Origin of the sequence: Saccharopolyspora spinosa NRRL 18395 (assembly GCF_000194155.1) — a bacterium.
Lineage (GTDB): Bacteria > Actinomycetota > Actinomycetes > Mycobacteriales > Pseudonocardiaceae > Saccharopolyspora > Saccharopolyspora spinosa.
Map to the genome: position 1 here is coordinate 158,988 of NZ_GL877881.1, position 50,166 is coordinate 209,153.

Consider the following 50,166-nt stretch of genomic DNA (forward strand, 5'->3'; position numbering starts at 1 on the left):
GTTTCGGTTTCCGCTCCGCGCTCGGGTCCTGCTGTGCTGCCTGCTCCGTCGGCGCGCGCACCCCACTCCCGCCATCGCCCAGACTCCCGGAAACAGCCCCAACAGCAGCGGCTGCGTCCACCTTCCGCCGCTTAACCCCCCGAGAACTCTCCCCAACCTCCTCCTCCCGCGAACCCTGCCCAGCCGCCCCCCACGTCCTCTTCGTGCCCTTCGCCCCGGCTTTGCCCGCCACCGGCCCGGACACACCACCCCGCCGTTTCAGACCCGTCACCACGGTCGGCAACCCAGACCCCCCGTCCTGGCTCCGCCACCGGGAACCACCGGGCGGCAACACCACCTCCCCCTCCACTTCCACCCCCGACACCGGAATCACCCACACCCCGGCCGCAGCCAGAACATCAGCGGCCTCGGCTTCCTCCCCCTTCTGCGCATCCAGCAGAACGACCCGCCCTTGCTCACCGCCCTCTCCCGCATGCACCGCAGCAATCACATGCGCACTACCGTCCGCACGCTGGTAAATCACCGGCACAACCACACCCACCGGCCCACCGCGCACAGACCGCTCAGCCCCGGCCACACCACCCACCCGCCGAGCCGTCGCCCCGAACGCCACCTCCAACCGACCCGGATCCCGATCACCACCAGCCGGCCCCGCCACAAACTGCCGACCGAACTTGACAGAATTATGAAGCGCCACAAACGCCTCCAGGCAATTCACCTGAAAACGGTCATCACCGGAAACATAATTGGCCTGGTTCACCCCCGGCAGGAACCGATCCCAAGTCCCAACCGACTCACCCCCCGGTACCGAATCTGCAACCGCCCACACCCCAGACTCCACCGCATCCCCCGCGTCCGGCCACACCTCATCCTCCGAAAACGGCTCACCGAAAAACAGACCGTCAGGGCCTTCACCCCCAAACAACCCAACGGAACCCTGCCCCTCGGTGTAGTCGGGGAGGAAACCGGCGAAATCAAACCCCCCGGCAACCGCAGCATCGTCGACGGCATCCGGTCCCAGGAACGCGGGCAACTCGGTCGCGACAAACTCCTCATAAGCACCCGCGTCCAGCATCACCCCAGCATCCGCGGTGCCCTGCGGCACCTGTACCCCCAATTCATCCGGCACCACCCGAGCAAGCCACGCATCCAGATCGACATCAGCCGACCACACGTCCAAGTAGTCCTGATCAGCCCCAGCCCACCCCGACACCCCCTCCGACCCCGCAACCCGATCGGCCACCGGACCACCCACCCCGGTCTCCGTCACCTCCCGGTCCTGCTTCTTCCGCCCCCGCCCCTGCCCCTTCGGTTGCAGCCCCGCCAGCTCCGTCTCCTGCTCCTCAGTCAGCGGCCCCCGCTCCTTCAACGCCTCCAGCTCCGCAACCCTGGCGGCAGCCGCCCTTCCCAGCCTGCGATACTTCGCGACAGTCTCGTTCCTTTTCTTCCAGTGCGCCACCTTCGTCTGGAGCTCCGCCAGCTCCGCCTCTTGCTCCACAGCCAGCGGCGCCTGCTCCGCCAACTCCTCCAACACCGCAACACGATCAGCAGCAACCTTTCCACCCCGGTACCGACCCGCTTGCCTTTTTTTCTTTTTCTGCCACTCCTGCGCCTTCGGCTGGAGCTCCGCCAACCCCCCCCCCGTATCCGACGTGGTACTGCTCGAGTAACCAGGTGAACAGCGCAAAATTGATCGCCTGCCCATTCCGGAGGCGGATCCCGGAACCGTCTGACGTCACCCGGGCCACGACGAGGCTCGTGTCTATGCCGCAGATCATGGAAATGCATCTCCTGGTTCAGCGGTGCCCACCCCTGTTCCTCATCCCCGGCAAGAGCGGGCAGCCAGACCCGACGGCGGAAGTTGGACCGGCGACGCAGTCCCCCGTGGGCCCCGGTGAACACGAACCGCGCGTCGGGATTGCGCTCCCGATGCCCGGCAAGCTGGTCAGCCATGAACGGTGGAAGGTGCACGGTGCGGACGCTGGCTGGGGTCTTCGGCGAACCGAGTTCGAGCCGCCCCCGAACCTCGTGCAGGGCCCCGAATTTTGGGTCGACCTCGATGCGCGGGGCGTCGTCGAGGTAGGTGCGGATCCACTGCAACCTGGCCAGCTCGCCCCACCGCAGGCCGGTGTAGGCGGCGGTGATGGTCAGCAGCCCGGCCTCCGGTGCCACGCGCCCGGCCAGCGCGTCCACTTCGTCGGTAGTGGCGTGGGGACGTTCGGGTCGGTCGTCGAAGCTGATGCGCAGTTTCCGGCACGGATTCGTGCCGATCAGTCCCTCGTCCACGGCTTCGCCGAGAATCATCGAGAACAACACGAGGATGTCCTGGGCGCTCTTGTCGGCCAGGTTCGCGCGCAGTGTTTTGTTCACCCACCCCTTGACCGCGATGCGCGCGATATCGCCCAGGGCGGTGCCGGACCAGCGGGGCAGGATGTGATTGCGGATGTGCGAGTCATAGGTCGCCCAGGTCACGTCAGCGACACGGTGCGCGTCCGACCAGGCACGAATCCACTCGTCAATCGTGGTCTGCGCAAGCCGAGGGTCGGTGAACCGCCGACGTCGCTGGTCAGACTCCACGTCGGCCGCGCGGTTATCCGCATCCTGCTGGGCGGCGAATCCATTCTCCGTGAAGATTGTTCCGTCGTTCAGACGATAGCGGACACGGAAACCGTCTCCACGTTTTTCTACCCACGCCATTGTTGGCTCTCTTTCATGAAAGAGTGGATATGGCCATTCCGGAAATTCGGCACGGCCATATCCACGCTCTGCGGAAGGAAAAGCTCAACCTAAATGTGTTCACACGCCCGAAGAATAGGTGAGCATCATGTCAGGTCGGCGGGAGTCGGTACGGACTCGGCCGAGAGGGTGGCCTCGACGACGCCGAAATACACCGGTGCCGGGACCGTGCACCGGACGGTTGCTGCGGCGAAGCAAAAGGTGGTGTGACACCGCACCTCCCGCGTGAGACGTGTCTACGGAAATGTGTCCATTGAGGATTTTGTATCGAGATCTCCGACGGGGCGCGACGTTGTCGGTGACCTAACAGGACGAGCGGGATGGGTTACGGGCGCCTGGGCTTGGCGAATGATCTCGCGAAGGTCGTCGTAGGAGAAGCGGAGGTGCTTGCCGAGGAAAGTGCAGGGAATCGCGCGCAGACTGGCCTTGCGGCGTAGCCAGGATTCCTTGACCGCAAGCTGTTTCGCTGCCTCGGCAGGCGTGTACAGGAAGGTGGATCGCGAGGCAGGGGTGGCGCTGTCGTGAGGGGCGCCGGTGCGTGGCTGAAGGGGCATCGAGTGATCTCCTTGTAGGTTCAGGGTCACGGGCAGCATGTCGGCGTGTCATCGGTGTTGTTTTTGGGCACCAGCGAGCTTTTCTCGATCTCAATGACGGCCTCGCCGCTGTGCTTCGGGCGCAAGCTGGCGATGACCACATCCGCCTCCGCGGCATGATCGCCAAGGTCGTCGGGCAAGGTGCTGGCTGGCACTGCGGGATCGGGGCCGTCGAAACTCGGTGGCCCGTCGACGAGATCAGCCCAGTACGGCCGGGAGGCCGACTTCGGAGTGGGCGTGAGGTGGACGGCCCGGGCGCTGCGATCAAGAGCCCTCACGGCGGTCAACGCAGCCTCCTTGCCCGCCGGGGCCGCCTGGCCATGCGGCTCGCTTTCAGGACGGGGCTGGCGGGCTGGTCGGGGATCGCTGCGGTGCCGGGTCCGGCCACCAGCACGACCCGCTAGCCCGGCTGGGTAAAGGAGGTGATGATCTTCTCCACGACCGCGGTCGGCGACACGGCCACGGGATCGATCGGCCGGGGCCCGCATGCCCACACCGACGCGGGAGTCGGCGCACCGGAGATGGCCCAAGACCGCAGCTCGGTCCGGGTACGGCTGCGGGCGGAGCCGGGCCGCCGACAACAACTCGACGCCGCCGCGAGCCGTTGCACGCCAGGGTGGGAGGGCAAAACGCGACGCGGAGTCCTCCCGCCGACGAGCGGGTTGGGAATGACCGGGTGAGTTCATAGATGCCTCCGCGGTGGTGCTGCGCGTTGTGTGCTGGTGACATCCCTGAACTCCGAAATAAACACCGGTTGGGGACAACCGGACCTCGAATTTTTCCTCACCAACGTGGCCCGGCCGCAGTCGAGGCAGTTTTCACACAGGATTCGGAAGATAAAAGCGCGCACGCGCGCGTGAAGCGCGATGGCAACAACATGCGCAGACGAGGCCGTAGATCAGTCAGAGCAAATTCTTCCGGACTGCTCGCCGACCGGGCCGCAGGAGGGCGTGTCACGGTCGGCTCACCCGGCCGCAGCTACTACGGAACTACTACGGTCTCCAAACCAGTGAGCTGCGAGTGTGCAGCACACTACACAACGACTCGCCGCAGCCCGGCTTGCTGTCCCGGAGACGGGGCGCCGCGATTCTGCACCTTTTCTGGCGGAAGGCCGAGCTAGGAAGGGCGCGTGCAGCGATTGCGGCTGGCCGTCCGCCGCTGCGGCCGCCGGGCGGCCTCCGGTCAGTCGGGGCGAGCAGCAGCGTTTCTGGCGGCTCCTCTCTGAGGGTTGCCCAGCGAGGACGCGGCCGTGGCGTGTGCGGTGCCCATCCCGCCCGCCAGGGCCCTGGCGGGCGGCGACGTGTCACCGTTCCGGGTCATACGGCGTGGAGTTTTTCGACGGACAGGATCGCGCCCTGTTGTTCGCGGATGATCAGGGCGATGTCGGTGCGTACGGGGGCGGACGGGTCGCGCACTGCGTACAGGACGTGCTGGCGTGGAGGCTGTCCCGTTCCTTCCACCGTGGCACTGTCGCCTTGCCACACCTCGTCGTAGGAGGAAAGCGAGGCATCCGAGGGAAAGTCGTGCTGTTGGCCGACCTCACGCAGAACCGTCTCGAACTCGGGGCTGATCCGGGCCTCGGTGATCGCCACGGGCACCGAAACGCCGCGTTCCAACGTGCGGGCGGCGATCAGGGCTTGCCGTCGGCGGTCAGCCGTGGCGGACTGCGTGTCGGTCTCGGCGACCTGCGGCGGCAGTTCCACGGGTTTGAGGGACGGATCGCCGAGGAGAATGAATTGCGCCAGGGTCTTCAGGCTGAAAGGGTTGAGCGAGGAGTTTTGTTTCACGTAGTCTTGTTGTGCTTTCAGTGCGGCGTAGCCAATGGATTGACCCTTGAGGGCTTCCTCGATGAAGGTGCGGGTGATCAAGTCGGCATACTTGCACGATCCTTGCTGCGCGAATGCGACGTTGGTGCTGCCAAAAAAAGCTGTCGCCCCATTGTCGAGATAGGTGGAACACAGAGGAATTCCGGGGCTGGTTTTGGTTGAGAAAAGTTCTGCACCGTAGCAGCATTGCGGCGCCGCGATGGTCCCATAGGTGATGTTCTGCTTGATATCGTCACTGGCCATCGCAAGCGGGGGTATCTCGTTGCCTCCTCCATCTTTGCTCTCTCCGAACCACTCGGGGTTCGAGAACGTCCCGTGGCAGGAGACGAAATGGATCAACGCGCCCAGGGGGGTCGGCGGCTTCCATGGCGATGTCTCGGGAGGGACAAGATGGAGTGCTGTCGAATTTCCGAAGAGATACGTCAGATCCCTCGCGGAACCTTCTTTCCATACTTCAGCGGAGAGGCCGAAGTAGTTGTCATATTCCTTGCGTGGTGAGGGAACGGATTTCGCGGCGAGCTGGATGAGTCGTACCAGGTGGGCCAAGTCGTGACCGTCCGTGAGGTCCGGAAGCCGACCCACGACGCGACTGGGATTGTTGTAGTTCTTTGCTTCCTTTCCGCCATCGCCGTACGAGGTCTCACTGGCGTAGGGGAGATCGCTGGGCACGGTGAGGTCGACGTCACTGGATTCGTGGTGGTTGGTATGGGGATTGTTCAGTGTCTGATGCGGGATGACGTCAGAGCTACCCAAGATCATGAGATAGTCCGGCTTGGCGGAATGGAACACCTTGTCAATGGTGTCCTTGCTCTGCTTCTCGTCCTTCTCGCTGGTCACTACTGGGGCGTTGTGGTGTGCTACGTCGTCGTTGTTGCTCACGTCCACCACCGTGGTCGTGATCCCACGGTCCTTGTCGGCTTTGATCAGCGCCGCGAGTTCCTTCTGAATCGACTTGATACCGGATTCCGTGTACCCCTTGTTACGTAGGGCCGAATAGTTGGTGACGATTATTTTTATGGCCACAAGAAACTCCTTCGATGTCAGCTGTCGCCCGTGGTTCGGCGATTGGTTCGGCGCTTGCGATAAGAATTGATCTGTTCCCGCGGGGCGCCCTATAGGCTCGAAGAGCGGTTTGCGCGAACCGCACCGAGCTGAATAGCGGCTACGTCGATAGATTCTCCCCTGCTGTCGCAACTTCAGTGTGACGGACAGGGAAGTTACACCGATAGAAGACCTTGCAGAATCCGTCCTATCGAATATATTTCTACGCATCTTTCTGGCCTGCCCAATAGTCCATTGTTGGCCGTGCAGCGCAAGTGGACAGCATCGCCGTTGCGGATAACGTTTTGTCCGCCTACGGTCAAGGCGTCAACAGCGATTCGGGATAGGATTCGGTCATGTATGAAATCGACATAGAGTGCGACGGTTGTCACGCCGCCACTGGCCTGGAGTGGGCCGCGGATGGTGACGGTGCCATCAGAGATAGTAACGTTATATTTGGCATCAATCCCACCCTTGACCCGTGACATTCACTTCGCCGGTGGCGCGAACGTCGAAAGTGTCGACCGAAGAAGACGCGTTACGGTAGTCGACCCAAACATTCGGCATATGGACCGCGAGGTGGGGGTAGTTTGGTAGTAGTCTCTGCCATTGATGGTCACCTTCAGGGTGAAGTTGGTACTGTCCCATAGGCCTGCGTTCAAGGTCCACGTCCCGCCGGGATTCGTGAGTACCTTTGCCTGGTCGTTTCCTTCCTTGTCCCGGTAGCACATCACGTATTGGGCGTTTTTTGAGCCTTCCCGATTCCGATTTACTAGCCACTGGCTCCATTAGTCGACTCCTCGCGCAGAGCCCGGAAAGTGCGGGGATTTCCGGTCAGCGACGCTAAAGGATGCACCTCTTTCCGCCAGACGCCCCCACTCTGGTGGGTGAAATTATCACAGTATTCACTGTCGAAATCGACTACACCGCGCGAGAGGACTTATCCAAGCTCGCCCATATGCGCTAGGTGTTATCAATGTCAGTTCACGAAGTCATCTCCGTAGGTCACACGCATTAGTCGGGTCCTGCTCCTTCGGGCCAGGATGCCCGCCGATCGGGTGCCGGTGCTCCAGGCTGTCGCGACATTACCGCGTTCGAGTTCGCCGGCTTGCGGGCTCTTCGCGGAGCTGGTCGGCACCAACCTGACATGGTGGCACCGGCGTGAACGAAACCCCGGCAATCAGTCGCGGCAGGATTTCTCCGGTGTTTGCGGGAGAACGGATGGGGAAAGCTGTGCTTCACCCGCCTTCTGATGCGGAGGCGGTATGGTCTGCTGCACTCGAGTGATGGCCGTCAAGCTGACCAATGTGTGCACCGGCGGCTGTAACCAAATGGGAATTTGAGGGATTGAGTGTGGATTGGATCACGCCCGGGAGCGTGCGCCAGAAGAATCGTCCGCGTTGGCACAAGTGCCCGGCAATTTTCAATCAAGCGACCTAGCGGATATCTTCCGGAATGCGCCATCATGGAAAAATCGGACTTTGATGCTCTGCAAGAAAAAATGAAGACTGCGGCAACAACGTTGCCAAAAATGGCGAATTCGCCTGAGGACATCACACTTTCCGGCCTGGTGGCGTCACCGTGGAAATGCTCACATGGACCCATACGCGCACCGGCTCGACACCGGGGCGGACCTATCAGAATACGAGATGAGGGCTCGGAGTCCGTATCGGGCCCCGCGGGGGCCAGCCGAGGCGGGTGTCTTGAGTTCGACGGCCTTGGTCAACGCGGAAACATCACAATACTGACATTCCAGCCGCCGGAAATACCGCTTCAACAGTGTGGGTGCGGTCAGCGCGGGATGTCGTCATTGGTTCACACCGAAGAGGTCACTGGTTCGATCCCAGTATCGCCCACAAAACAAAGGCCCTTGGTCAGAGCTCCAAACAGAGATCAAGACCAGGGTCTTTAATCATTGCGCAGTGAGCCGTTAGTCAGCAAATCGTCAGCATGCGATCAGCGGACGGGAATTGGTCCGCCTACCTCCTCTCCATCGTCATCGTCATCGGTGAGTGCCCGAAGAATGCGATCACTGTTGTCGGTGCGGCGGGTGTAGAGGTCGAGGGTGGTCGAGGACCGTTCGTGCCCCATGACGCGCTGGACCATGTTCACCGGTACCCCGTCCTCCAAAAAACCAGGTGGCGTAGGAGTGACGGAGGTCGTGGAACTTCAGCCCCCCGGATGCGCGCCGAGCCACTTCCGTCACCACGCGGGACCGGAACAGGGTCCGCCGGAGTGGCTTGCCGGCGGTGTTGGAGAACACCAGGCCCGAGTCCGCGGGCGGCCAATGGTCGAAGTGCTCTCGGATGATCTCGACCAGGCACGGTGAGCGGGATCGTGCGGCGTCCGGCGCTGGACTTCGGGAACGGCTTGAACGAGGTGTGCCCGCTGACCTCCACGACGGTACGGATGCACGCTCAGGGTGCCGTTGTCCAGGTCGAGCGCATAAGTACACAGCCCGCCGACCTCACCCCAGCGCAGGCCCGCATCGGCCGCGGTGGCCACGACCGCCCGGTAGAAGTCCGGGACCGCCGGCAGGAGCTTGGTCCGCAGGTCGGCGCGGCTGATGATCCGCTCATGGGTGTCGCGCTTGCGCCTCTTCAGGATGCGGACCTCCTCCGCCGGTGCTCCACGTGTCCGTCCAGCGCTGCGCGTGCTTGCCGAACAGCACACGCCCGGCGTGCGGGGAAACGTAAGAGGCCTTGCGCCTTCTGCGTCTCAATCTGGGCGAGGTAGGTGTTGGCCTCGCGCTTGGTGCGGAACGTCTTCGCAGGTTGCTTGCCCTCCGGATCTCGCCAGTTCGCGCGCCACTTGCCGCTCGGGGTGGAGTTGAGGAATCCCATCTGGCGCCCTTTCCCGCCAGCCACGCGTCAAACCGGGCCTTGGGGATGATCCACCGCTTAGCCAGTCGCATCAACGGGATCGCTCGCTCGCGGACCTGTTCGTAGGCCACACCACGGGAAACACCGAGAACCCCGGCAACATCGTCCACCGTGTACGTCTGACGATCCATCTCAGTCCTTCCTTTCGTTGTCATGCTTGCGTTTGCGTGCTTCTCGCTGCCTCTCGGCGATGGCGGCGGCGAGTTCGCGTTCTTCGGGGGTGCGGTGGCCGATGCTGGTCATGGACCAGTCGTTGATTACGGTGGTCGAGTCCTTGTCTTCGATCCCGAGCCGGGCGAGTGCGCATTAGTGCTGGTATTGGCGTCGGTCATCGCGGATCTGCCGGAACGGCACGGAGTAGGCCTGCGACTTGGTAGTTAGCGGGCTCGAATCTCTCCGCGGACATCGACATGACCAGCTGCTCAGCCATCCGCCGCTCCTGCTCGCCCGACGCTGGTGGGAAGAACTCGATATCCGGCTCCCGCACCTCGACGGCACGGGGCGATCCTCCGCAGTCACACCCCAACGCGCCCGGATCTAGTAGGGCTTTGTTAGTTGTTGATCAGGGGGTGTGCGATGATCTTGGTGTGCTTGCTGCAGAGCTTGATCAGGTCCGGGACCGCATGGAGGACTTCGCTGGGGAGTTGTTCACGTCGTTTGGGCGATGGCCGAGCGTGTGGGTGTTGATCATCAGCGGTTGCAGCAGTTCATCACGTCCTCGACGTGGAGTTACGTGGCGGTGCGGCGGCGGTTGGCCAAGCGTGCGGTCGATGTGGTGACACCGGATGCGTGGGTGCTGGATGACACCGGGCATGAAAAAGACGGGGATGCCTCGCCGGGGGTGGCCCGCCAGTACACCGGCACCGCGGGCAAGGTCACGAACTGCCAGATCGCGGTGAGCGTGCACGCGGTCACCGATACGTGCTCGGCGGCGTTGAACTGGCGGCTGTTTCTGCCGGAGGGCTGGGACGACGACTGCGCGACCGGGATCGAGGCCGAGCGCGTCGCCGTCCGGCGCGCGCGGTGTGCCATCCCGGCCGGGGAGGGACATCGCCCGAAATGGCGCCAGGCGCTGGAGATGATCGACGAACTCGCCGAGTGGGGACACACACCGCCGGTCGTGGTCAGCGACGCCGGCTACGGCGACAACGCGGGCTTCCGGGGCGAGCTGGCCGATCGTGGCCTGTCGTATGTGATGGCCGTGAAAGCCTCGACCACCGCCCACTCCGGCGATGCGGTGCCGGTGACCGCCGCGTATTCCGGGCGAGGCCGCCGGCCCGTACCCCGCTATCCCGATCCACCGTCGGCACTGCGTGAGCTCGCTCTGGGCGCGGGGCGCGGCAGTTTGCGCCAGGTCACCTGGCGTCAGGGCAGCAAGAAAACCGCGGGTAATCCCACCGCGAAAATGACGTCCCGGTTCCTGGCGCTGCGGGTGCGGCCCGCCAACCGCGACATCCCCAAAGATGCCGACGGCAGCCTGCCGGAATGCTGGCTGGTAGCCCTACTACGGACCAGTCCGCCGGCACGCCAATCCGCATCGGTACTCACTGGCTTGCGGTTCAGCCGCTCACCAAGCTCCCTCTCGCCACCCCATCAACCCAGGGCGGCAGTATCGGGGCGCGCCTTCTCCCCTTCCACGTAGGAGCCGCAGACCAGGCTCACGCCGCCTTTATGCCGGGCACCGCCTGGCCAGTAAGCGGGTATCCGCCAGGCTCGTCCCGAGGTCCTTTGTCCACCTCGGTTTTGATGCCATCCTCATAGGTTTCGACACGTCAACAGCTACGACGCCACGTCTTCCTGGTCCCCACCTGACGCCTCTAACGGGCGCCTTTTCCACCTCGCTCACCACAACAGGCTTCAACTAATGCAGCAGGTGGCGGTTTGAAGCCCTCCCCCGCAGGACGGCTCCGAAGGGCCAACACTCCTTCATCTCCTACGCAGCAACACATCAAGAAGCCCTGCCTACACCAGCTCCTCTCCGCGCTAAGGACACACACAAAGCCCTACTAAATATGATCATGGCAGAACCACGACCATCCGTATGTCGCCGATCGGGTTCATTCCGCGCCTAACGGGGCGGTCAAAGCCTGTTCCAGCAGCAGGTGAGCTTCGCGCTACGGGCCACCGCCCGCACCGCTGCCCGCCAGGACGTGTGGGGTTCCAGACGTTGGCCCGCGTGTCCGACCTGCGACCATCGCTTGAGCTCGCCAGGCAGGGCATGATCGAAAACCGTGTCCCTGCGTCTGGTTTACCTGATCTTCACACGACTGGTGGGCTGGCTGGTACTGCTCGGCCGCTCGTCGGCGTCGAAGGACGTCGAACTGCTGGTGCTGCGTCACGAGGTGGCCGTGCTGCGCAGAACCAACCCGAACCCCGGATGGACTGGGCCGACCAGGCGGTCCTCGCCGAACTAATCCGGTTGTTACCGAAGGTGCTGCGAGCGAACCGGTGGGTCACGCCAGACACGGCGCTGCGCTGGCATCCTCGCCTGCTTGCCAGGAAGTGGACATATCCACACCCCATCGGCCGCCCACCCGTCGATCACAATGTCGCCATGTTGATCAAACGCATGGCCAAGGAAAATCACACCTGGGGATACCAGCGGATCCAGGGAGAGCTACTCAAGCCCGGCTATCGAGTGGGCACCTCGACGATCCGCCGCGTTCTCAACAGAGTGCGCATCCCTCCAGCACCGACACGATGCACCGACACGACCTGGCGGCAATTCCTGCGCACCCAGGCCTCGACCATGCCGGCATGCGACTTCTTCCACGTGGACTGCACGGTCACCCTCAAACGGATCTACGTGTTCTACGTACTGGAGATCGGCAGCCGGTACGTGCACCTGCTAGGCACAACCACGAACCCGGACAGGGCGTAGACCACCCAGCAGGCCCGCAACCTGCTGATCGACCTCAGCGATGACATCACCGAATTCCGGTTCCTTGTCCGGGATCGGGCCGGCCAGTTCACCACGTCGTTCGAAGCGGTCCTCGCCGATGCAAGCATCCGCGTAGTCAAGACTCCCCCGCGCTGCCCGCGGGCGAACTGTTTCGCCGAACGGTTCGTGCGCACTGTCCGAGCCGAACTCACAGACCGCCTGTTGATCTTCGGTGAACGGCACCTGCGTGCGGCGCTTACGGAGTACATCCGACACTACAACGGCCGCCGACCGCACCGTGCCCGCGAGCTTCGGCCACCACGGCCGAGTTACCCCGTTGCAGACCTCGGCAGTGAGCGGATCAAACCTCGACCGGCGCTTGGCGGCTTGATCAACGAGTATGAGCGCATAGCTTAACGTCGCAGATCAGGCATGAGGAGCCGATTTCTGGAACCCCACAGGTATCCGTCCAATGTGCCCGTGGTGAACCAGGCAACGCCTGGACCGGTCGCAGTAAGATTAGGTTCCTTCCCGCAACAACCCTAGATTCTTCCGGTTCAAGTCGGCTGTCCTTGGTCCACAACAGCGATCGCTCAAGTCCTGCAAAGTTGGCAGTCGCCTAATAGGGCTTTGTTAGTTGTTGATCAGGGTGTGGGATGATCTTGGGGTGCTGGCTGCAGAGCTTGATCAGGTCCGGGACCGCATGGAGGACTTCGTTGGGGAGTTGTTCACGTCGTTTGGGCGTCGTGAGCAGCGGCTCAATCCTAGAACCCTCGTCCCCACAGCGTGCGGCTTCGGTATCTCAACCGCTTTCACCGGAGATGGAAAATAGCTTCCCGAAGACATCCGGTTCCAGATCCGGTACAGATTGCTCCGCAGATCGGCCTCAAATGCCTCCAGCGTCACCTCATCCACGCCCGACGCACCCTTGTTGGCCTTGACCTTCTCCCAGGCCAGCCACACCTCCAGCTTCGTAATCTCAAACGACTTGCCTGACGATCTCAGCTCGCTCACAAGCGACTCCTCCCCGGCCCATCCCGGACCCGGTTGATCGAGTTCACGGCCACAGATGGCCTGGCCCCTTGGCTCCACGCCCACTGCGTCTCGCAGGCGCTTCCCAGCTAACGATCTCAGCTCGCTCACAAGCGACTCCTCCCCGGCCCATCCCGGACCCGGTTGATCGAGTTCACGGCCACAGATGGCCTGGCCCCTTGGCTCCACGCCCACTGCGTCTCGCAGGCGCTTCCCAGCTAATCCCGGTAGGGACCGCCCTCACGGGCGGCCCCCCGGACAGATCCCGGCGTGCGGAATTAGCGCACCGGGCTCCTGCCTTGGGTTCTGGCGGCGAAGCGCACGCTGGGGTAGGGATGCGCTATGCGGGCAGGGGGTAGCCACCACTCAGCGATTCGGCCGTACCGAGCCCAGGTCATGCGATGGCGCTGGCTTCGGCGCCGCAGCGACTCCCGCCATAGCCGTCTCACCTGGTCCCGGAAAGCCGACACCGCATCGATGTTGCCGGGCACGGCGTAGTAGTTGAAGTGTCCCCTCAACACGCTTGCCAGCCATCGCCCCTGCTCGGGGATGGGCCAGTGACGGCGCCGCCGAAGCTCAGCTTTCACCTGCTTCAGCTTCGCCCTCAGCCTCTTTTTGATGGTGATGCGCCGGAGCCAAAAGCGCCCGTCTCTCGTCTTCCCGCCTACGTGGGTGAAGCCCAGGAAATCGAACGTCTCCGGCTTCGCAAGGCCCTGCTTCCGCCGGTTCGATGCCGCAAAGCGGCCGAACTCGATGAGGCGGGTCTTGTCCGGGTGCAGTTCCAGGCTGAACTTCGCGAACCGCTTCCGAAGGTCGCGGAGGAACTGCTTCGCATCACCGAGGTGCTGAAACCCGACCACGAAGTCATCCGCCCAGCGCACAATGATCACATCGCCGCGCGTGTGACGTTTCCTCCACCAGTCGGCCCACAAGTCCAGGACGTAGTGGAGGTACACGTTGGCGAGCAACGGTGAAACCGATGCCCCTTGCGGTGCCCCCTCGATCGTCTCGGACCAGTTCCCATCCTCGATAACCCCTGCAGTCATCCACTTCCGAATGAGCCGCAGGACTCGCTCGTCCGCAATGCGATGCTCGAGAAACCTCTCCATCCAAGAATGATCAAGCTTGGAGAAGAAGTCGCTGACATCAGCATCGAGTATCCAGTTCACCTTCCTCTCGGAGATCCCGACCGCGAGCGCATCCAACGCATGGTGCGGGTTACGCCCAGGCCTGAACCCATAGGAGAAGCCGAGAAAGTCCTCCTCGTACACGGCGTTCAGTACCTCCACCACCGCACGCTGGAGGATCTTGTCCTCCAAGGTGGCGATGCCGAGCGGACGCTGCCGTCCATCCGGCTTCGGTATGTACACCCTGCGAGAAGGACTCGCCCTGTAAGCACCGCTGTGGACACGGCGAAGCAGGTCTTCGAGGTTCTCTCGCAGATCCTGCCCATAGGCGTCCCACGTCACCTGGTCGACACCCGGGGAAGCCTTCGGGTTGATCGCCACATAGGCCGCCCACAGGCGAGGCTGGTCGACGTGATGCAGTAGTGCAGTGAACCGTGCTTCCTTGTCCCTTCGTGCTGCCTCCCGCACACGGTCCAGCCCGCTTGGCACACCGCGCCCGGCACTGCGTCCGGGGTGTGTCGGCCTGGCCGTGTTTCCCTCGGCCAACCCCCTTCCCTCCACCACCTCCGCAACCGGTCCCCCGGCCTTGTTCGGCAGCTTCGCAGGTACTACGGAGTTGTCTGACTTCCCGCGCTCGTTCATCTCAGGCGTGCGGCCTCGGCCTTCCCTGAGCGGCCCGTCCACTGATCAGCCGGACGGGCGAGCGCGGGACCTCCCGGTTCTCGCGCATGGAGGTTCCGTACATGCACAGGGTCTCTGACCGCGCGGGACCCACCAGCGGCTCGCGATAGCGCCACTGACGGTGTTGCCTTCCGCTTCCGTAGACAGCGTCGGCGCCCCGAACTCTATGATTACGCGGCTCAATAGCCTGGCCTGCACGTGCCCCTGTCAACGCTTCGCCGACGCCCTCACGAGCGACGACGCATGACTCGGGGTCACCGTGGGTCGCTAGCCCTTCGGTGTAGAGCTCTTCCATCTCCTCCTCCATACCGGTTTATCCCGGCGCTCCTACGGACCAGTCCGCCGGCACGCCAATCCGCATCGGTACTCACTGGCTTGCGGTTCAGCCGCTCACCAAGCTCCCTCTCGCCACCCCATCAACCCAGGGCGGCAGTATCGGGGCGCGCCTTCTCCCCTCCGATACCCGTATGAGTCCGGATGAAACACCGGCTCTACTAGTTTCTCCAGCCGGGCAGCCACAACTGTCTGCGCCACGCGGTCTCCGATGGTAGGTACGCCTAGAACCCTCGTCCCCACAGCGTGCGGCTTCGGTATCTCAACCGCTTTCACCGGAGATGGAAAATAGCTTCCCGAAGACATCCGGTTCCAGATCCGGTACAGAGCGCTAAGGACACACACAAAGCCCTACTAAGAAACGTTCAGCAGTCATTTTCCGGGCGCGCGAATTGGTGTGGTCAGGGTTGTTCGAGTTTGCCGGCCTCGGTTTTGATGTCGGCCTCGATCTCGGCGCGCTGGTCGGGTACGTCTTCCCACTCGCTTGCCAGGTGAATGAACCCGGTCAGTGATGGTTCGGCGGCCGGGACTTTGCGTGCGAGGCGCCATAGTTGCCGTGCTCCGTCGTAGGGCTCGACCTGGTCTGTCCGGATGGCGGCGGCGACGCTGCGTGCCACGGTGGCCGCGGCGGTTCGATCGTCGAGCGGCTGCGCGCCGAGACCGGTCAGTACCTGGTCGACCAGTGGTTGAAGTTCCTCACGACGAGTGTCGACTGGCGTGAGCGCAGAGATCGCCAAGGCCTCATCCGGCACGGCGGGCGTGCCGGTGAGGCTCGACGCGGCGGCGATTACCTCGTCGGCGTCGGCCATGTCGAGCCGGTAGCGCGCAGCTGCGAGGAGGAACTGGGCGATATCCACGATCTCGTTGTTCTCCTTACTCGTTGGGGAATTTGTGTTTGAATTCTACCCGGTTACCGGTCGGGCCGTGTTCGTACCAGTGTGTTTCGAATGTGCGGCCTTCTTTGTCCGTGTAGCTGGTGCTGGACTTCTTGATCCATTCCTCGGGCTGTCCACCGTGTTCAGCGGCAAGCCGGGGTGCGTCGCGCAGGGGCGTGTTGGTGCCGGCGCCGGCCATCGCGACGCCTTTTTCCGACATCTGGCTTTCTTTGGCTAGCCCGATCGCCAGGTCACGGCCGGAGGTAGCACTGGATGCGGGCGGCCCGTCGTCGACGGCTTCTGCGGTGCGTTCGGCGGCCTTGCCGGCGCGGACGCTCCGTACTGCGGCACCGGCGCCGATGCTTCCGGCGGTCAGCAACCCGTCGAAGCCCAGTTTTCCCAGTGCTCGCCCGGGGTTTCGCGACCACGTGTCCCAGTCCACTGCTGCTTTGGCGAAGGCGACCGGGTTCGTCGCTGCTGCTTTGACCCCGTCGCCGAGGGCGGCCATGTCTCTGCCGTACTGGGCGGGGTCGGTGATGAGGCGGGTGGGTGAGATCGTGCCGATGAAGCTGGCTGCTTCGGTCGCGGCGGCACCGACGCCCTTTCCGAACTCTCCGGCGAAGCCTGCGGCTTGCTCGAACAGGTTCGGGGCAGCAGGGGCTTGATCACGAGCCGCGGCGACGAGAGCTTGAGCTCGGTCCCCGGCTTCTTTGAGTTGCTGGCGTGCCCGGATGAGCTGATCGTTGGCGGCGTCCCGGAGTGCCTGGCCCGGGTCGTTCCACGGTAACGACGGCGGTGCCGAGCCGGTCTGGCGCGCCTGGGCCTCGGCTCTCGCGACGTCACCGCGGTACTTGGCGTAGGCATCCTCGGAGAGTTTCTTGCCGTGTTCCCACACGAACGCGGCTTGCTCGGCCTCGCGCTGCGCCCAGCCGAAGACCGCGATGTAGTCGGTCAAGGCGCGCGCCGCCTGGTGCATCGCGTCGCCGCTGACAAGCCAGCGTGCCGGTTCTCCGTCGAAGATCCGCGGCGAGCCGTTCCGTGGTTTCGGTCTCGCCCACCGGCCCCTGGGGTACGGGCTTGGGCACCACGAAGTGGTTCCCACGGTGCACTCCCGCGTTGTTGACCACCAGCCAGAGGTTCGCCAGCACGCCAGGGTCGTGCTCTAGGTGGGAGATCACGTCGGCAAGCCAGGCCAGATCGACCCGCGGATGGGCCGCGTGGTTCTCGCCGAACTTGACCCGCGCGGAGGGCCCGACCGTGGCAGTGGTGATGCCGGCGAACATGCCGAACGGGGTGGGCCTGCCACGCCACCGCAGCACGTACGAGCACACCGCCATCAGCAGCCGTCGCCACTGCCGACGTTCTAAATGGGCACCGGAGAGGGCAGCAGTGATTCGCTCGCACAAGGCAGGACTCGGCACCTGCAGCGCCATGCGCACGGTTTCGCGCTCCCATATTCGCGCCAGCCACGCGCGGCCGATCGTCTCGGCGCCGTCTGCGGTGTGCAGGTCCATCCTGGGCAGACACAGTCCGCCGGGATCGGTGCTGGCGCGCACCACTACCAGTCCGGCGTGACGGAAGTGCCGTGGTACTGCCATGCGCGTAGACCTCCTCGCTGGATTTCCGCATCAGCAACGGCGTCGACGTGGAGTGAAAGGGGCGGGTGCGTTGACGCCGTGTGTCGGGGGCAAGCGGCGTCAACGCACCCGAGTTTGCAATGATCAGGAGGGGTTGTTGGCCTGGCTGTTGCAGGCGCTGGTCGAGCAGGTCTGGCCGCAGCCGTCACTGGTGTCGCAGGTCAACTTCGCCAACGGGTACGCGGCCTCAATCACCTGGAAGTTGAGGGTGAAATCCTCGGCGGTCGTGCTGGCGCCAGGGCCGGCCGTCGTGTCGGGAGTCGCAGGGCGGGGCAACGTGTTGGTGGCGTGGGGCATGTTCCAGTCCTTCCTCTGTCGGTTTGCTTGAAAGACCTGGCCATGACCACTGACCAACGGTCAGGCGGTCGGCGGCGGCCAGGAGATCGAGATGCGGGTGTGACGCTTGTCGATCACGGCCGTAGTAGTGGCGCTGGATCGTCCGCCGGTCTCAGGCCGGTGAATCAGGTCATCTGGGGTGTCTTGAGGCCAGATGGCGATTTCAGGAGCGGGGTCGTGCCGATAGTGGTTGTGCCAGGTGCGGATCTGCTCGGACAGTGCCTCCGCTGCGGCGTAGCCATGAGGGCCGAAGCCGTGCGCACCCATCTCAAACACACCCGGCCGCACCCGACGGCTGGCGAGGTAGGCGAACGAATCACCGTGGTAAACGTGAGCGTACGGGAACCATCGACCACCCTCGACAGCCATGACCGGACCGCCATCCGAAGGGACGTAGTCGCTGTCGACGGACAGCAGACAGAACCCGGGCAACACGGTGGCCAGCCACAGGGGCAACGAGTCGAAAGCCTCCATTCCGCCGACGGTCGCTCCCGACCATGTGTCTGCGCGGTCGGTCGCCAGCACACCGTCAAGCTGGTGCGGATCGGATGGATAGGTGTCGTCGTCGAAACTCAGCGCGATCCGATCCCCGTGTAACAGCAGCATTCGCTCCTGGTGCGCACCTTCGCCTTGGATCTTCACGAAGCCACAGACTTCGGCCGAATCCGACACCAGATGATCACCTGTGCGTTGCACGCTCAGCGAACGTGTGATCCCGCGCATTCGCAGTGGAACGACGAGCCGTCCCCCGTCGATCAGCTGCTCGGACCATGCGGGCGGAATATCCCAGCAGCCCACGGTCACCAGGACTACGTCGAACGGGCTGCCGTCGGGAATGCCCTCCTCGGCGTCGCCGCAGACGACGCGAACGCGGGAGTAGCCGGCTGTGTCCAGGAACTTGCGCGCCCGGCATGTGATCTCGGGGTCGATGTCCATCGTCGTCACGCTGCCGGACTCGCCAACCAGTTCCGCCAGCATCGCGGCGTTGACGCCGCCCGAGCCAACCTCCAGCACTCGCATTCCTGGCTGAACACTGGCCTGTTCCAACATGAAGGCCTGGATCTGTGGCGCGCTGATCGAGCTGACCGCAGCCCCATGCTCGTCCCACTTCGTCTTCACCGCAGTCGTCGCCGCATACACCTCGTCCAACAGCACCCCTGGCGCGAAGGCATGGCGATCGACCGTGCGGAAGACCGCCGCGACTCGATCGGAGCGGAGCGCATTCAGGTCCCGCAGTTGTTCAATCATCGCGTCCCGGGCCCTCTTCACGTGTTCCAGAGCCGGGGAATTACTTTCGGCTGAGGAGAGGGAATCCGCGGTCTTCTTGTCGTTGCCACCTGCGTCCACCTGGCTGTTCGTCCAATCTCGTGCTCGATCTTTGCTGATGCGATGCTGGCGCCGGTCCGCAATGCAGATGTCATGTCGCGCTTGATGCAGCGCGCTATCGGTCGTGGTGAAGCGGATCAGCACGGTGATGATCACGCTAGAGCCGAGGGCTGAGCCGGGGCCAGAAGTTTGCTTGAGTTTGCTCGAAGATAACCTTTCCGTGCGGGAGGTTGTTGACTGATGTTGCTGGTGAGATCACTATCTACGCGGCCAAGCAAACTCGCGCACCGCACTGGTGGAAGGGGTAGCCATGCAGCTAACGTTCCTCGGCACAGAGACACAGGGTGGAGGCTCGCCGACCTTGTACGCCACCGACCGCGGCACCTACCTGGTGCAGGGATGGAAGGTCGAGGGACACCCAACATGGATCGAGATTCCCCACCGCCTGCTGGGACACGTCGAAAAGGGGAAATGCTTGGGCACCCATCTCGACGACACCGGTCGCGGGAGCTTCCTCCTCTGCGGTGAGCTCGTGACCGACACCGAGGCGTTGGCGCAGATGGACATCCCCGGGCACGAAACCTGCATCGAGGTCCCGACGAAGAAGGAGGTTTGGGTCAGTGGAACTGCTACAGGGTGACGCGTTCGATGCGCTCTTCCGCGATTTCAAGCACGACGCGTTCCACCTTGAAGTCCAGGACACCTACACCACGCCAGAAGAGTCGGGGCCGTTTCGCCTGTTCCTCACCGGTGAGCACGACGACTTCGAGTGGTTTCAGCCGTGGTTGAACCTAGTTCGTCACGCGACCAGTACGGGTCGCGTAGTCCGGAGAGCGCGAGTGATTACGGTTCCCCACGGCGATTACACGCGGTGGGGTCTCACCGTGGCCAAGCACAACATCGCTGCTGGCGAGGATGTCCGATGGCTTCCACGTCACCTGATCAGTCCAGACGAGGTGTCGGCAGACGACTTCTGGCTCTTCGATAACAACTTCGTGGTGTTCACGGTGTTCGAGCCAGGCGGCCGGTTCGCCGGCGGCGCAACCACCAGCGACCCGGTCATCGTGAATCATTGTCGCACCGTGCGCGACCGGGTATGGCACGTCGCGATGCCGCACCATCGGTATCTGGAGACCGAGCACGTCACGGCCTAACGAGGACTGCAATCCCGTGACGAACTCTCTTCACCAAGCGCGCCATGCTCTCGGTCAGCAGCTGCGAGACCTTCGCAAGGACGCGCAGCTGACTGGCCGGGGCCTGGCCACGCTCGCTGGCTGGCACAGCTCGAAAGTCTCAAAAATCGAGTACGGCAAGCAAACCCCCACAGAAGAAGACATCCGCGCATGGTGCCGGCACACCTCAGCCGAGAGCCAGATCCCCGACCTCATCGCCACTGTGCGCAACATCGAGTCGATGTACGTGGAATGGCGGCGCATGCTCAGCGTCGGCACCCGACGTCGTCAGAACGCTTCGCGGAGACTTGAAGCCGGAACCAAGCTGATGCGCTGGTACGAACCCATACTCGTTCCAGGCATCCTCCACACAGCCGAATACGCCCGTGAAGTCATGCGTCGCGTGATCGAATTCTACGAGGTGCCTGACGACCTCGAAGACGGCGTCGCGGAACGCATGGAACGTCAGACGATCCTGTATCGCGGTGATCATCATTTCCACTTCGTCCTGGCTCAGCAAGCGTTGACGACGACGGTGGGCGGGTCCGACGTCATGATCGGCCAGCTTGATCGGCTCTTAGCCGTCACGTCATTGCCACGAGTGGTATTCGGCATCATCCCGAACAATGCCGAATACCGAACACCCACCAACCAGTTCATCATCTTCGATAACCTGCTGGTCCATGTCGAAACGATCTCTGCCGAACTGAGCATCAGTCAGCCCCGAGAAGTCACCCTCTACAGCAAAGCCTTCCGTCGGCTCGCCGAACAAGCAGTGACAGGATCGGCTGCACGGAACCTCATCACCAGCGCGATTAAGCACTTCCAGGAGCAGCAAGACGAGGAAGTTTCGACGACGTCATGAAGGCCCCTGCATCCCATGCCGCTGGAGCTCCACCACAAGCAGACGTCGGCAGCAGAGGAGGGAGCCCGCTGAACTCCCGAGCTCCATCGAACTATACATTCGACGACGTAAAACGATCGTCAGACTGGTGCGGCTGGAGGCCCCCGTAGCGCTTCAGAAATCCTGCAGTGCTGCTGACCTGGGCGTCGCCCGTGGTCGGGCATGATCCGTCCTTGTGCTCGTACAGATGATCTACCTGCTCGCTACCCGGACCTTCGCGTGGCTCGCTCTACTATGTCGGTCTACCCCGGCGAAGACACCCGCCGGTACCCGACCAGCTCCACGACCTGATCATCCGGCCCGGCACCGACAACTCCCCCTGGGGGTCCCGACGCGTACACGGCGAACTACGCCGACTGGGATACAAAGTCAGCGCAGCCACCGCCCGCCGCGTCCTGCCAGCCACCGGGTTCCATCCCAGACAACGCCGACAGGCAGCGCACCACGAATGGACCACAACCCCAGATCACAACCAGCGAACCCTTTTTGAAGCACTACGGCCGATTTCGCCATGCTGGCCAGATGTTTCACCGCCGACGCAAGAAGTGGACGGTTCGTACCGGGTGAGCGGCCGAGCGGCGTGCTGGCGAAGATCCGGTCCCGCCATTGCCCCGGCCGCACCCACCTCACCGCCAACCTGCTACTCGAACCGGCCCTGGGCAGCACGGTCCACGGCCGGGCGACCTTCGCCGTGATCGGCACCGACGCTGTCGCCGGGGCGTACGGCGAGTATGACGACATGCTCGTGCGAGACAGCCGTGGCGAGTGGGTTTTCGCAAGCAGGCAAATCGTTTACCGGTCCGTCAGGCAGGAAGGCAAGCAGTGAGCAACCTCGGACTCGGAACCGACTAGGCGTGGCGACGACCCGTGCCGTGCGGAAGCGGCTCGACCTCGACCGGCCGGTGGATCCCGGCCTGATCCGGGAATTCCTCGAAATAGCGATGCAAGCGCCCAGCGGCAGCAACAAGCAAACCTGGCATTTCCTCGTCGCGACCGACATCGGCAAGCGCGCCGAGGTGGCCGAGGTCTATCGCAAGGCCTACGCCGACTACGAGCGCAGCGCCACGAGTTCCGCGCACACCCTCGGCACGATTTCCGTCCCGGACCTCACCGGCCGCTCGGCGAGATAGTCCACCGGTAACGCTATCTGTCACTCCGCCGTGTGCCTTTATCCCTGATAGCGGCGGCGCCGCTTCCAGACCTGAGGATTGACGAGTGTCGGCGGCTTTTCGCCTCGCAACACCGTGAGCGCCCGCTCAACCGCGGAGAACGACAGCGCATGCAGTGAATCTCGCGTTACCCCTGCGATGTGCGGGGTGACGAACAGCCCGGGAATGTCGCTGAACTCCAGCAACGCCTCGGAATCCGGCGGTTCCGGATCCAGCACATCGAGTACGGCACCGCCCAGAGTCCCGGCCCGCAACGCGGTCAGCACCGCGCATTGATCAACTACGCCGCCCCGCGCCGTATTGATCAGCAGCCCGTCCCCGCCAAGCATCTCGAGCTGACGCGGCCCGATCAGGTGGCGGGTCGTTGCGGTCAGTGGCACGTGCAGTGTGATCACGTCGGCCCAGGCGCACAACTCGTCAACGGATGCAGCCTCGACGAGCGACGGGGCCGGGGTCCGCACACGCCCCGAACCGACATACCTGACCTCCATCCCGAGACCCAGCTCGGCCCTTCTCGCGATTTCGGCCCCGATCCGGCCGAGGCCGACTATGCCGAGGCGGCTCGCCGACACGCCGGACGCCGTCACCCCGTCATAGCGCGCACGCCACTCGCGAAAGTCACCGGCGAGGAGCCGCTGCCGCTGGTCCAGAAACTTGCGGCGGCCAAGGACCACAGCTCCGATCACATACTCCGCGACGGGCACCGATGCCACGCCCGCGGCGTTGGTCACCGCCACACCGGCGTCGGTGGCGGCGCCGACGTCGATGAAGTCGTACCCGGATCCGACGGTCGAGATCACCGTGAGGTGCTCAGCGGGGCCTAACTCCGCCCGCCCGATCCGGCGCGGGCTCTGGGCGATGACCGCGTCGGCGAATGCCAGATCGTCCACCGACGGGCGGCTGTCATAGCACCGCAGGACTTCTGCCTCGGAGACGAGGTAACTGTCGGCGTCGCGGCTGAAAAGTGGTGCGGTCAGTGCGATTCGCGGTTTGGGCGCACTCACCGATCACACCGCGGTCATGCCGGCGTCGACGGTGAGCACCTGTCCGGTGACGTAGCACGCCTCCGCCGACAGCAAGAAGCAGGCGGTCCCCGCGATGTCTTCAGGCATGGCGACCCGCTTGAGCATCACGTTGCTCCCGAGTTTGTGGAGACCGTCCTCGAGCGTCGCGCCCTGGCTGCGGTAGAGGTCCTCTGTCATCTCGGTGAGAGTGTGCCCGGGCGAAATCGCGTTCACCCGGACCTCGGGCCCCAGTTCAAGCGCGAGGTGCCGGGTCAACGGCGGGATCGTCCCCTTCGACGCGGCGTAGAGACCACGGTTGGCGCGGGCGATGTCGACCACCACTGAGGAGGTGTTGACGATCGCCGCGCAGTCGGATTTGCGTAACGCCGCCGCGGTCGCGTGGCAGACGTTGAGCGTGCCGACGGCGTTGACCATCAACTGCTGCACGAACTCTTCGGCCGGCGCCGACACCGCTTCGGTGGGGGTCAGGATGGCGGCGGCGTTATACACCGAGTCGATGCGCCCGAACTTGTCCAGCGCGAGATCGACGGCGCGCAGCACCGCATCGCGGTCCGAAACGTCGGTGCTGACTGCCAGGGAACCCGGGCAGTCGGCCACGACCGCATCGAGCGCGTTTTGCCGGCGTCCGAGGAGCAGAACCCGGCCGCCCTCGCGGGCATACTGTCGCGCCACGGCGGCGCCAATCCCTGTTCCCGCTCCGGTGCAGACCAGCACCCGGCCGTCGAATCGCATGATGTTCCTCCGTATCCGTGAAACGAATTACCGTGTGACGCCCGGGTTGATGACCGCCGTCGAGATGCCGTCGTCGGCGAGCTGATCCGTGGCCCGGCGGCGTGGCATCGCGCTGATCGCGATGGCACCGACGAGCGCCGGAATGGCGAAGGCGTAGAAGTTCCATTGGAATCCCACCCCCGCGGCGAGCACCCAGCCGGCAATGGAGGGCCCGGCGATTGCCCCGACCCGGCCGAACCCGAGCGTGACGCCCAGTGCGGACGCGCGGCTGGATGCGGGATAGTAGACCGCGATGTAGCCGTCGATGAGCGACTGCGTAGCCGACGTGCCCAGACCGGTCAGGATGACAGCCATCATGAGCACCGGGACGCCCAGTGGTTGCGCCAGCAGGAGCAGGCAGACGACGGCGACCAGGAAGTAAGGCACCACAACAGGTTTGGGCCCCACCCGGTCGGCGAGCAATGCGCCGGCGATCAGCCCGGCGACGGATCCGGCCTGGTACAACAGCAGAAACTCCAGCGACGACCCCAGCGGGTATCCGGCCTCGCGCATCAGCTGCGGCAGCCACGTATTGAGGCCGTACAACAGCAGCGTTCCGCAGGCCGACGCGATGAAGAACAGGACGGTCGCCCGCCGGTACCGGCGTTGGAACACGTCCCGGAGTCCGGCGACCCACGAGCGCGAGGCACGTTTGTCGGCCGCGACGGCCTCGGGCTGGTAGAGCCCGTACCGCGCGGCGATCTTGCCCGCTTCGGCCAGCCGGCCCCTGGCCGTCAGGTGCCCGACCGACTCGGGCACCAACGCGGCGACCACCGGCACGGCCAGCAGAAATGCCGCGCCGACCCAGTAGGGGCCGCGCCAGCCGAGGTGGGGCACCAGGAAGAGGCCGGCGAGTGCGGCCCCCACCCCGCCCACAGCGTAGCCGGTCAACAGCAAGCCGTTGTAGATCTGATGCCGTCCACGAGGCGCGAACTCCACGCCCAGCGCTATCGCGCTGGGGACCACGAGGCCAAGGCCGATGCCGGTGAAAAACCTCGCGGCACCGAAAAAGCCGGGGCCGGTCGCGAGCGCACAGATCCCGGAGCCGACCGAGAACCAGGCGATTCCGGCGACTAAAATCGGACGCCGCCCCACCCGGTCGGTGATCGGGCCCGCGAGCAGGTAGCCGACCATCATCCCGACCAGGGTGTAGCTCCCGATCGCTCCGGCGAGCGCCGGCCCCATGTCCCATCCCGATCCCTTGAGCAGGGTCGGCAGCGTGGCGCCATAAATACCCAAGTCGTAACCGTCGGCCAGAATCGCGAGGAAGCACATTGCTACGACCACGAGCCGACGTCGGGGAGACCCGACAGCCATTGTCTGAGTCACGGTGGTGCCCTTCTCGGTAGGAACGCCGGACTAATCCGTCGTTTCGATCACTTCGGCCGGGCAGGCTTCCGCGGCCTCATGGACCCGCTCGCGCAGTTCGGCGGGCGGGTTGCTCTGCAGGACCACAACGACCCCGTCGTCATCGAGCCCGAACACTTCTTCACAGGCGACCACGCACGCGCCACTGCCGATGCACTTGCCGGTGTCGACGTTGATCTTCATCGCCGTCCTCCCCTGGCGTTTTCCAGCGCGACATCGATCTCCGCGGGGCCGCGCACCATCCAGCTGTCGCCGTAGTCGACCCGCTGCACCTGCCAATCCGGGATCTCGTCCAGAAGGTGGTTCAGCAGGATCTCGACCTCGAGCCGGGCCAGGTTCAGGCCGAGGCAGGTGGTTCAGCAGGATCTCGACCTCGAGCCGGGCCAGGTTCAGGCCGAGGCAGGCGTGCGGGCCGACGCCGAAACCGAGGTGCGCCAACCGCGGGCGGTTGATGTCGAAGGCGTCCGCCCGCTCCCAGCGCTGCGGATCCCGGTTACCGGCCGCCGGCAATGCCATGATCGTCGTGTCCTCGGCCAGCTCATGGCCCGCGACCTGCACCTGCTCTTCGCGAACGAAGCGCAGCGTCGCGACCTTTACGCTTGACCAGCGGTGCACTTCCTCGATCGCCTGTGGCAGCAGGTCCCGGTTCTGCCGCAGCACCTCGCGCTGGCCGGGATGCGCGGCGAGCGTGACCAGGCAATGCCCCATGAGCTTCGCCGTCGTTTCGTTGCCGGCGAACACCAGCTGCGTGGTCGCGGCCACGACCTCCGCTTCGGTCATCGGCACCTCTGAGACGGCGATCTGGCTCACCAGATCGCCCCCAGGCCGATCGCGCCGCTCGTCGATCACGGCGGCCATGTACCGGTTGAGGTTGTCGGTGGCCTGCTTACCCTGCGCGACCAGTGCCCGCCCGTGCGTGCTGGGGTCGTCGCGATTCTCGAGGATGTGACCCATCTCGTCGCTCCACCGGACGAAGTCAGGGATGTCTGCCGACGGCACGCCGAGCATCGACGCGATCACGACGGCCGGGATGGCACGCACGAAACCCTCGGCGATGTCCACCGTCTCGCCCGCGCGTAGCCGTGCGATCGAGTCGGCTGCCCGGTCGACGATGACCTGCCGGATCAGCTCGGGGTAGGTCGCGGCGAGGCTCTTGCGTTGGAACGCGGGAGCCCAGATCCCTTTCAGCTGACGGTGCCGAGCCCCGCTGAGTGAGGCGAACGTCGTGCCGCCGAACAGGGCCGTGAGGTGTTCGACGTCGGCGGCGAACGACTGGGCGCGGCCCATCACCTGAGCGCAGTCGGCGTAGCTCGTGAGCATGAGGTAGCCGGACCGCTCGTTCCGGACGATCGGGCCCACGGCCCGGATCTCTTCGAGGGCCGGGTAGGGGTCCGCCGCGAACCTGGGATCCAGGAAATCGACGGAGATCGTCGGAATATCCGCGATCGATGTGGTCACCGGCATCGGCTTCACCCGTTTCTCCAGAGTGAGACGTGGACTTGTGCTATCGCGCTGAGCGGCGGCTTCGACAAATCTGCAAGTGCCGCGGATCGCTCATCAATGTCGCGCGTCCTAGGTAATGGGGCCATTGTTGTGAGTCCTGACAGTCAGCTGAGCAGCAGTTCCCATTTGGGGTTCGCCAGGGTCTTGCCGACCCTGGCGAGCACCCTGCTGCCCAGTTCGCCGTCCACCAGCCGGTGGTCGAACGACAGGGCGAGCTGGCTCGTCCAGCGCAATGCCACCTTTCCCTTGTGCTCCCAAGGTGTCCGGCGGACAGCGCCCAGGCACAGGATCGCCGCCTCGCCCGGGTTGAGAATCGGGGTTCCCGCATCGACCCCGAACACACCGATGTTGGTGATCGTGATCGTCCCGCCGGACATCTGGTCCGGTGTGAGGTCACCGGCCCGGGCAGTGTCGATCAGCGTGGTCAGTTCCTTGGCAAGCACCGGCAAGGAGAGCGCGGCGGCGTTCTTGATGTTGGGCACCAGCAACCCCCGCGGTGTAGCCGCGGCGATGCCCAGGTTGACCTGATGGTGCACGACGATCTCGTTCGCGGCCCCGTCCCACGAGGCATTGATGTCCGGGTATTCCCGTGCTGCGGCCGCGAGTGCCCGCGCGACCAGGAGCATCATCGTCACCCGGGTCCCGTGCAATGCGGGTTCGGCCTTGAGTTCCTCGACGAGGCGGACGGACCGGGTCATGTCGACCGTGACGAACTCGGTGACGTGCGGCGCGGTGAACGCGCTGGTGGTCATGGCGGCAGCGGTCGCCTTGCGGACGCCCTTGACCGGAATCCTCGTGTGGTCCTGAGCTGGGGCCGCGGTGCTCTCGGGCACGCTCACATGCTGAAGCAAATCGTCGCGGGTAACAGTGTTGTGCGTCCCTGTCCCGGCGACCGCCGCGAGATCGATCCCCAGCTCCTTGGCAAGCTTACGAACCGGGGGTTTCGCCCTGGCCTGGACGGTGTCGACCGCGGGTTGGGCCGTGCTCGGATTCCCTGCCGCACGACGCCGGCGTCGATTGGGCCCGGCATCCCCTGGCCCGTACCCCACCAGAACCGCGGGTGGAGTCGCGTCTTCACCGCCCGCATCGATTTCGATGAGCGCCGCGCCAACCGGAATGGTCTGCCCCGCCTCGGCGAGCAGTGCGGCGACTGTGCCACGGTAGGGCGAGGGCAACTCCACCAAGGATTTCGCGGTTTCGATCTCGACGAGGACATCGTTGACTTCCACTGGGTCGCCTGATCCGACCCGCCACCGCACGACTTCGGCCTCGGTGAGACCCTCCCCGACGTCGGGTAACCGGAATTGTTGGACGGCCATGATCTTCCCACTCACCAGCTCAGTGATCGGTCGACCGCGTCGAGGACACGATCGAGGTCGGGCAGGTACTGATCCTCGAACTTCGCGGGTGGGTAAGGGATATTGAACCCACCGACCCGCAGTACCGGCGCTTCGAGGTGGTAGAAACAGAGTTCGGTCACCGCGCTGCCGATTTCGGCGCCGAGTCCCGCGAACGTGGGCGCTTCGTGCACCACCACGCACCGGCCGGTGCGCTCGACCGACCCGGCGATGGTCTCGAGATCGAGCGGCGACAGCGTGCGCAGATCGATGACCTCGAGATCATGGCCCTCGGCCGCCGCCGCGTCAGCCGCCCGCAGACAGGTTTGGATCATTCCGCCGTAGCTGAGCACAGTGAGCGAACTACCCGGCCGGACCACCTCGGCTCGTTCCGGCGGAAGCACGCCCGGCTGGTCACTGACCTCGCCGTTGCTCCAGTACCGGCATTTGGGTTCGTAGAAGATCACCGGGTCGTCATTCTGAATGGCCTGGCGCAGCATCCAATGCCCGTCACGCGGGTTCGAGCAGCACACCACTCTGAGGCCGGCGGTGTGGGCGAAGTAGGCCTCGTTCGACTCGCTGTGATGTTCGACCGCCCCGATCCCACCGCCGACCGGGATGCGGATGACAACGGGGAGCGAGACGATGCCTCCCGTACGAGCACGCATCTTCGCCAGTTGCGACACGATCTGACTGAACGCCGGGTAAACGAACCCGTCGAACTGGATCTCGCACACCGGCCGGTAACCACGCAGTGCCAACCCGATCGCGGTACCGACGATCCCGGCTTCGGCCAGTGGCGTGTCGATGACGCGATCGGCGCCGAAATCCTTCTGGAGACCATCGGTCACCCGGAACACACCGCCGAGACCACCGACGTCCTGTCCCATCACGACGACCCGCGGGTCGTCCTCGAGTGCCTTTCGCAGGCCGGTGTTGATCGCTTTGGACAAGGTGAGCACGGGCATGGTTTGCTCCTGGGTGTGGCGCCGCGGGGTGGGCGGCAATGCGGTCGAACTTCAGTCCACATAGGACGAGACGAGGTCCCGGTAGCCGCGGCGTTCCGTGGCCAGCAACGGGGTCTCCTCGGTCAGCACAGCGCCGAACAACTCGCCGAGATCGCCGAGCGGCAGCTCGCGGCACACCTTCCGGGTCTCCTCGGCCAGCCCGTCGCACTCGGATTCGACTTCGGCGCGGAACTGCGCGTCCAGCCAGCCTTCTCGCGTCAACAGTGCTTCCAGCCGGGCGATCGGGTCGCGCGCGGTCCAGCTGTCGAGCTCGCTCGCGCTGCGGTAGCGTCCGGGATCATCGGAGGTGCTGTGCCCACCCAGGCGGTAGGTGACGGCCTCGATCAACGCTGGCCCGCCACCGGCGCGGATCTGTTCGGCGACCGCAGTGGTGACCGCGTGCACGGCCAGTACATCGTTGCCGTCGACGAGGTGTGCGTCGAGACCGAACCCGCGGGCGCGCTGGTGCAACGGTGCGCGCATCTGGATCTGCGTCGGTGTCGAGATCGCCCAATGATTGTTCTGGCAGAAGAACAACACCGGCGCTCCGGCCGCGGCGGCCCAGTTCAAGGCCTCGTTCGCCTCGCCCTCGCTGCTTGCCCCGTCCCCGAAGTAGGCGGCGACGATCTCACCCGAACCGTCGCGTTGCACACCCATGGCGTAGCCGACCGCATGAGGCAGCTGCGCGGCCAGCACCAGGGTGTAGATGTGAAAACGGTAGTGCGCCGGATCCCAGCCGCTGTGCCGATTTCCGCGCCACTGCACCAGAAGCTCGGCGGGCGTGATGCCGCGGGAGAGGGCGGCCGCATGTTCGCGGTAGCTGGGGAACACATGGTCGTCGGGACGCAATGCGGTGACCGAGCCGATCTGCGCGGCTTCCTGCCCGAGCGACTGCAGCCAGAGACCCAGCTCGCCTTGCCGTTGCAGGGCAAGCGCTTCGTCGTCGAAGCGGCGTGCTCTCTTCATGCGCCGGTACAGATCCCGGCACAGTTCGGGGGTGATCTCCAGCGGCCAGTCCGGGTTGTGCCGGAGCCGGCCGTCGGTGTCGAGTAGTTGCACGGGTTCCATGCGGTGCTCCTTCATGTCGGTGCCGCGACACGGGTGGCGTCGGCAGCACCGGCTGAGCGCCGACGGTCGGGCGGCGCTCAGCGGATTGTCGTCAAAACTCAGTCGGCGAGGATCAGATCAGCGGCTCGCCAGGCAAGCGCCATCGTGGGTCCGTTGCAGTTCCCCGAGATCATCGTCGGATAGACCGAGGCGTCCACCACGCGCAGTCCCGCGACGCCTCGCACCCGCAGCTCCGGATCGACCACGTCGTCGTCCTTCGGGCCCATCGCACAGGTGGCGAGCGCGTGGTAGCAGCAGGAGCCGTTCTCGAGCGAATCCCGGACGATGTCCTCGTCGGACGACACCCACGGCCCGGGGGTGATCTCGAACTCCACGAGTTCCCGCAGCGGACTCTGTTCGATCAGGTCGCGATACCTGCGCAGGGCCGCGACTGTGATCGTGCGGTCGTGCTCCGTCGCGAGGTAGTTCGGGACGATCTCCGGAGGGCTGTCGGGGTCGGGACCCGTGGTGTGGATCGACCCCTCGCTCGTCGGCCGCAGCACGTAGGCGAACAGGCGGATCCCTGGATCCTTCTCCGGTGCCAGCTTGCCGTGCTGCACCTTGTCGGCTCCGCCCATCGCGGTCGTGAGCGACATCGGCGCGATGGCGCCCTGAATGTCGGGCCGGTTCACCTCGGGCGCGGACTTGAAGTAAGCGGCGACATCCATGGCGCCGACCGCGATCACACCCTTGCGTTCGAACAGATAGCGCGCCCCCGTTGCCAGGTAGCGGGGGGTGCTCGAGATCAGCTTGTTGTAGCCGATGTTCTTGCGTAGCCGCGCCTGCAACTCGGTCGAGCGCTGTTCGAGCATCCGGTTGCCAACGTTCGGACTTTCCACCGCCTGCGCGATACCGGCCTCGGCCAGCACCTTGCCATCGCCGATCCCGGACCGTTCGAGCAGCAACGGCGATTCGAACGACCCCAGGCTCAGGATGACCTCCTTACGGGCACGCAGTTCCTTGAGATGACCCCGCTGCGACAACCGGACGCCGACGACCCGTCGGCCGTCGAAGACCAGCCGGATCGCCAGCGCGTGGGTCTCCACGGTGAGGTTCTTGCGGTTGCGCGCCGGGCGCAGGAACGCGGTGGCCGAACTCTGCCGGAGGCCGTGTTTGATCGTGGACGACATGTAGCCGATGCGCTCGTCATCGGAGGCGTTCATGTCCGCCACCCGCCGCCAGCCGAGATTCTCGCCCGCCGCAATGATCGCGTCACAGGCCTCCTCGGGTGACTGCACCGAGATGCCGAGGGGCCCACCGGCGCCCCGGGTTTCGGATCCGCCGAGCTGGTGGTCCTCCATCCGCTTGAAGATCGGCAGCATCTGGTCCCAGCCCCAGCCTGGGTTACCCAGGGCCGCCACGCCGTCGTAGTCGTCGGCCCAGCCACGGTTGTAGATCATGCCGTTGACGGCACTGGACCCACCCAGCACGCGTCCGCGCGCCCAATGCTCAACCTGGCCGTGCGCTCCAAACGGCTGGGTTGTGTAGTGCTTGACGTGGCGATCGCCGGAGAGCGCGAAGAAGAAGCCCTTGGGGACGTGCAGCGATGGATGCCGGTCCCCGCCGCCCGCTTCGAGGAGCAGCACGGTGTTGCGTGGGTTCTCCGACAGCCGGTTGGCCAGCACGCAGCCCGCCGATCCCCCGCCGATAATGATGTAGTCGTGTGACATGCGAGCCTCCGCTACGGCAGGACGACCTGCTTGATTTCGGTCAGATCGAAGAAACCTTCCGGGCCGCCGACACGGCCGTAACCCGAGGCTTTGACGCCGCCATACGGCGCCGTCAGGCACGGCGCGACGCCGTTGACCCAGAACGTGCCGACGCGCACCTGCGCGGCGACCCGCATGGCTTTATCGGTGTCGGTCGTGAACACCGCGCCGGCCAGCCCTAGCGGCGAGTCGTTGGCGATCCGGATTGCCTCGTCAACCCCGGAGGAGTAGCGGATTACGCAGTAGACCGGGCCGAAGATCTCGTTGCGTGCTACCTCCATCGTGTTGTCGACGTCGGTGAGCAGCGTAGGCTCCAGGTAGCACCCCGACTCGAAGCCCTCCGGCCGCTTACCACCGTAGGCCACCGTCGCCCCGGCCTCGACCGCACGGCGGATGTAGCCCTCGGCCCGGCTGCGGACGCGCTCGGTCGGCAGTGGCCCGAATTCGGTTGCCGGGTCTGTGGGGTCGCCGACCTTCACTGCCCCGAATGCTTCCCGGAGCCGGGCGACGATCTCGTCGTGACGTGTTTCCGGCACGAGCACCCGGGTAAGCGAGTTGCAGATCTGTCCCTGGAAGGTCGTCATCGCCATCAGCAGCGGGATCGTGGCGTCGAGGTCGGCGTCGTCCAGCACGATCGCGGCGGACTTCCCGCCGAGTTCGAGCGTGGTACGCACCAGGCGCCGCCCCGCAACCGACGCGACCTCCGCACCGATCTCGGTACCGCCGGTGAAGTGCACGGCGGCGACACCGGGATGGGCGACGAGGTGCTTGCTCACCTCAGCCTCCGCGGTCAGCACGCTGATGACGCCGTCGGGGAACCCGGCGAGGCCCGCGGCCTCGGCCAGGTGCTGGCCGACGAGCCGGTTCTCGGGTGGCAGCTTGACTATGACCGGGTTGCCGACGAGCAGCGCGGGAATCACCGAAAGGCCGACCTCGGTGGTGGGGCCGTTGTAGGTGAGGATGGCCAGCACCGGGCCAAGCGGCTCACGGCTGACCAGCGCGCGGCCCCCGGCGGTCTCGCGAATCTCGCTGAACGGCAGCTCACGTGCGAGCCGCAGCGAATCCCGGCCGGCGAGGCTCATGCCCTGACCGAACGCGACGGCTGTCGTGATCGGGATTCCGACCTCCTGCGACCATGCGAGGTTGATCTCGTCCAGCCGCTGTTCGAGTAGCGTAAGGAATCGCTCGACGACCACAGAGCGTTCAGCGGGGGTCATCGAGGGCCACGGGCCGGCTTCGAACGCGGCGCTCGCCTGCGCGACGGCGGCGTCGGCGTCCCCCGCTGAAACCTCAGGCAGGTGACAGAGCACCGAGCCGTCGATCGGCGAAACGACAGGCACCGCACGGGATCCGGACGGTGTCACCCACCTCCCGCCCACGAAGATGTCGCGCGGGTGCGGAAGGTCTCGCTGCGTACTCGACAGCGTGGACGTCATGGTCGCTCCTTTGCGTGCCGCGGATCGGACACCGGGAAGCATCCCCCTGCGCGTGCGTCCCGGCCATGTTGCCGTTCCCAAGCCCAAGCCGGTTCACTGTGAAGGGAACCAACCTCGGTGAGGTCGCGCGCATGTGCGGTGTCACAACCATTCGCAGTCCCATTGGGTTCGTCGCGATGGTGACATGACGCAGTCCGGAGCATTGTGCAGAGTGCGTGCTTGCGCCGAACAGAACGGAGACAACGAAGTGTCCACCGCATCCGTCGACGGTTTGCCCAGCTACAGCAAAGCAGCGGTGCTGACGAAATATCTGGAACCCCTTGAACTGCAAGAACTCCCGCTGCCGAACGAGCTGGCGCCCGAGGCGCTGCTGGTCCGGATGGAGGCATCCACGGTGTGCGGCTCCGACCACAAACTGTGGGCAGGCCGGATGGGCGGCGCCCTGCCGCTGCGGTTGCCGTTGATCCCCGGGCACGAGTTCGCGGGCCGGATCGTCCGGTTCGGCCCCGGTGATCGGGTCGACTCGTTCGGCACGCCGCTGCGCCTGGGCGACCGGATCACGTTCGTGCACTCCAACTGCGGCCATTGCGACTACTGCAGCCTGCACCACCTGCCGGCGCTGTGTACCAACCGTGACATGTATACGTTCACCTCGTCGGAAATCCCCCCGCACCTGTTCGGGGGCTTCTCCGAGTACGTGCACGTGTTTCCCCGTTCGGGGCGGGTCCGGGTACCCGACACTGTCGACAGCGCGATCGCGTCGGCTTCCAGCTGCGCACTGCGCACCGTGGTGCACAGCTTCGAACGCCTCGGCACGGTGGAGCCGTGGCAGACGCTGGTGATCCAGGGATCGGGCCCGCTCGGGCTGTTCGCCACCGCGATGGCGGACCATCTGGGCGCCGGGCGGATCATCGTGATCGGCGGACCGGCCGACCGCCTGGCGCTGGCCCGGCGCTACGGCGCGACCGACACGATCGCGATCGCCGACCACGCCGAGGGGGATGCCCGCGTCGAGGCCGTCCTGGAGCTGACCGGCGGCAAAGGTGCCGACGCGATCATCGAGCTTTCGGGTGCGCGCACCGCGTTCACCGAGGGACTGCGCATGATGCGGGTCGCAGGCCGCTACATCATCACCGGCCCGATGGACGAGCCGGGCACCGAGGTGGAGATCCGCCCCGGCTACCTCACCGGAAAGCAGGTCAACATCATGGGGGCTTGGTCGGCGGACATCTCGCACTACTGGAAGGCGTTGCGGTTCCTGGAAAAGACCGCCGACAAGTACGACTTCGCCGCGATGACCACCGCCCGCTACCCACTCACCGAAGCGACGACCGCGCTCGAGCGCATGGGAGCCTACGCCGACATCAAACCGGTGGTGATCCCATGACCGCGCGCTTACGATCGCTGCTGGGCGAGCACCGCGTCCTGCATCTGCCGACCGTGTGGGACGGGATGTCCGCCCGGCTCGCCGCCGAAGCCGGCTGGCCGGCTCTGCTCACGACCGGGCTCGGCATCGCGGCGACTCTCGGTCTGCCCGATCTGGAGCTCTATACCGCGACGGACAACCTGCAGGCGGTCACCCGGATCGCCGACGCGGTGGACGTGCCTGTCATCGCGGATATGGACAACGGGTACGGCGGGCCGGTCAACGTGCACCGCACCACCACGCTGTTCGAGCACGCGGGTGTCGAGGCCGTCGTCCTCGAAGACCAGCGCAGCCCCAAGACCTGCCCATTCTATGAGGGTGCGACGGTCGAGCTGGAATCCGTGGGCCCGGCGGCGAACAAGGTCCGCGCCGCCGCCGAGGCACGCCGCTCGGACCTCCTGGTCATCGCGCGCACCGATGCATCCGATCCCGCCGAAATACGCGAACGTGCGACTGCCTACGCGGCGGCGGGCGCCGATCTGGTCATGCCGAACGCGCCTGGGCCGGACTTCGGTCTCGACGATTGGGCCGCCCTGCGGTCGTCGGTAGGCGTACCGCTGGTGGCCTGTGTGATGCCGGGCAGCCGCGCGGAACGCGAGTGGGACGACGACACGTTGGCCGACGCCGGCATCTCGGTCGTGGTCGACGCGATCTACGGCTTGCTCGCGGCCGCGCACGCGACGCGCCAGGTCTTTACGCGGATGCGCGAAGACGGTCTGCGAGCGACGGAGCTGCCACCACTCATGGCCCATCACGAGCTCGGCGAGGCGATGGGCGACGGCGCGGTGCATGCCTTGCAAAAGCGTTACCTCACCTGACGAGCCCACCGGTTCAGGCTGTGACGACGTCGGCGACCAGGATCGCGAGCTTGAGGTCGAGCAGGTGACCGGTGTCCTCGATCGAGCCACCGGTTACCTTGCTGATCCGCTCCATCCGGTTCGTGATCGTGTTGGGATGCACGTTGAGTTCGCGTGCGGTGGCCCCGGCCCGCTGGTGATTGTTCAGATAAGCCCGCAGTGTCGGCAACAGCTCCGCGGAATGCTCCCGCACGGGATCCAGCAGCCGGCGGCTGAACGCGATCAGCTCGTCGGGCGGACCGCTGAGCAGGAACTGCAACGTACCCAGCTCTTCCAGGCGCGCTGCGGCGGACACCGATCCGGATCGCTGCCGCAGGCGAAGCGCGGCGAGCGCAGTCCGGTAGGCCGGCGCGTAGTCACCCAGCCGATGGCATTCGGCGCCCAGAACGGCCGAAAACGACACGCCGCCGATCTCACGGGTGGCGGCCACGTGCAACTGTTCGAGATACCGGTCGTAGGCCGGAGCTGAGGGCACCAGCACCACCGCCACGTCCTGCCGGTACGAGGTGAGGGCATGTGGCCGTGCTTCGGGCACCAGGCGCGCGGCGAGCCGCTCCAGCCGCCGCGCCGCACCGAAGGCGGGTCGGTCCGGCGCGATCACGAGCACCCGGTGCGGTGGTGCCATTTCGAATCCCGAGCGCAGGCACCGGTCGAGCAGCTCGTCACAGTCCACCGAACCATCAGCGGCGGCAAGGATATCCGTGAGCAGGTCGAGTTTGTGCCGCGTCTCGGCTTCGTAGATCGAGGCGCGTCGCTGGTGGTCCAGCGCGATCACCAGACCGGCGAACTCCAGTGCGATGTGCTCGTGCGCCGTCAGCGGCCGGTCGGTCACCAGCCAGCCAATGTCCGCGCCCGCAACGGAAACCCGCAACGCATCCGCCGCCGCGGCACGGTCGACGGTTTCGAATCGCACCTCCAGATCAAGCGCCTTGCCCAGCACCGCGAGGACTTCCTCCGGCCTCGCTCCCCTTAGCACGAGTTCGATCATGTGTGCGTGCAGCTTGCGGTTCTGGTCGAGTGTGGTGAGCGCCGCCTGCAGCTCGGCGATCGCCGATTCCTGATTCCGCCGGAGCTGGTATCCCTCCAGCACCACACCGGCGTGATTGGCGAGTGATTCGATCAGATCGGTACGGGCGCGCTTCGCCTGGCCGGGTTCGTCGCAGTAGCAGATGAGCACGCCAAGCGGCGCTCCCGAAGCGACAATGGGCACCGCCAGCAGCGAACGGTAACCCTCCGCTTCGGCCAGCCCACGCCACGGCGCGAAGGCAGGATCGGTGTGCGTGTCATGCACCACGACGGAGCGGCCACTGCGGAAACCGCGCACCGACGGGCCGTAGGAGTCGTCCGGCCGGTTCCGGAAGTGCAGCGGCCGATCGCTGTTGAGGTGCTCGATGTAGTCCGCGGTCAGCCCGTACGCCCCGACCACCCGCAGGATCCCCCGCCGGCACCCCCCGCCACAGCGACGCGGTCGACATCGCCCAGCGTCGCGCACGACCGCGCGATGATGTCTCCGACCTGCCGCTCCGTCGCACCCCCGTTGACCGCCTTCGACACCGTGGTCAACGCGTCGACCCACCCGCGATCGGTTGGGCGGCCAGCTGGCGTCCAATACCGGTTGACCCGCGTGCTGTTCAGACTCGCCTCGTGGCTGGCTACATTGCCGGTCATCGCCTTAGCCTGACGCAGACACGTGGCAATCACAACACCTACCGCGATTCCTGTGTATCGCCACATTGCTGGCGAGATCGCCGCTGACGAACATGGAATGCGTGACGAATACAGAGCGAGACCGGACGCACACCCGGCAGGCAATCGTGGTCGGAGGCTCGATCGGCGGCCTCGGCGCTGCCGCGTTGCTGCGCCGGCAAGGCTGGGAAGTCACCGTCTACGAACGCTCACCCGTCACGCTCGCCGGGGCCGGAGCCGGAATCGTCGTCCATCCGTCCACCGTGCGCCATTTCGTGGAGCATCGCGGCATGCCGCTGGAACAGATCAGTTGCGGTGCCAAGTTCGCCCGGGTGCTCGACGGCGCGGGCACGGCGCTCTATGAGGAACCCTGCCGTTACCACTTCACATCGTGGACCACGCTCTATGCCACATACCTCGATTCCGTGGGGCGCGGAAACTATGTGCTGGGCGAACAACTCGTCGCACTCGAACAGGACCTGGACACCGCCTGGGCGCGGTTCGCCTCAGGCCGGGTGGCGGAGGCCGACCTGGTCGTGTGCGCCGACGGCATCGGGTCCACGGCCCGCGAGCTGTTGGTCGGCCAGGTCACCCCAGCCTATTCGGGCTACGTGGGCTGGCGCGGCGTCGTCGAGGTGGACCGGCTCAGCCCGCACACCGCGCAGGCTTTGACCGAGGCCCTCACCTACGGGGTGATCAACGACAGCCACATCGTCGTATACCCGATACCCGACACCGATCCCGGGTCGGTGCAGACCCCGAAAACACTCAACTACGTGTGGTACCGCAACGTCGAATCGGCCGAACACCTTCGTGCCCTGCTGACCGGAAAGGACGGCGTGGAGCGGAGTTTGGCGATGCAGCCGGGGCTCGTACGCGACGAATTCACCAACGAACTGCGCGCCGCGGCGGACGCAGAGCTGCCGCCCGTTCTGGCTGAACTCGTCAACCGCACTCACGAGCCTTTCTTGCAGGTGGTCGTCGACCTTGAGGTACCCGAAATGGCCTTCGGGCGGGTCGCACTGATCGGCGACGCCGCGTTCGCCGCCCGGCCACACGCCGCCGCCGGCACGGCCAAAGCGCTCGAGAACAGCTGGGCACTCGCCGAGGCACTGGAGACGTTCGACGATGTCGAGGCGGCGCTGAACGATTGGAGTCCAGCACAGCTTGAACTGGGCAGCAACCTGGTGCACCGGTCACGGCGCTTGGGTGAACGCGCGCAGTTCGAACGAGCCTGGACTCCCGGAGACCCGGACCTGCGCTTTGGGCTGTATGGCCCCGGCCGCTGAGCCCGTATCACAATTGTTTCAACGTCGAAAGGTTGCCTGATGAGCAGTAAAGTCACCGTCGAGCGGAACCAGATCCGGGACCGTGTGGTCAAACAGCTCGATACTCCCTATGACCTTGACCCCGCCCGGGTGACGTCGTTCGCCGAGAACGGCTGGGTTCACCTGCCGGGACTGCTCAACGCCGAGGAAGCCGGCGAAATCTACGCCGGGCTGAAGGAATTCGGCGATCTTGAGGTGGGGTCGGACGAGAAGTGGCTCGTCACCGAGGAATACCAGCAGGTGCTGCGGATGCAGGACGGCATGGCCTGGGAAGACCAGTTCTTCCGTAACGTGGCGGTGTCCCGGCGGCTCAGTGAAACCGCGCTCGCGCTGATGGGCCTCGACGAGGCGAAGTTCATTCTCGACATGGCTTTCATCAAGCCGGCGGAAAAGGGCAAGCCCACCGCGTTCCACCAGGACTGGCCGTACTGGCCGTTCGACCGGCAGGGTGCGCTGACGATCTGGATCGCGCTCGTCGATCTGCCCGCCGAGTCGGGCACATTGCAGTTCCTGTCCGGTTCACACCGGGCCGGCCCGCTCGGCCAGTTCAATCGCGTCCCCGGAGACGACATCCGCAATGCCTACCCCTCACTGAGCGATGACTTTCCGGTCGCCGCCGGCAAGGCACTCAAGGCCGGCGACGCGACAGTGCACATGGACATGACCGTCCATGGCTCGGGCCCCAACGAGACCGAGCACGAGCGCGCCGCCTACACCGCCCGGTACCTGACCCCGAGCGCGCGCTACACCGGTTCGCCGCACCGTCACTTCGACGCGATGAAAATGGAGTGCGGGGTCGAGTTCGGCTCGGTGGACGCTTTCCCGACCGTGCGTCGGCAGGGCTGATCTCTCATGCAGCCCAACAGGTTGCGCCGCGCCATCGACGAACCTGCCGGGACCGCCGTCGGCAGTCTGGTCATGCTCGAAGGCGGCGGCACGGCACGGGTGCTCGCGCGGTCCGGCTACGACTTCCTGGTGGTCGACGTCCAACATGGCGCCTTCGGTGCGAGCGGCGTTGACGCCGTCCTCGGCGCGGTGCGCGGCGCGGACTGCGCGGTCATCGTCCGGGTGGCCGCCGGCCGCCCGGACCAGATCGAGTGGGTGCTCGATCAGGGTGCCCACGGCGTGATGGTGCCCCTGGTGAACAACGCGGACGACGCTCGGCGAGCCGTGGCGGCGTGCCGCTACCCACCACGGGGCAGTCGTAGTGTCGGTGGCGTGCGCAACCTGCTGGAACGCGGCCCGGGATATCTGTCCGGAGCGGACGACGACGTGGTGTGCATCGTCCAGATCGAACACGTCGCGGCACTGTCCAATCTGGACGAAATCCTCGCCGTACCCGGGATAGACCTTGTCACGCCCGGCCATGTCGACCTCGCCCGGTCAATGGGATACGTCGCGGACTACGGCGGTTCGATCAACAGCGGCGGCATGGCACCGGACGTGCAGGACGCGCTCCGTGAGATCCGCGACGCCTGCGCTCGCCACGGCATCCCCCACGTTCCCGTGGCGGGCTCCCAAGCCGAATTCGTGCACGCCGCCGGCAACGGCGACCGCATCGTCTGCTTCAGCAGCGACTACCACCAGCTCCGGCTGGCGGTGACCGACAACGTCGAGGCGTGCCGGAAGGTGCTGGGCGAAGGACCAGCTGGCGGCCACCCATGACCGAGTCGGTCGCCCGGGAAATCGCAGCCGTCGCGAGCGCGTGGCTGGCAACGCTGAGCCGGGACCAGCGCGCCATTGCCCATTGGCCCGCCCCAGGCGCCGATCCCCAGACCGAGGCGGAGCGCCTGCGGTGGTACTACACACCCACCGACCACGGTGGGCTCACCCTGGGCGCACAATCGCTATCCCAGCAACGCCTCGTCATGCGGCTACTGGCCGCGGCGCTCTCGCCCGCGGGCTACGCCACGCTGATCACGGTGATCGGTCTGGAGAACGAACTGGATCGAGTCGAAGGCTTCGCCATCGACTGGGGCCAAGAACGCGGCCGGGATCCCGGCCGGTACCACCTGCGGGTGTTCGGCGACCCCACGGGACCGACGCCCTGGAGCTGGCGTTTCGGTGGGCATCACATCTCGGTCAACGTGCTGGTCGCCGACGGTGCCGTGCGGTCGGCGACACCTCTGTTCCTGGGCGCGGACCCGGCGGCGACAGGCCTCGTCGGCGGTGGGTCGCTGCGCCCGCTCGGCGGTATCGAGGACACCGCACGGGCACTCGTCCGGTCGTTCGACCGGGATCTGGCGTCCAGGGCGGTCGTGCACGACCGGGCACCGTCGGACATCATCGGCGGCAACCGCAGCCACCTTGCCGATGGTGATCAGATGCTCCCGCTGGGGGAAGTGTGGCGAGGCCACTTCAGCGATCCGGAGCTGCGAGCGCGCGTCCAGGGCATGGTCGACACGGCCGCGCGCGAATCGGGCTATGGACCGCGCGACCACAAGGCGCTGGCTCTTCGGCGAACGCCCCTTGGCGTCGCCGGGAAAGAACTCGACCGGAACCAGCGTGCGCTGCTCGGGCAGCTGGTCGCCGGCTTCCAGGGCCGGGTGCGCGACGGACTGACCGTACCGGTGGACCTGGATACCGTGCACTTCGCGTGGGCAGGTCCGACTCATCGGGGCGCGCCGCATTACTTTCGCCTGCAGAGCCCTCGCATCCTGGCGGAGTGGGACAACACAGCCAGGAAGGCCAACCACGCACATTCCGTCTGGCGCGAGCCAGGAGCGGACTTCGGAGTCGGCTTGAAGAGGACGGCTCGCACTCTTGGCGAGATTCACAATGATCCGAAATTGAGTTGGGGAAGCTGACATGGCTCGACGCGTTCTCGGCTCGCAAGCTAGCTCACCAACGTCGATGCATCGGTGCACCGGTGCACCGGTGCACCGGCGTCCGGAGGAGGTCATGAGCGATGACGGTGTCAATCGAACGCCGCGTGGAAGTTCCTCACCCTCGCGAGCTTTTCCTGGGCGGACACTGGACGAAGCCGTTGAGCGCCCACACCATTCCCGTCGTCTCGCCGATCGACGGATCTGTGCTGTGCGAACTTCCCGAGGTCTCGAGGGACGACGCCGCTCGTGCCATCGCAGCGGCACGGGCAGTCGCCGAGTCCGGCTCGTGGTCCGTGCTGTCGCCGGCAGACCGTGCGAACGCCGTGGCGAAGTATCTCGACGAGCTCGAAGCGATGCTCCCGCAGATCAACGATGCCTGGGTGAACGAGGTCGGGGTGCCGGCGCAGGTCGCCGTCGCGTTCGGCGGTGCGATGAGCCTGGCGGGCCGCGACTCGATCCGGCTGGCCCGCGAGCTTCCGTTCACCGAGGTGCGCGAGACGGCCGGAGGCAGGGTCGTGGTGACCCGTGAGCCGCTGGGGCCGGTTCTCGCGATCCTGACCTACAACGGGCCCACGACCGAGATCGGCCTCTCGGTGATTCCCGCGCTGCTGGTCGGCAACCCCGTCGTCATCAAGTTGCCACCAGAGAACCGGATGGTAGGTCACTTCCTCGCCGAGGCGGCGGCGCGAGCCGGGCTCCCCGAAGGCCTGCTCAGCGTAGTGACCGCTGAGACCGAAGTCAGCAAATACCTGGTGGCGCATCCCGACATCGCAGCCGTCCACTTCACCGGCGGCACCGAGATCGGCGGCGAGGTGGCCGCCACCACGGCCGGCCGCCTGGCCTGTTCAACGCTGGAGCTGGGCGGGAAATCCGCGGCGATCGTGCTCGACGACGCCGACCTCGACAAGACCGCGCCCCTGCTGATGGCGATGACGACGTTCCAGGGCCAAATCTGCAACGCCCTCACCCGCGTGCTGGTGTCCCGCACCCGCTACGACGAGGTCGTCGCCCGGCTCACGACGGAGTTCGGGCGCCTCAAGGTGGGCGACCCACGGGACGAGGAGACGAACTTCGGGCCGCTGCCCAGCGAACGGGTCCGTGCGCGCGCCGAAGGGTACATCGAGCGGGCCGTCGCCGCGGGCGCGACCGTCGCATTCGGCGGGCGACGCCCGGCCGAGTTTCCGCGAGGCCGCTACCTGGAACCCACGCTGCTGACCAATGTCGCCAATTCGATGGAAGTCGCGCAGAACGAAATCTTCGGGCCCGTCTTCTGCGTCATCGCCTATGACGACATCGAGGACGCGATCCGGATCGCCAACGACAGCAGGTTCGGACTCGCCGGAGCGGTCTTCACCGAGGACATGGACGCGGCCCAGGCGATCGCGGCACGCGTGCACGTGGGCACGTTCTGGATCAACGCAACCGCGCCATGCCTGACCGCCCCCTACGGCGGCATGAAAGATTCCGGACACGGCCGGGTCGGCGGTCCAGAAGGGTTCTTCGACCTGACGGAGATCAAGCAGATCGTCGTCGGTCCGTAACCGAGCCGACCCGAAGCGTCGGCGGCGGCGCCGTTCACCCGTCCACCAACAAGACCACCTCGATCGGGCGGTCTACGAGAAAGTGTGCTACCCCCATGCCAAAAAAAGCCTCACGCAGGTGGTCGATCATCACCGCGCTCCTTGCCCTCATCGCATGTGTGACCGGCTGTTCGGCTCCGTCGGGAGCCGGTTCGGCAGGGACGCAGAGTAAACGCATCGTCGGCTTCCTGCCCTCGTCCTCCTACGCGTACCTGGTCGACTACGTCAACGCCGCCAAAGCCGAAGCGAAGGCCCGAGGATACGAACTCACCGTCTACGAGAACAACTTCGACCAGTCCGTCGAAGACCAGCAGGTTCAGCAGGTCGTCGCCAGCGGCGACCGGCCGGCGGGATTCCTGTTCTGGCCGAGCAACCCTCAGGCCGCGGTGAACAGTACGCGCCAGCTTTCGCGGATCGCGCCGGTGGTCCAGCTGAACGCACAGGTGCTCCCCGAGGCGAAGAACTACGTCAAGGCATTCGCCGGCCCCGACGATGTCACCGTCGGCCGGATCGCTGGCGAGATGGCGATCCGGGCACGAACGGAGGCAGTCGCCGGCGGACGACTCGCGAAGGGCGCGCCCGGCAACCTGATCGAACTGGCCTTCCCAGAGGTCTATACCCCTGGCGCTGCGCGGACACAGGGATTCGCCGACGCGACCAAGGACGCGCCGTTCACGGTGCTGCGCAAGGAGTTCGTGGGCACCGACGCCAACTCCGGCTTCGCGGCCGCCAACACGCTTATCCCGCAGTACCGCGCCCGTGGCCTCGACTTCATCTACGTGCACAACGCCGAGCTTGCGGTCGGAGTGGTCCGCGCCCTGCGGCAGAACGGCCTCGTGCCAGGGAAAGACGTGACAGTCATCGTCGGCGACGGCAACGGTGGAAAGGCGCTGCTGGCCAACGGAGAGGTCTACAGCGCCGTGGTCCAGTCCGCGAACATCGACGGCACCCTCGCGGTCCGTTCGATGGTGCAGTACCTCGAGACCGCAAAGGTGCAGCCCGGCCGATCCGACGCGGTCGCGCAGGAGACGATGCCGGCGTACACCTCCACTCCGCCGTACGAGGCCACGTTCCTTCCACTTGTCGGCGTGACCGCCAAGGACGCCTCCTCGCTGAAGCTGTGGGGTTTCGACTTCGAGCACCTCCTGAGCTGACGACCGGTGTGGACCAAGCGAGGAGGAGCGATGACGACACCGACAGCGCCAGTTCAACGACTGGTCATGCGGGGAATCCAGAAGCGATACGGCGTGGTTCACGCTCTGCGTGACGTCGACTTCGAACTGCGGCCAGGAGAGGTGATGGCCCTCCTGGGCGAAAACGGGGCAGGCAAGAGCACGCTGGTCAAGATTCTGGCCGGCCTGGTCACCCCGGACCACGGCAAGATCGTCGTGGACGGCGATCCGGTCCCGCTCGGCAGCACCCGGCGAGCTCAGCAAGCCCGGATCGCGGTCGTCCAGCAAGAGTTCAGCGCCGTTCCGTCGCTGACCGTGGCCGAAAACCTCCTCCTGGGCCGGGCCGATGCGGGCTTGTGGTGGACCCGTCGCCGGATGGCCGCACGCCTGGGCGGACTCCTGGCGCAGGTCGGCCTGGACCACGTCGATCTCGCAACCCCCGTGGAAGAACTCTCCGTGCCAGAAGTCCAACTACTCGAGATCGCCCGGGTGCTGGCCAGAGACGCCCAGATCGTGATCTTCGACGAACCGACCACGGCGCTGTCCGACTTCGAGATCGAGCGAGTGCTCAAGGTCGTCCGCAAACTGGCCGAACAAGGTCGCAGCATCATCTACGTGACCCACCGCCTGCCCGAGGTGTTCGAGATCGCCGACCGCGTCACGGTGTTTCGCAACGGTGAGAGCCTGCCCGCGGCACGCGTGGAGGACCTGAGCGTGTCCGACATCATCGCGATGATGCTCGGCCGCGAGGTGACCACCATGTTCCCCGACCGTGGTGTGGCGGGCCAAGCTTGCCCGGTGCTTTCGGTCACCGGCCTGGTGACCACCCGTCTGGCGGAGCCCGTGTCCTTCGAACTGCGCCAAGGGGAGATTCTTGGTTTCGCCGGCCAGCTGGGCTCGGGCGCATCCGATGTCCTCCAGGCGCTCGCCGGGATTTCGCCGGGCGCGGCGGGGCAGGTCGAACTCAACGGGGAGCCGCTGTCGCTCGCAGACCGGCGCGCCGGCATCGCGAAGCGAATCGCGTACTGCTCCCCCGACCGCAAGAGAAACGGTATCTTCGCGGACCTGTCGGTCGAGGACAACCTCTCCTCGCCGTGGCTCCGGGCGGTGTCCACAGCGGGTGTCGTTTCGCGCCGCCGGCTCGGTTTGGCGACACGGGAGGCCGCTGGTGTCTTCGCTATCGACGAGAGGCGCCTGCGGATGCCGGTCGGCGCGCTCAGCGGCGGGAACCAGCAGAAGGTCGCATTGGGCAAGTGGCTCGGCATCGAGCCCGCGGTCCTCCTCGTGGAGGAGCCCACCCGTGGCGTGGACGTCGGGGCACGCGCGGAGATCTACACCTACCTGCGCCGGCTGTGCCGCCAAGGCATGTCGATGATCGTGTCCTCTTCGGACACCGCGGAGCTCCATGGGTTGTGTGACACCATCGCGGCGTTCTACCGCGGGCGGATGACCGAGATCCGGCCGCACGACGCCTGGACCGAGCGGAGCCTGGTCCAGAAAGTGATGCACCGCGAGGAGGTGGCCTCGTGAAAATCGCCACTTCCCGCGTGCCCGCCCCGCAAACCAGTCCAGCCCGCCGCGATCGGAGGGCGGTGTCCCGGCGCTGGGCGCCGTGGGTTGTCGCGGTGGTCGTGCTGGCCGTGGTCGCCGCACTCACACCAGGGTTCGCGTCGGTTGACAACGTGCGGGCAATCCTGGTCAATGCCTCGGTCGTCGGCATTCTGGCCGTGGCCATGACGCCTATCGCGCTTTCCGGGAACTTCTTCTCCCTGGGCATTCAGCAGTCGGTGGTGCTGGCAGGATTGCTGTTCCTGTCCTGGGTGAGCGGGGGCATGAACCCGCTACTCGCCATCCTGCTCGTGCTCGGGGTTCAGGTGCTCATCGGGGCGGGACAGGCGCTTGTGGTCTCCGCCGGGCTCAACCCGGTCATCACCACTCTGGCCGTCGGTTCGGTGCTGTTCGGGGCGATGAGCCAGGTGACATCTGGGCGAAGTACGACGGCGGGGAACGCCGACATCAGCTGGCTCGGCATCATTCCTGTCCTCGGGATCCCGATGTCGGTCTACCTTTTCGTGGTGTTCCTTCTGGTGATGGAGTACTGGTTACGGCACACGGTTTCCGGACGTGAGCTGCGGCTCGTCGGGGCCAACCGCGCGACTGCTCAGCTGTCTGGCGTGTCTCGCCGCCGCGCCACGCTGTACGCCTTCCTCGTGCTGGGGATCGGATGCACGCTGGGTGGCGTCATCCTCAGCGCCCAGATCGGTCAGGTGGCGGCGAACGACTTCTCGTCATTGACTATCGACGTGCTGGCAGCCGTGCTGGCCGGCGGGACCTCGATCGGGGGCGGGCGGGGCTCGGCCGCGCAGTCGGCTGCCGGCGCGGTGTTCATCGCCTTGCTGTCGAACGTGCTGCTGCTGCACGGGCTCGGGTCCGGACCCAAAGCACTGATCGTGGGCGGGGTCGTGCTTGCTGTCGTCATTGTCATCCATCTCAAGCGCGGGAGGTCGTCGTGATCCGTGCCGTCCCGTCCATGGTCGGCCGCTACGCACTGCGGCTCGTCATCATGCTCATCGTCCTGGTCGCGATGCTCGTGCTGGCGCCCGGACTGCTGTCCCTGGCGGGAACGTTCAGCTTCCTCGAAGGGTTCTCGTTGCTCGGGCTGGTCGCGCTGGGCCTCGGTGTCACGGTGATCGCCGGCGAGCTCGACCTCTCGGCGGGCTCGATGGCGGCCCTCGCCGCGGTGCTCGCCGTGCATGTCGCACCGCTCGGGCTGGTCCCCACGCTCCTGCTGGTTACCTTCTTCGGCTTCGTGGCAGGGGCGATGCAGGGCTGGCTGATCGGGCGGCTGGCCATCAACTCTCTGGTGTTCACGCTCGCGACGCTGATCGGCTTCGGCGGCCTTGCCTGGGTGGTCAGCGGAAACCGGGCGATCGTGTTGAAAGACCTGTCGGTCACCGACCCACTGTTGAGCAGTATCGGCGTGTTCTCTCCGTCCAGTCTCCTCGCGCTCATCGCCTTCGTCGTAGTCGGCATCGTGCTGGCGTTCGCACGGGTGGGTCGCGAGATTTACGCGATCGGCGGTGCGCGCGCGGAAGCCATCGCAGCCGGTGTCGACGCGCCCCGCGCTTTGTCGGTGTCCTTCGCCGTCAGCGGGGCGTGCGCGGCATTGGCAGGGTCGCTCGCCGCACTGCGAAGCGGCAGCGCCTCACCGGACAGCTTCGCGACGATCCTCATTGCCGCCGTGATCGCCGTCCTGATTGGCGGCGTCGGCCTGAGCGGGGGACGCGGCACCGTCGTCAACATCGCCATCGGTGTCTTCGTCGCGTCAGTGGTGTCCGCCGCGATGTTCGCCCGCGGTGAGGCCACTTCCGTCGCCGAACTCGTCATGGGCGTGGTACTCGTGCTGATCTTGGCCGCCGAGTACTTCGCGTCCCGATGGGGCCGGAAACGAGCCCAGAAAGCCCTGCGGAGAAGCAGGAACAGCCCAGCGATGACGACGGCCTGACTGCACCGAGATCTCGGTGGTCTGCTGCCGGCAGGAGAGGAAAGCAACGTGAGTCGACCGAGGCACGTCGCGGTGATCGGTGCGGGGCTCGGTGGTTTACGGACGGTTGAGCAGCTGCGGAGCGCGGGGTTCAAGGGGTCGATCAGTCTCGTCGGCGCCGAACCGCACGCGCCATACGACCGGCCACCGTTGTCGAAGCAGGTGCTCACCGGAGCATGGACGCCGGAACGGGTCATGCTGCGAGATGCCGACGCCCTCGCAGCGCTGCGCGTCAGCACTCGCTTCGGTGTGCCTGCCGTCGCGCTGCGTGAAGACGCGGTGGAGTTCGCCGACGGGACCGCGCTGACCGCCGACGCGTTCGTGATCGCGACGGGAGCCGAGGCGCGCACGGTGCCCGGCCAGCCCAAGGAGGTGCACACGCTACGCACTCTCGACGATTCGCTGTCGCTGCGGTCCGCATTGCACGGCGCGAATTCGCTGCTCGTGGTGGGCGGCGGTTTCATCGGCGCCGAGGTCGCCAGCGGGGCGGTCGACCAGGGCCTGCGGGTGACCGTCCTCGAGGCGCTGCCGGTGCCGTGTGAACGCGCTCTCGGCCCGGAGGCGGGTGTCCTCTGTGGACGTTTGATTACCGAGGGTGGGGCGGATCTGCGGCTGGGCGCCAAGCTGACCCGGTTCGTCAGCGCGAACACGGTCGAACTGGCCGACGGCGAGCGCCTGACCGCGGATGTCGTGCTGGTCGGTATCGGAGCGGCACCCGCGCTGGATTGGCTGGCCGGGTCGGGCGTCGTTGTGACGAACGGGATCGCCTGTGACACATCGGGGCGGGTGCTCGGCCTGCCCGGGGTATGGGCGATCGGGGATGTCGCGGCATGGAAGGATCCGTTGCGGGGCGGGCATTTTCGGTACGAACATTGGACCAGCGCCACGGACCAGGCTGCGGTAGTCGCGCGGGACATCGTTGGCACCGAACCACCGCCGCGCACCGTGCCGTACTTCTGGTCGGACCAGTTCGGGCTGAAGATCCAGGGGATCGGACGCCCCGACTTGGCAGACAGCGTGCTGCCGCTGAAGGGCGAGGGCCTCGCCGGCGGCGCGATCAAGGGAACCGTGACAGGCTACTTCGCACGCGAGCGCCTGGTCGGCGTGGTCGGATTCGGTGCGGCACAGTGGGTCGCGCGCTACCGGGCTTTGGTCGCCCAGAACGCCGGCCGCGCGGAAGTCCTCGCACTCGAGTAAGCGTGGATCGCCTTCACCAACTCAACGCAAACCTCGTCGCGTCAACGGGCGCTGTTCGCGGCGACACCGAAGTGCGACGGCGCATGGGCCGCGATGTCCAAGGCGTGCCGGATCGCTGTGCGTCCGGCACCCAGACGGACCGCGTTGGCCAGGTAGCGGTGATTCGGCAGACATCAGGGACTTCCAAGACCGCGGTCTCGACGTGATCACCGACTTCGCGGGCTATGGCACCACCACGGCCTCCGCGATCGACGCGGTCAAGCCGTTCGGCCGTGTCGTCCAGATCGGGCTCGCGGTGGAGATGACTACGATCTCCGCGCACCAAATGGTAACCCCACAGGCGACCTCCGACAGCCTGGCCCCGGTGGTGCAGAACAGCCGGATTATCGCTTCATCACGCAAGCTCAGGAAGTCTTGCCTTTACACCGTAGCGCTTCAGAAATCCTTCAGTGCTGCTGACCTGGGCGTCGTCCGTGGTCGGGCAGGATCCGTCCTTGTGCTCGTACAGATGAGCTACCTGCTCGCTACGCGGACCTTCGCGTGGCTCGCTCTACTATGTCGGTCTACCCCGGCGAAGAACGCCGAGATACTCATCCTGCGGCACGAGATCACAGTGCTACGCAGACAGGTCACCCCGCCGAAGCCTGCCTGGCCGGATCGCGCGCCGCTGGCCGCGCTCGCTCGGCTCCTGCCTCAACGACTCCGCGGCCACCGGATTGTCCCACCACGCACCT

Annotated in this window: 42 protein-coding genes and 4 pseudogenes; 23 read left to right on the plus strand and 23 right to left on the minus strand. The window is 65.7% G+C overall.

Annotation, left to right across the window (positions count from 1 at the left end):
* Positions 1-1,365: 1,365 nt before the first annotated feature.
* The 3 genes from SSPN_RS60880 to SSPN_RS55815 all read right to left on the minus strand — a co-directional run bounded on the left by SSPN_RS60880 (position 1,366) and on the right by SSPN_RS55815 (position 3,616).
* Positions 1,366-2,697 (minus strand): tyrosine-type recombinase/integrase, encoded by a 1,332-nt coding sequence (locus tag SSPN_RS60880; protein ID WP_148272082.1) that lies wholly within the window; start codon positions 2,695-2,697, stop codon positions 1,366-1,368.
* A 275-nt stretch (positions 2,698-2,972) separates the two neighbouring features.
* Complete coding sequence (locus SSPN_RS52670; RefSeq protein ID WP_337466390.1) at positions 2,973-3,329, minus strand: helix-turn-helix domain-containing protein; 357 nt, start codon at positions 3,327-3,329, stop codon at positions 2,973-2,975.
* Positions 3,317-3,616 carry a hypothetical protein gene (locus SSPN_RS55815; RefSeq protein WP_010313853.1) on the minus strand — a complete coding sequence of 100 codons (300 nt, stop codon included), beginning with the start codon at positions 3,614-3,616 and terminating at the stop codon, positions 3,317-3,319. The genes SSPN_RS52670 and SSPN_RS55815 overlap by 13 nt, the downstream gene beginning before the upstream one ends.
* A 138-nt stretch (positions 3,617-3,754) precedes the next feature.
* On the opposite strand from SSPN_RS55815, the gene SSPN_RS0134100 reads away from it, so the two are divergent.
* Complete coding sequence (locus SSPN_RS0134100; RefSeq protein ID WP_010313855.1) at positions 3,755-4,009, plus strand: hypothetical protein; 255 nt, start codon at positions 3,755-3,757, stop codon at positions 4,007-4,009.
* A gap of 636 nt (positions 4,010-4,645) precedes the next feature.
* Here the strand turns inward: SSPN_RS0134100 and SSPN_RS0134105 are convergent.
* The 3 genes and pseudogenes from SSPN_RS0134105 to SSPN_RS63345 all read right to left on the minus strand — a co-directional run.
* A complete protein-coding gene (locus SSPN_RS0134105) occupies positions 4,646-6,178 on the minus strand; it encodes a C25 family cysteine peptidase (RefSeq protein WP_010313857.1) in 1,533 nt (510 codons plus the stop codon).
* 2,618 nt (positions 6,179-8,796) lie between these two features.
* The gene (locus SSPN_RS63340) at positions 8,797-9,039 is read right to left on the minus strand and encodes a hypothetical protein (RefSeq protein ID WP_474717004.1); all 243 of its coding nucleotides are present in this window, start codon (positions 9,037-9,039) and stop codon (positions 8,797-8,799) included.
* Positions 9,040-9,062: 23 nt separating this feature from the next.
* Positions 9,063-9,233, minus strand: a pseudogene (locus SSPN_RS63345) (helix-turn-helix domain-containing protein); the annotation flags it as partial.
* 509 nt (positions 9,234-9,742) lie between these two features.
* Between SSPN_RS63345 and SSPN_RS47175 the strand changes: the two are divergent.
* From SSPN_RS47175 to SSPN_RS60895, 4 genes and pseudogenes are all read left to right on the plus strand, one after another.
* Positions 9,743-10,579: pseudogene (locus SSPN_RS47175) on the plus strand (IS701 family transposase); the annotation flags it as partial.
* Positions 10,580-11,309: 730 nt separating this feature from the next.
* Positions 11,310-11,492: a hypothetical protein gene (locus SSPN_RS60885; protein ID WP_029536003.1), complete on the plus strand. Its 183-nt coding sequence runs from the start codon at positions 11,310-11,312 to the stop codon at positions 11,490-11,492.
* Entirely contained in the window at positions 11,456-11,959 is a 504-nt protein-coding gene (locus tag SSPN_RS60890; RefSeq protein ID WP_237710892.1) for a helix-turn-helix domain-containing protein, read from the plus strand. Before SSPN_RS60885 ends, SSPN_RS60890 begins: the two co-directional genes overlap by 37 nt.
* Before the next feature lie 186 nt (positions 11,960-12,145).
* Positions 12,146-12,376 (plus strand): transposase, encoded by a 231-nt coding sequence (locus SSPN_RS60895; RefSeq protein WP_237710893.1) that lies wholly within the window; start codon positions 12,146-12,148, stop codon positions 12,374-12,376.
* A gap of 270 nt (positions 12,377-12,646) precedes the next feature.
* Here the strand turns inward: SSPN_RS60895 and SSPN_RS57990 are convergent, their stop codons facing one another.
* From SSPN_RS57990 to fxlM, 7 genes and pseudogenes are all read right to left on the minus strand, one after another.
* The gene (locus SSPN_RS57990; RefSeq protein ID WP_192814558.1) at positions 12,647-13,102 is read right to left on the minus strand and encodes a reverse transcriptase; all 456 of its coding nucleotides are present in this window, start codon (positions 13,100-13,102) and stop codon (positions 12,647-12,649) included.
* Between the two features lie 167 nt (positions 13,103-13,269).
* Positions 13,270-14,760, minus strand: a complete 1,491-nt coding sequence (ltrA, locus tag SSPN_RS0134140) for a group II intron reverse transcriptase/maturase (protein WP_170121576.1) — start codon at positions 14,758-14,760, stop codon at positions 13,270-13,272.
* A gap of 773 nt (positions 14,761-15,533) precedes the next feature.
* Positions 15,534-15,941, minus strand: coding sequence for a hypothetical protein (locus SSPN_RS0134145; protein WP_148272083.1), 408 nt, complete (start codon positions 15,939-15,941; stop codon positions 15,534-15,536).
* 64 nt (positions 15,942-16,005) lie between these two features.
* Positions 16,006-16,983, minus strand: a complete 978-nt coding sequence (locus SSPN_RS55820; RefSeq protein ID WP_029536005.1) for a putative T7SS-secreted protein — start codon at positions 16,981-16,983, stop codon at positions 16,006-16,008.
* A gap of 97 nt (positions 16,984-17,080) precedes the next feature.
* Positions 17,081-17,605, minus strand: a pseudogene (locus tag SSPN_RS52705) (lantibiotic dehydratase); the annotation flags it as partial.
* Positions 17,606-17,728: 123 nt separating this feature from the next.
* Entirely contained in the window at positions 17,729-17,941 is a 213-nt protein-coding gene (locus tag SSPN_RS52710; protein WP_083822261.1) for an FxLD family lanthipeptide, read from the minus strand.
* A gap of 60 nt (positions 17,942-18,001) precedes the next feature.
* On the minus strand, positions 18,002-19,462 hold the full coding sequence (fxlM, locus tag SSPN_RS0134160; RefSeq protein WP_010313877.1) for a methyltransferase, FxLD system: 1,461 nt from the start codon (positions 19,460-19,462) through the stop codon (positions 18,002-18,004).
* A gap of 154 nt (positions 19,463-19,616) precedes the next feature.
* Here fxlM and SSPN_RS47185 point away from each other — a divergent pair, with 154 nt between their 5' ends.
* From SSPN_RS47185 to SSPN_RS52715, 5 genes are all read left to right on the plus strand, one after another.
* Entirely contained in the window at positions 19,617-19,946 is a 330-nt protein-coding gene (locus SSPN_RS47185; protein ID WP_010313879.1) for a hypothetical protein, read from the plus strand.
* Positions 19,927-20,460: a DUF6879 family protein gene (locus tag SSPN_RS0134170; protein ID WP_010313881.1), complete on the plus strand. Its 534-nt coding sequence runs from the start codon at positions 19,927-19,929 to the stop codon at positions 20,458-20,460. The genes SSPN_RS47185 and SSPN_RS0134170 overlap by 20 nt, the downstream gene beginning before the upstream one ends.
* Before the next feature lie 16 nt (positions 20,461-20,476).
* Positions 20,477-21,343 carry a helix-turn-helix domain-containing protein gene (locus SSPN_RS0134175; RefSeq protein ID WP_010313883.1) on the plus strand — a complete coding sequence of 289 codons (867 nt, stop codon included), beginning with the start codon at positions 20,477-20,479 and terminating at the stop codon, positions 21,341-21,343.
* A gap of 550 nt (positions 21,344-21,893) precedes the next feature.
* Complete coding sequence (locus SSPN_RS55825; RefSeq protein WP_148272084.1) at positions 21,894-22,208, plus strand: hypothetical protein; 315 nt, start codon at positions 21,894-21,896, stop codon at positions 22,206-22,208.
* Positions 22,209-22,236: 28 nt separating this feature from the next.
* Entirely contained in the window at positions 22,237-22,512 is a 276-nt protein-coding gene (locus tag SSPN_RS52715; RefSeq protein WP_029536007.1) for a nitroreductase family protein, read from the plus strand.
* Positions 22,513-22,550: 38 nt separating this feature from the next.
* Here SSPN_RS52715 and SSPN_RS47195 read toward each other — a convergent pair whose 3' ends face one another.
* The 9 genes from SSPN_RS47195 to SSPN_RS0134230 all read right to left on the minus strand — a co-directional run bounded on the left by SSPN_RS47195 (position 22,551) and on the right by SSPN_RS0134230 (position 33,814).
* A complete protein-coding gene (locus SSPN_RS47195) occupies positions 22,551-23,555 on the minus strand; it encodes a 2-hydroxyacid dehydrogenase (protein WP_010313892.1) in 1,005 nt (334 codons plus the stop codon).
* Between the two features lie 3 nt (positions 23,556-23,558).
* The gene (locus SSPN_RS0134195) at positions 23,559-24,308 is read right to left on the minus strand and encodes an SDR family NAD(P)-dependent oxidoreductase (RefSeq protein ID WP_010313893.1); all 750 of its coding nucleotides are present in this window, start codon (positions 24,306-24,308) and stop codon (positions 23,559-23,561) included.
* A 27-nt stretch (positions 24,309-24,335) separates the two neighbouring features.
* Positions 24,336-25,676: an MFS transporter gene (locus SSPN_RS0134200; protein WP_237710894.1), complete on the minus strand. Its 1,341-nt coding sequence runs from the start codon at positions 25,674-25,676 to the stop codon at positions 24,336-24,338.
* A gap of 30 nt (positions 25,677-25,706) precedes the next feature.
* Positions 25,707-27,179: a cytochrome P450 gene (locus tag SSPN_RS0134205; RefSeq protein WP_148272085.1), complete on the minus strand. Its 1,473-nt coding sequence runs from the start codon at positions 27,177-27,179 to the stop codon at positions 25,707-25,709.
* 143 nt (positions 27,180-27,322) lie between these two features.
* Positions 27,323-28,537, minus strand: a complete 1,215-nt coding sequence (locus tag SSPN_RS0134210) for a dihydrolipoamide acetyltransferase family protein (protein ID WP_010313898.1) — start codon at positions 28,535-28,537, stop codon at positions 27,323-27,325.
* An 11-nt stretch (positions 28,538-28,548) separates the two neighbouring features.
* A complete protein-coding gene (locus SSPN_RS0134215; protein ID WP_010313899.1) occupies positions 28,549-29,523 on the minus strand; it encodes an alpha-ketoacid dehydrogenase subunit beta in 975 nt (324 codons plus the stop codon).
* A 51-nt stretch (positions 29,524-29,574) separates the two neighbouring features.
* Entirely contained in the window at positions 29,575-30,630 is a 1,056-nt protein-coding gene (locus tag SSPN_RS0134220) for a thiamine pyrophosphate-dependent enzyme (RefSeq protein WP_010313901.1), read from the minus strand.
* Positions 30,631-30,728: 98 nt separating this feature from the next.
* Positions 30,729-32,339 (minus strand): GMC family oxidoreductase, encoded by a 1,611-nt coding sequence (locus tag SSPN_RS0134225; protein WP_010313903.1) that lies wholly within the window; start codon positions 32,337-32,339, stop codon positions 30,729-30,731.
* An 11-nt stretch (positions 32,340-32,350) separates the two neighbouring features.
* Positions 32,351-33,814 carry an aldehyde dehydrogenase family protein gene (locus SSPN_RS0134230; RefSeq protein ID WP_010313905.1) on the minus strand — a complete coding sequence of 488 codons (1,464 nt, stop codon included), beginning with the start codon at positions 33,812-33,814 and terminating at the stop codon, positions 32,351-32,353.
* A 247-nt stretch (positions 33,815-34,061) separates the two neighbouring features.
* On the opposite strand from SSPN_RS0134230, the gene SSPN_RS0134235 reads away from it, so the two are divergent.
* Positions 34,062-35,201, plus strand: a complete 1,140-nt coding sequence (locus tag SSPN_RS0134235) for a zinc-binding dehydrogenase (RefSeq protein ID WP_029536010.1) — start codon at positions 34,062-34,064, stop codon at positions 35,199-35,201.
* Positions 35,198-36,058 carry an isocitrate lyase/PEP mutase family protein gene (locus SSPN_RS0134240; protein ID WP_010313909.1) on the plus strand — a complete coding sequence of 287 codons (861 nt, stop codon included), beginning with the start codon at positions 35,198-35,200 and terminating at the stop codon, positions 36,056-36,058. Before SSPN_RS0134235 ends, SSPN_RS0134240 begins: the two co-directional genes overlap by 4 nt.
* A gap of 13 nt (positions 36,059-36,071) precedes the next feature.
* Here SSPN_RS0134240 and SSPN_RS0134245 read toward each other — a convergent pair whose 3' ends face one another.
* Entirely contained in the window at positions 36,072-37,523 is a 1,452-nt protein-coding gene (locus SSPN_RS0134245; protein ID WP_010313910.1) for a helix-turn-helix domain-containing protein, read from the minus strand.
* A gap of 343 nt (positions 37,524-37,866) precedes the next feature.
* On the opposite strand from SSPN_RS0134245, the gene SSPN_RS0134255 reads away from it, so the two are divergent.
* The 11 genes and pseudogenes from SSPN_RS0134255 to SSPN_RS58840 form a co-directional block, all read left to right on the plus strand.
* On the plus strand, positions 37,867-39,072 hold the full coding sequence (locus SSPN_RS0134255; protein ID WP_237710895.1) for an FAD binding domain-containing protein: 1,206 nt from the start codon (positions 37,867-37,869) through the stop codon (positions 39,070-39,072).
* A gap of 39 nt (positions 39,073-39,111) precedes the next feature.
* Positions 39,112-39,957, plus strand: a complete 846-nt coding sequence (locus tag SSPN_RS49575; protein WP_010313918.1) for a phytanoyl-CoA dioxygenase family protein — start codon at positions 39,112-39,114, stop codon at positions 39,955-39,957.
* 6 nt (positions 39,958-39,963) lie between these two features.
* Positions 39,964-40,776: an HpcH/HpaI aldolase family protein gene (locus tag SSPN_RS47205; RefSeq protein WP_010313920.1), complete on the plus strand. Its 813-nt coding sequence runs from the start codon at positions 39,964-39,966 to the stop codon at positions 40,774-40,776.
* Complete coding sequence (locus SSPN_RS47210; protein ID WP_010313922.1) at positions 40,773-41,918, plus strand: DUF3500 domain-containing protein; 1,146 nt, start codon at positions 40,773-40,775, stop codon at positions 41,916-41,918. Before SSPN_RS47205 ends, SSPN_RS47210 begins: the two co-directional genes overlap by 4 nt.
* A gap of 101 nt (positions 41,919-42,019) precedes the next feature.
* A complete protein-coding gene (locus tag SSPN_RS0134275; RefSeq protein ID WP_010313924.1) occupies positions 42,020-43,480 on the plus strand; it encodes an aldehyde dehydrogenase family protein in 1,461 nt (486 codons plus the stop codon).
* 95 nt (positions 43,481-43,575) lie between these two features.
* Positions 43,576-44,673 (plus strand): sugar ABC transporter substrate-binding protein, encoded by a 1,098-nt coding sequence (locus SSPN_RS0134285; protein WP_158309683.1) that lies wholly within the window; start codon positions 43,576-43,578, stop codon positions 44,671-44,673.
* 30 nt (positions 44,674-44,703) lie between these two features.
* The gene (locus tag SSPN_RS47215; protein ID WP_044576392.1) at positions 44,704-46,221 is read left to right on the plus strand and encodes a sugar ABC transporter ATP-binding protein; all 1,518 of its coding nucleotides are present in this window, start codon (positions 44,704-44,706) and stop codon (positions 46,219-46,221) included.
* 95 nt (positions 46,222-46,316) lie between these two features.
* Positions 46,317-47,204, plus strand: a complete 888-nt coding sequence (locus SSPN_RS0134295; protein WP_143539613.1) for an ABC transporter permease — start codon at positions 46,317-46,319, stop codon at positions 47,202-47,204.
* On the plus strand, positions 47,201-48,196 hold the full coding sequence (locus SSPN_RS47220; protein WP_010313936.1) for an ABC transporter permease: 996 nt from the start codon (positions 47,201-47,203) through the stop codon (positions 48,194-48,196). The genes SSPN_RS0134295 and SSPN_RS47220 overlap by 4 nt, the downstream gene beginning before the upstream one ends.
* A gap of 48 nt (positions 48,197-48,244) precedes the next feature.
* Positions 48,245-49,432 carry an NAD(P)/FAD-dependent oxidoreductase gene (locus tag SSPN_RS0134305; RefSeq protein ID WP_010313938.1) on the plus strand — a complete coding sequence of 396 codons (1,188 nt, stop codon included), beginning with the start codon at positions 48,245-48,247 and terminating at the stop codon, positions 49,430-49,432.
* 202 nt (positions 49,433-49,634) lie between these two features.
* A pseudogene (locus SSPN_RS58840) lies at positions 49,635-50,166 on the plus strand (hypothetical protein); the annotation flags it as partial.

Bases quoted from the DNA above. Each gene is read 5' to 3' on its own strand.
- SSPN_RS60880 (WP_148272082.1), bottom strand. From the start codon at position 2,697: ATGGCGTGGGTAGAAAAACGTGGAGACGGTTTCCGTGTCCGCTATCGT.
- SSPN_RS52670 (WP_337466390.1), bottom strand. From the start codon at position 3,329: ATGCTGCCCGTGACCCTGAACCTACAAGGAGATCACTCGATGCCCCTT.
- SSPN_RS0134100 (WP_010313855.1), top strand. From the start codon at position 3,755: ATGATCTTCTCCACGACCGCGGTCGGCGACACGGCCACGGGATCGATC.
- SSPN_RS63340 (WP_474717004.1), bottom strand. From the start codon at position 9,039: ATGGGATTCCTCAACTCCACCCCGAGCGGCAAGTGGCGCGCGAACTGG.
- SSPN_RS60890 (WP_237710892.1), top strand. From the start codon at position 11,456: ATGGACTGGGCCGACCAGGCGGTCCTCGCCGAACTAATCCGGTTGTTA.
- ltrA (WP_170121576.1), bottom strand. From the start codon at position 14,760: ATGAACGAGCGCGGGAAGTCAGACAACTCCGTAGTACCTGCGAAGCTG.
- SSPN_RS0134145 (WP_148272083.1), bottom strand. From the start codon at position 15,941: ATGGCCGACGCCGACGAGGTAATCGCCGCCGCGTCGAGCCTCACCGGC.
- SSPN_RS55820 (WP_029536005.1), bottom strand. From the start codon at position 16,983: ATGCACCAGGCGGCGCGCGCCTTGACCGACTACATCGCGGTCTTCGGC.
- SSPN_RS52710 (WP_083822261.1), bottom strand. From the start codon at position 17,941: ATGCCCCACGCCACCAACACGTTGCCCCGCCCTGCGACTCCCGACACG.
- SSPN_RS47185 (WP_010313879.1), top strand. From the start codon at position 19,617: ATGCAGCTAACGTTCCTCGGCACAGAGACACAGGGTGGAGGCTCGCCG.
- SSPN_RS55825 (WP_148272084.1), top strand. From the start codon at position 21,894: ATGCTGGCCAGATGTTTCACCGCCGACGCAAGAAGTGGACGGTTCGTA.
- SSPN_RS0134195 (WP_010313893.1), bottom strand. From the start codon at position 24,308: ATGCGATTCGACGGCCGGGTGCTGGTCTGCACCGGAGCGGGAACAGGG.
- SSPN_RS0134205 (WP_148272085.1), bottom strand. From the start codon at position 27,179: ATGCCGGTGACCACATCGATCGCGGATATTCCGACGATCTCCGTCGAT.
- SSPN_RS0134210 (WP_010313898.1), bottom strand. From the start codon at position 28,537: ATGGCCGTCCAACAATTCCGGTTACCCGACGTCGGGGAGGGTCTCACC.
- SSPN_RS0134215 (WP_010313899.1), bottom strand. From the start codon at position 29,523: ATGCCCGTGCTCACCTTGTCCAAAGCGATCAACACCGGCCTGCGAAAG.
- SSPN_RS0134220 (WP_010313901.1), bottom strand. From the start codon at position 30,630: ATGGAACCCGTGCAACTACTCGACACCGACGGCCGGCTCCGGCACAAC.
- SSPN_RS0134225 (WP_010313903.1), bottom strand. From the start codon at position 32,339: ATGTCACACGACTACATCATTATCGGCGGGGGATCGGCGGGCTGCGTG.
- SSPN_RS0134230 (WP_010313905.1), bottom strand. From the start codon at position 33,814: ATGACGTCCACGCTGTCGAGTACGCAGCGAGACCTTCCGCACCCGCGC.
- SSPN_RS0134240 (WP_010313909.1), top strand. From the start codon at position 35,198: ATGACCGCGCGCTTACGATCGCTGCTGGGCGAGCACCGCGTCCTGCAT.
- SSPN_RS49575 (WP_010313918.1), top strand. From the start codon at position 39,112: ATGAGCAGTAAAGTCACCGTCGAGCGGAACCAGATCCGGGACCGTGTG.
- SSPN_RS47205 (WP_010313920.1), top strand. From the start codon at position 39,964: ATGCAGCCCAACAGGTTGCGCCGCGCCATCGACGAACCTGCCGGGACC.
- SSPN_RS47210 (WP_010313922.1), top strand. From the start codon at position 40,773: ATGACCGAGTCGGTCGCCCGGGAAATCGCAGCCGTCGCGAGCGCGTGG.
- SSPN_RS0134275 (WP_010313924.1), top strand. From the start codon at position 42,020: ATGACGGTGTCAATCGAACGCCGCGTGGAAGTTCCTCACCCTCGCGAG.
- SSPN_RS0134285 (WP_158309683.1), top strand. From the start codon at position 43,576: ATGCCAAAAAAAGCCTCACGCAGGTGGTCGATCATCACCGCGCTCCTT.
- SSPN_RS47215 (WP_044576392.1), top strand. From the start codon at position 44,704: ATGACGACACCGACAGCGCCAGTTCAACGACTGGTCATGCGGGGAATC.